Origin of the sequence: Vescimonas sanitatis, assembly GCF_049060325.1 — a bacterium.
In the GTDB taxonomy this organism is placed as follows: Bacteria; Bacillota; Clostridia; order Oscillospirales; family Oscillospiraceae; genus Vescimonas; species Vescimonas sanitatis.
Window position 1 is genome coordinate 112,208 of record NZ_JBMGPW010000003.1, and the last position, 57,249, is coordinate 169,456.

Sequence of the window (57,249 nt, forward strand, 5' to 3'; positions counted from 1 at the left end):
CCCGTGCAGCGCAAAGATCCGCACGCCGCCGATCTCCAGCAGCCATTCCGGCTGGTCGCAGCTGCCCCAATCACAGTTGCCCGGCACACCCTCCATGGGCAGCGCCGGGAACCGCGCCCGCAGGGCCGTCAGGTCCCGCTGGCAGTCCCCCAGGTGCAGCACCCGGTCCGGCGCTGTCAGCTCCACCGCGCGGGCCATATTGTCCACATTCCCGTGGGAATCGGAAAGTACCAGAATTCTCATAATTGCCTCACAAATGTATCCTATTTGTGACGTATTATACCACGTCCACCTTGCAAACTCAACGCTTTTGCGGTATCATAAAAGCAACAAAAGTTCGGAGGTGCTCAATATGGTGGGCGGCGTGATGGAGCTGGATCTCCACGGCATGAATACGTACCAGGCGCAGATCGCCATCGACGCGGCGCTGCGCCGCTGCGGCGGCGGTGTCTACCGCCTGCGCCTCATCCACGGCTACCGGGGCGGCACCGCCATCCGGGATATGCTGTGGACGGTGTACAACAAGCGCAGTCAAGTGAAACGACTTGTCAGTATCAGTGAGGGCGTCACCGAGCTGGTCCTGCGCGAGTATTAAGGAGGGACCCCCATGAAGCTGGCACAAATTCAAATGCACGTCACCGCCGACAAAGCCGCCAACCTCCGCCACGCGGAAGACCTGCTGCGCTCCGTCCGCGGCGCCGACATGGCCATCCTGCCGGAGATGTTCTGCTGCCCCTACGACAACGCCTGTTTCCGCGCCTACGGCGAGCCTGAGGGCGGTCCGGCATATCAGATGCTCTCCCGCACCGCACGGGAGCTAAGGCTCTGGCTGGTGGGCGGCTCCCTCCCCGAGCTGGACGGTGACAAGATCTATAACACCGCCTACGTTTTCGACCCCACAGGCACCTGCGTGGCCCGCCACCGGAAAATGCACCTGTTCGACATCGACGTGCAGGGCGGCCAGTCCTTCCGCGAGTCCGCCACCCTGTCGCCGGGGAGCGATATCACCCTCTTCGACACGCCCTATGGCAGAATAGGCCTGTGCATCTGCTTTGACCTGCGGTTCGAGGAGCTGTGCCGCCTCATGGCTCTGGAGGGTGCCCGGGTCTTGCTGGCCCCGGCAGCCTTCAACATGACCACCGGCCCCGCCCACTGGGAACTGCTCCTGCGTCAGCGTGCGGTAGATAACCAGTGCTTCACCGTGGGTGCCGCCCCCGCCCGGGACGAGGCCGCCTCCTATGTGGCCTGGGGCCACTCCCTGATCTGCGACCCCTGGGGCACGGTGCTGCATGAATGCGGCAGCGGCGAGGAAACCGCCGTCGTCGACCTGGATCTCTCCCGGGTGGATGCCGTCCGGCAGCAGCTGCCTATCCTCTCCGCCCGCCGGACGGATATATACGATATCCGCCGGAGGTAGGTCTGCTATCGATTTCTCAGATAGCCAGATGGCGCAATTTTTTAAAATACTCATTGACAAAAGTTTCCTTTTACGATACCATACGATTTGTGGATGCCCGCGCTGTCCTCGCAGCGCGGACATTTTCTGCGCCGCAGGCGCTGTTTGGATAGAAAGAAAGGATACCAGCTATGAAAAACCTCAACGAAAAGCGGCCCAGTGGGCTGGCGCTGCTCCCCTTCGCGATGTTCATCGTCATCTACATGGGCGCCGGTATTTACTACCAGGTAAAGGGTATGGAGATGGCCTTTTACCAGTTCCCCTCCGTCACCGCCATGTTCCTGGCGGTGCTGGCGGCCTTTATCATGTTCAAGGGCACCATTAACGAGAAGTTCGACACCTTTGCCAAGGGTGCCGCCAACGTGGACATCCTCACCATGCTGATGATCTACATTCTGGCCGGCGCCTTCGCCAACGTGGCGGCGGTCATGGGCGGCCGCGAATCCACGGTAAATCTGGGCCTGTCCCTGGTGCCGGTGGAATTCCTGGCCGCCGGTCTGTTCGTCATCTCCGCCTTTATGGGCACCGCCACCGGCTCCTCCATGGGTACCGTCACCGCCGTGATCCCCATCGCCGTGGGTATTGCGGAAAAAGGCGGCCTGTCCCTCACCGTGGTCATCGGTGCCGTGGTGGGCGGCGCCATGTTCGGCGACAACCTCTCCATGATCTCCGACACCACCATTGCCGCCACCCGCAGCCAGCGCTGCGAAATGCGCGACAAGTTCCGTGTCAACTTCCTCATCGCTCTGCCGGCGGCACTGATCACCCTGGTCCTCCTGCTGATCTTCGGCCGTCCGGAGACGGTCATGCCCCTGGAGGCCCTGCCCTTCGATCTCATCAAGGTTCTGCCCTACGTGCTGGTGCTGGTCCTGGCCCTGTGCGGGCTCAACGTGTTCCTGGCCCTGACCGTGGGCATCTTCTCCGCCGGTCTGGTGGGCATCTGCTGCGGTGATCTGACCATTGCCGCCTTCGCCCAGAGCGTGTGGGACGGCTTCACCGGCATGAACGAGGTATTCTTCCTGACGCTGCTGTGCGGCGGTATGTCGGAACTCATCGCCAAAAACGGCGGCATCGCCTGGATCATCCAGAAGCTGCGGAAAGTCATGAAGGGCAACAAGTCCGCCCAGGTCGGCATCGCCGCCATGGTCTCCCTGTGCGACTGCGCCACCGCCAACAACACCGTGGCCATCATCGTGGCCGGCGACATGGCCCGTGACGTGTCCCATGAATACAAGGTGGATCCCCGCCGCACCGCCTCCCTGCTGGACATCTTCTCCTGCGTGTTCCAGGGCATCATCCCCTACGGCGCGCAGCTGCTGAGCGCCGCCGCCCTGGCCAACGCCACCGTGACCTCCGACGCCCTGCACACCAGCCCCGCCGCCATCGTGGGCGGTATGTGGTACTGCTGGATCCTGGCCGCCGTGGGCCTGCTGTCCATCTTCGTTCCTTTTGCCGATGGTGTCTGCCGGAAAGACCCGTGGAACTGGGAATACGGCTGCGCCCAATCCGCCGTGGCCGCCAAAAAGGCCCTGCTGGAAAAGGAAGCGGAGGATGTCTCCGCCCAATAACGCTCCCTGTCTTTGCCGCCGCGGCACACCCCCCCCTGGCCGCGGCGGCACTTTTTTGTCAAAATATACGGTACCTCCCACCCGCCTGGAGAAATTCTCTTCTGCGATATTCACAAATTGTGGTTGCAATTTTTGTGCAAATAGTGTAGTATAATTCGCAAGAAATCCGCATGGAACACAAGGAAACGGAGGAAAATGCAATGAAGAAATATACAGACATGAGCCTTCAGGAGCGTCAGGCCGAATACGCCGCCGTGCAGGTGGAATACGAAAAGCTCAAGGCCATGGGTCTCAGCCTGAATATGGCCCGTGGCAAGCCCGGCAAGGCCCAGCTGGACCTGGTCACACCCATTTTCAGTCTGCTGACCAAGCCGGAGGACTTTGTCTCCGACGGCATCGACGTCCGCAACTACGGCGAGGTGGCGGGTATCCCCGCGGCCAGAAGGCTGTTTGCCGACATTCTGGGCTGCAAGCCCGAGCAGGTGTTCGTGGGCGGCAACGCCAGCCTCCAGCTGATGTACGACGCCGTATCCAAGGCTTTCACCCACGGTCTGCTCCACAGCGAAAAGCCCTGGTGCAAGCTGGACAAGGTCAAATGGATCTGCCCCGTTCCCGGCTATGACCGCCACTTCAAGGTCACCGAGAGCTTCGGCGTAGAGATGATCTCCGTCCCCATGACCGCCGACGGCCCCGACATGGACCAGGTAGAGGCCCTCATCAAGGACCCCGCCGTCAAGGGTATGTGGAATGTCCCCAAGTACTCCAACCCCGAGGGCGTGATCTACTCCGCCGCGACCATCGACCGTCTGGCGAAGATGAAGCCCGCCGCCCCCGACTTTATGCTCATGTGGGACAACGCCTACTGCATCCACGAGTTCGACTGCGACTATGTGGAATTCCCCGACATCATCAGCCTGTGCGCGAAGTACGGCAATGCCGACATGGTCTACGAGTTCGCCTCCACCAGCAAGGTCACCTTCCCCGGTGCCGGCGTGGGCGTCATGGCATCCAGCGCCGACAACATCGCCTACTTCTCCAAGCTCATCAACATCCAGACCATCGGCTTCGACAAGATCAACCAGCTGCGCCACGTTCTGTTCCTGAAGGACAAGGCCCACACCCTGGCCCTGATGAAGCAGCACGCCGCCATCCTGGCCCCCAAATTCCACGCGGTGCTGGACGCTCTGGACAAGGAGATCGCCCCGCTGGGCATCGCCGGCTACAAGCGCCCCGTGGGCGGCTACTTTGTCAGCGTGGACGTCATGCCCGGCTGCGCCAAGCGCACCCTTGCCCTGTGCAAGGAGGCCGGCGTCACCATGACCGGTGCCGGTGCCACCTTCCCCTACGGCAAGGACCCCCAGGACAGCAACATCCGCATCGCTCCCTCCCTGCCGCCGGTGGCGGAGCTGGAGCAGGCCATCGCCGTGTTCTGCACCTGCCTGAAGCTGGCCGCCCTGGAAAAGCTGGGCGTGTGAGCTGCAAAACCTCACGCCGCCCACATAAAACCATCCCCCCGGCGACGCTTCACACCCCCATATAAAATCCCCCCGGCGAAGCCGGGGGGATTTCTTTTTCTTATTTATGCAGCAGCGGGCTCAGCGGTTTGTAGATCAGGAAGCACAGCGCCACGTCCAGCAATCCCTTGCACAGTGTGAACGGCACGTTGAACACCATCAGGCAGTTCAGCAGCGCGTTGGAGGTCGGCACCTGCGCCACCGTCCCCAGGATCTCCTGATACATCCCCACAATGGCCTCCAGCGGCAGGCCGTACAGCACCACATAGGCGGGATAGACGATGAAATAGTTGATGGGTATGCTGATGACCGCCATGGCGGCGGCCCCGGCCACGGAGCCCCACAGCGCCCCGCCCCGGTTCTTGTGCTTCTTGTAGACAATACCCGCAATAAACGCGAACACCGCGCCCAGCAGGAAATTGGACAGCTCGCCCACGCCGGCGCTGGAGCCGAAGGGCAGGTGCAGCAGGTTCTTCACCAGCTGGATGGCGACGCCGTAGACGGGGCCGAGGGAGAACGTGCCCAGCAGGGCGGGCAGGTCGGAGATGTCCAGCTTGATAAAGGCGGGCATGACGGGGATGGAGAACTCCACGAACTGGAGGACGGCGGCCACCGCCGCCAGCAGTGCGGCCACCGCGATACGATGGGTCTTTTGCTTCTGAGTCATAAAAAAACACTCCTTCTTGATGATAAACACCCGGAAAATTGCCTTCCAAGGTGTACGCATCAAAAAAGAGCATCGCAAAATGCCATACACGCCTTCTCTCATCCAGACTATACTGTCGGTACCGGAATTGCGCCGGTTCCTGCTGCCGCAGCAGCTCGCGGACTATACCGCCGGTGGGGACTTTCACCCCGCCCCGAAGACAAATATGCGGTTGTTTTCGACAAGTATAGTACCACGCCGCCCCGCGGATGTCAATACCGATTTTCGGCTTTACAGCGGCGCGGTTTTCGTTTACAATATACCGTAAGAAAGGCGGTGAGACCCATGCCCGCACGGCAGATGACCGTATGCTTTTCCGGCTACCGTCCGGAGAAGCTCCCCTGGGGCTATGACGAATGCGATCCCCGCTGCGCCCAGCTGAAGCAGCGCCTGCGCCGGGCGGTCTGCGCCGCCTGTGACGACGGCTTCCGCCACTTCATCTGCGGCATGGCCCGCGGCGTGGACACCTACTGCGCCGAGATCGTCCTGGCCCTGCGTCCCCAATACCCGGACCTGACGCTGGAGGCCGCCATCCCCTGCCCCAGCCAGTGCGGCGGCTGGACGCCGGACCAGCAGGCCCGCTGGCACGCCATCGTGGACCGCTGCGACTTTGAAACGGTGGTCCAGGACCGCTACGGCCCCGGCTGTATGCAGCGCCGCAACCGCTACATGGTGGACCACGCCGCCCGCCTCATCGCCGTGTTCGACGGTCAGGACGGCGGCACCCGCCGCACGGTGGAATACGCCCTGCGCTGCGGCCTCGAGGTCGTCTACGTGGACGCGGAATAGCCCCCAAACCTTCCCCCTGGAGGTCCGCGGTGTTGAATGACAGGCCGGTGGCCTGTCAGATCCGCGGACCGACCGACCCGCAGGGAGACAGGTGGCACGGCGAAGCCGTGACGGATGAGGTGTAGCCGCCGCAGCGGCGTAACCCCTCCAGTCCCAAAAAAGGGAGCACCCCTGCGGGGTGCTCCCTTTCCGTCGTTCTTTATCTCTTTTTCCCGTTGAGCGCCACCATGCCCGTCAGGGACAGGAGTGCCAGCGCGCCATACAGCGCCGCGCCGGGGTCGGCGGTCTTGGGGCTGCCCTTGGTGTCGTCGGTCTTGGTGTCGGTTGTGGGGTAGTAGTAATAGCCGCCGGAGGAGGGATTCTTCTCCCACTTGGCCGTGAGGGTCAGCGGGGCGATGACCGACTTGCTGAAATCATACGCGCCGTCTGCATCCTCCCAGCCGATAAATGTATACCCCGACTTGGTGGGATCATCAGTGGGTTTGGCCACCTTGCCGTTCCATGGCACCAGCGTCGGCTCAGGCTTCGTGCCGTCGCCCGTATCAAAGCGCACCGCGAAGGTGCCGCCGGTGACCTGTTCAGGCCCTGCCTCATTTACGATCGAGCCGTAGAACGTGCCGCCGCTAATGCTTCCAGTACTCACCCAACTCAAAGAGCCCTTTCGAATCATCACTGCACCGTAAAAAGTGCCACCGGTGATCGTTCCATTGTTCTCCACTGTCCCATTATATATTCCATATATTCCGGCTTCAATCTTACCTGCTGACCTATTATACACAGTTCCGTTAAAAACCGTCACGGCAGCGGCGCCTTCGCTACGCTTGATCGTGCCCTGATTGTTCACCGTACCATCCACTGTACCGCCATCGGCATATATGTCACTATTCTCCCTGTTCCAAATCGCATCGTCACTTCCTGTGCACTTCTCGATCTTAGCCGTTCCGCCCATGTACAGATTCCCGGAAGAATATATACCGCCGCCACCTCTACTCGCATGGCAACCCGTAATACATCCACCGGTCATTTTCAGTGCCGCATAATCATCAACGTACACGCCGCCGCCATACTCGGCATTACCGCCGGTGATGGTGCCGGTGCCCTCCGCGCTGCTGTCCTGTATGGTCAGGGTCGCACGGCCACTCACCTTGAGCACACTGCCGGTACCGGTCATCCTCAATGTACAGCCGTTCAGGTCGAGGGTCAGGTTTTTTGTAATTTGCAGCGTGGCAGCGATCTCCGTATTGGAATTCAATGTAATCGTATCGCCAGCGTTTGCCTTGTCTATCATCCCCTGCAAGGTCGGCTCCGTCGCGGCGGCGGTGCACACCAGGGGATTTGTTACATCCCCCGATGTAACAAAAGCTGCCCATATGGGCAGCGCGCATACCAATACCAGGGTCATCAGGATGGGGAGCAGTCGTCTCTTCATGGCGGTTCCTCCTTCTATGGCTCACATATTTCTCTCCCGGGCCTGTGTGCCGCAAAATTTCTTGTTGGGAAAGTTTTTTGGCGCGCAGGCTCTGTTGTACGACCATCTTACCAGAAAGTGTCGCGAAAGGCAACGGGAATATCCAGATGTCGGCATAACAAATCCGCGTACCAACCATTAACCAAACTTATATCATCAAAGGACACGTCCTCGTTAGCCTTCCCCTCGAGGGCACCCCAGTGCGCGCCGCGAAGCAAGTGCCCTTGGGGTACACACTGGGGGTGTGCACAGCTGAAGGTGCCCCCGCAGGGGGCGGATGAGGGGTCCCCCCCCCCGCAGGCGGTACCCCCCCCATACTCGGCGGCGTCAGCCGCCACCTACCAAAGCCGCCCTCGGGGCGGCTTTGGCGCGATTTGATAATCGCCCATGCGTCCAACACACCAGCCCCTACCTCCACACCGCATCAGCGGCAGCGGCGCAAGAGGTACAAGCAATCCCCTGAACCGACAACGACACCCACCGTGCCCATTCCGCGAAATCAGCACCGTCAAATTTGCACTTACCCTCCCCGCGCAAGGAAGTCTTGAAACGTAGTTTCAAGTGGCGCTTTTGGTTACTTTTGTCGCCGGGGACAAAAGTAACTCGCGCTCGGGAGCGCGAAACTCTCCCCCCGCGCCCGCAGGCGCAGCATCTTCCGCCGCCGTGGCGGCGCCCCCCAACAAAACATAAAAAAGAGACCGCCTTCCGCTACTCCTGATAGGGGTACCTTGAAGCGTGTCCTCGGATTAGGCAGGCAGTGCAATTGTACTGTCTGCCTTTTCTGTTGTCTCTCCGCATAGAAGCATATCGTCTGTCTCGTTGAGGTTGAAGTCCCGAAAACAGATGTGGATCTTCTGCGGTGCGTGCTTGGAGTATTTGACCTCTTTCTCATACACGATGATTTTCGCCACAAAGGTGCGGAGCAGTTCCGGGGTCAGTTCCGTCATGTCGGTGAACTTTCTGGCCTTGGCGATGAAGTTCTTGGCGTTGGCCATGCTACTGCGTAGTTTCTCCAGGCGCTCCTCCGTGGCAGGGATGGCTTCGGCCAGCTGCGCTTTCTCCTTGGAGTATGCCTCAGACAGCAAACGGAACTGCTCATTGCTCACCCGTCCCAAGGCGCTGTCCTCATACATCCGCTTGAACACTACATCCAGTTCGCCATCCCGTTTCCGCATCGTGGACAATTCCCGTTCCAACCCCCGGATCTCCTTTGCCACCTCAGTAGATTGCTTTTGCTGAATATATGCGGCGAACCGCTCCGGGTCGCTCCTGGCAAACTCTGTGGCTCTGCGGATTGTTTCCAGCACGATTTCCTTCAGTGCCACTTCCCGGATATAGTGAGCGCTACACACTTCTGCCCCGTCCTTCTTGTAGGTGCGGCAGGTGAAATGATTCTGTTCCGGCTTCATGGTGTGCGCCCGGTGCAATACCATGGGCTTACCGCAGTCCGCACAATACACCAATCCAGAGAACATATTCTGCTCATCCATATTCGTGCGGCGGCGCTTATGAGATCGCACCTCCTGTACGATATCCCAGGTTTCCTGATCCACCAGCTCTTCATGAGTATTCTCAAAGATAAGCCACTCTGATTTGGGGCGTTCACATCGTTTTTTGTCCTTGTAGGACTTGGTGCTGTAGCGAAGGTTGACCGTGTGCCCAAGGTAGACCATGTTCTGAAGCATATCCGCCACCATGTCGCCAGTCCAGTTGTAGGGCCGCTCTGCATTCAGCCCGGAATGGGATGTGCCGAATTTCGTATAGGCGTACATGGATGGACTGTAGATGCATTCTTTCTTGAGCTGCTTTGCAATCTAGGCTGGTCCCATTCCGCCGGCGCACATGGCGAAGATGCGTTTGACGACAGCCGCCGCCTCCTCATCCACCAACAGAGGAGAGTCCTTGGTTGCACCCTTGCGGTAGCCGTAAGGAGCTCGTGTCCCCACCCGGATTCCCCGCTGTGCCTTGGCGTTCACTACATTCCGCACCTTGCGGCTGCAGTCCCGCACGTGCCACTCATTGAACAAATTCTTGAAAGGCATCAGCTCGTTGCTGTTTTCATACTTGGTGTCAACATTGTCGTTGACAGCGATGTAGCGCACATCATTGGAAGGGAATATCTCCTCGATATAAAGACCGGTGTGCAGTTGGTTTCTTCCAAGGCGGGAAAGATCCTTTGTGATGATGACGGCGATGTCGCCGTTGCTCATGTCATCCATCATCTGTTCAAAGGCTGGGCGATTGAATAATGAGGTGTGATAGCGATAGCGGCAAAAAGCTAATAAAATCAATGGTTTTGCGGACAGCGGATAGACAGGGAATGTGTTAAAAACTGAATACGCACACAAACGGCGTTACCTTAACCCCTTTGGGGGAGAAAGTAACGCCGTTTTTTTATGCCCGCAGGAAAGGAGGTGCAGCCGGAATGTATTTCACAAAGGGCAAGCAGCGGGCGTTTGAATTGCTCATGCAGCAGAAGCCGGGATTTGACCGCTATCAATCCGGTTGTGCCGGAGATGATGAAGATTGCGGCACTTGCCGTTTCTACCGCCCCGGGTGGAAATATGAGTTTTGCGTTTTCAAAGAGTGTCCCTATTGCCCCGGCAAAAGGACGCGGAAAACGCACGCCAGCATGGACAAATAGACGGGCAAAAGCCCTTGTGCCATGCGGCTTTGCAGACGCGAAAACGGCAAAGGGCATATTGCAATACCAAAACAGCCGAAAACGGCTTTCTAATTGTCCACGCATACCAAGAGAGGAAGTGAGGAAATATGGCAGTTTTCAGAGTGGAGCGAAATACGGGATATACCGTTATGAGCAACCACCACTTGCGAAACAAGGAATTGTCCTTAAAGGCAAAGGGCTTGTTGTCGCAAATGCTTTCGCTGCCCGAAGATTGGGATTATACCCTTGCGGGCTTATCCCATATCAACCGGGAGAAGATCGACGCAATCCGCGAAGCGGTCAAAGAACTTGAAAAAGCCGGATATATCGTCCGCAGCCGGGAACGCGACGAGAAAGGACGTTTGCGCGGTGCGGATTATGTCATATACGAGCAGCCGCAGCCCAAAGAGCCGGAAGCAGCTACCAGCAGCGAACAGCCGCCTACATCGGATTTACCTACATTGGAAAATCCAACATTGGATAATCCAACGTTGGAAAAACCTACGTTGGAAAAACCTACGTTGGAAAATCCAACGCAATTAAATAAAGATATATCAAGTAAAGAACAATCAATTACTGATTTATCAAGTACCCATTCCATTCCTTTCCATTCCCTAAATCCCTTGCCTTATGAGCAGGACGAAGCGGCTACGCCGCCGGAAAGGAAAAGAACGGAAGCGAAAACAAACAGCGCAATAGAGATTTATCGGGAAATCATCAAAGACAACATCGACTATGACATTCTCATTCAAGACCCCAAAATGGATAAAGACCGTTTGGACGAGATTGTAGAAATCATGCTGGAAACCGTCTGCACAGCCCGAAAGACAATCCGTATCGCCGGGGACGACTACCCCGCCGAACTTGTCAAATCAAAGTTTATGAAGCTGAATAGCAGCCACGTTGAGTTTGTTTTGGACTGCATGAGGGAGAACACAACCAAAATCCGCAACATCAAGCAGTATCTAAAAGCGGTGCTGTTCAACGCACCGAGTACCATTGACAGCTACTATACCGCCCTTGTCAATCACGACTTTTACGGCAGCAAATGAGCATAGCCGCAGTTTACCGGGAAAGGAGTTGATACCTTGCAGGAGGAAGTAACCCAAAAAACGATTGCCCTATCCGTCAATGTGGGAAAAGGCGCGGCAAGGCTTACCGAACAGGCGTTGCAGAAAGCAATCAAGAAGTTTTTGGAGCAGAAAAGCAAAGCCCCGCATGGGAAACAGACCATGCGGCAGCTTATGAAGCAAAATGCGGGTGTTTCCAACATCGAGATCACCGACAGCAATATCAAAGCCTTTGAGAGTACCGCGAAGAAGTACAACATAGATTTTTCGCTGAAAAAGGTTAAGGGCGAACAGACCCGTTACCTTGTGTTTTTCAAAGGCAGGGACGCGGACGTTATGACCGCAGCGTTTCAAGAGTTTTCCGCAAAGAAGCTGAACAGGGATAAAAAGCCCTCTATCCGCAAAGCCCTTGCCGCAGCAAAGGACAAGGCGAAGCAGCTTAACGCCGCCCGCGACAAGGTAAAGAAAATAGACAGGGGGCGCGAGATATGAAGCAGATGAACTACAAAAAGTTGATAATCCCGAATATCCCCTATGTGTTCTTTGTCTATCTCTTTGATAAGGTGGGACAGGCGGTGCGGCTTGCCCCCGGCGCGGATATTTCCGAAAAGATACTCAATATCACACAGGGATTTTCCGAAGCGTTTTCAAATGCCTTGCCGAGCGTTCACCCGTTGGATTTGCTTATCGGCATTGTCGGCGCGGTGGTTATCCGTCTGATTGTCTATGTCAAAGGGAAAAACGCAAAGAAATACCGCAAGGGCGCAGAATACGGCAGCGCACGTTGGGGCAACGCCGAAGATATAAAGCCCTACATCGACCCGGATTTTCAGAACAACATCATTTTGACGCAGACCGAACGCCTTACCATGAACAGCCGCCCGAAGCAGCCGAAATATGCGAGAAATAAAAACGTCGTGGTGATCGGCGGCAGCGGCAGCGGCAAGACAAGGTTTTTCGTAAAGCCTAATTTAATGCAGCTTCATTCTTCCTACGTCTTGACCGACCCAAATGGTAATTTACAATAAGGATAAAGGGAGCGCGCACCCTCAAGAAAGGAGGTTACACCCCATGAAGAAACAGCCGGACAAGGGAAAAATCACAGCCCTGTACGAGCGTCTTTCCCATGACGATGAGCGAGCCGGGGAAAGCGTGTCGATAGAAAACCAAAAGCGCATTTTGGAGGACTACGCCCAAAAGAACGGCTTTACGAATATCCGGCACTTCACCGATGACGGAGTGCGGGGAACGACTTTCAAGCGTCCGGGGCTGGACGCTATGCTGGAAGAAATCCGGGCGGGAAATGTGGCTACGGTCATTATCAAAGACCAAAGCAGGATTGGCCGTGATGTTGTCGAAGTGGGGCTTTTGAAGCGCACCTTTGACGAGTACCATGTACGCTTTATTGCGGCAAATGACAACCTTGATACCGCCAACGGCTTTGATATAATGTCCATTTTCCGAGATGTGATAAACGAGTGGTATGTTGCCGACACCAGCCGGAAAATCAAGACCGTTTTCAAGTCGAGAATGGAAAAGGGCTTGCGCTGCTCCGGCAGCGTCAGCTATGGCTACCTTGCGTCCAAGGAGAACAAGGGCGAATGGGTAATCGACGAGGAAGCCGCCGCCGTTGTGCGCCGTATCTTCCACAGCGTTGTTGCCGGGGAGAGTATCGCCAGCATAGCAAGGGCACTCCGCGCCGAGAAAATCCCTATCCCGTCCGAGCATTGGAAGCGGATAGGCGCACCCGTCCGGTCGGCGAAGTACACAGACCCCTACGCATGGTCAACAACAACTATCAGCTATATCCTCAAACGCCCGGAGTACACAGGGCGCAAGGTTTTAGGGAAAACCGTCTGCGAGAACTACAAGACCAAAAGCACCCGCAAGACCGCGCCGGAGGAACAGTATATTTTTGACGGGGAAATCCCCGCCATTGTGGACGAGGAAACATGGAACACCGTCCAGCGGCTTATGGGAACAAAACGCCGCGCCCCCAAGCGGCAGAACACCCCAAACCGCTTGACCGGGCTTCTCTACTGCGCCGACTGCGGCGCGAAGCTGACCCACCGCAGCAGCCTTGTGCAAGGCAAGTATCTGGACGACGCTTTTGTGTGTTCCAGCTACCGCCAGCTTACCCGCGACTGCACCATGCACTATATCCCCACCGCGAAAATGGAAGCCGCCATTCTTGCCGCAATCCAGCGCGTGAGCTGGTATGTACGGCACAATGAAGCGGAGTTTATCGAGCGTGTGCGGAAAGCCACCGACCAGCACCAAGAAAATGCCGTCAAGGAGTACCGGCAGAAAGTGAGCAAGGCGCAGCGGCGGTATAAGGAGCTGGACGGGCTTGTAAAAAAGCTGTACGAGGGAAACGCCACAGGCAAGATACCCGATAAGCACTTTACCCGTCTGCTTGCCGAATATGACGAGGAACAGACCGGGCTGGAAGCCGCTATCGCACAATGGCAGGAAGCAATCGAGAGCTGGAACGCCGACAGGCTGAAAACAGATAAGTTTATCGAGCTTGTGAGCCGCTACACCGACTTTTCCGAATTGACAACGCCCATGCTCAACGAGTTTATCGAGAAAGTGGTTGTCCATGAGGGCGAGGGGCGCGGGAACAGCCGCCGCCAGCGGATAGATATTTACCTCAACTTCATCGGCGCGTTTGAAGTCCCCGCCCATATCGTTACCCCAATGGAAGCCGAGGAACAACGCCGCCAGCAGGAGGAACAGGCGGCAAAGGAAGCCCGTTCACAGGAGCTTGCCAAAGCGCGGGAGGAAAAGCGCAAGGCAGAGAAGCGGGAGTTTACCGCGAGGAAGAAAGCGGGCTTGCTGACCCCGGAGGAACAGGCGGCAGACGAAGCGCGGTTAGCCCATAACCGGGCATGGCAAAAGGAATGGCGGAAGAAACGGAAAGCCGCCGAGCCGCCCAAGCCCCCGAAGCCGAAATCCTTAAAGGAGCTTGCCGCGCTGCAAAAGGCCGGAGCCGACCTCACGCCGGAGGAAGCAGAACGCCTTGCCGCTTACCGCGAGAGGAAAAACCGCCAGCACAAGGCATGGTATGAACGGCAGAAAGCAGCGCAGCCGCCCAAGCCCCGGACGCTCAAAGAGCTTGCCGCCGCGCAAGTCGCGGGACAGCCCCTCACGCCAGAGGAAACAGAACGCCTTGAAGCCAGCCGGAGCCGGAAGAAGAACGCCTACCAAGAACTGAAAGCCCAAGCGGAAACCGACCCCGCCGCAGCCGCCGAGCTTGCAAGGCGGCGGGCTTACCACTCGGAAGCCACCAAGAAATCCCGCCAGAAGATGTACGAGGAAGCCGCAGCCGGAAACCCCGCAGCCCAAGCCCGGTATGAGAACTTCCTTGCTGCAAGGCGGGAGAACTACCACAGGAAGAAGCACGACGAGAAAGGAGAACAAATCGCATGAGAAGATTGATTGATAACGGGAACCGCCCCATTACCCCAAAGCCCCATATCGGCCACTACGGGCGGCTGCGGAAAGCCTATCTGGAACAATACCGCCACCGCCTTTATACCGCCCTTGTAGCCAGCGAGAAGCTATACCCCCACCTTGCGGAAACAGACCGGGCGGCGCGGGATATGCTGGACTACCTCATGCCCCGCCTTGCCAGAGAAGCGGGAGCCACCGAAGCCCTCAAAGCCGCCGACCCGATGAAATGGGTAGGTTTGATGAACAACTGCAAGGCGATAGCCGAGGAAATCGTAATGCATGAGTTAATCTATGTTTAACGGTCAAGAGCCGGAAAAATCGGAAATCTTGCGATAACAGCCGCCCTGACGAACCATTCCCCGTCCGGGCGGTTTTTATCGTCAAAAACGCCGTTTTCTCCAAGTCAAGAGCCGGAGAAAACACCCGAAAAATGCCCCTATTGCATAACAGGGGCGCAGAAAGGAGAGCTTATGAGAACAGGGCTTACCAAGCGGGAAAAGACCACCGACATTTGGTTTGACGAGAAAGACCCCCTTATCCATATCCGCACCCACAACACCGCCTTGAAGAAGCGTCTGCTTGCATACAGCCGCCGTTATCCGGCGATCTGCCAGCAGACCGACGCAGACCCGGAAACGGGCTGCATGGAGTTTGATATTGAGAAAGGCCGCTTCTCTTTCCGTCTGACCGCCCCATACAGTGAGGAACGGCGGGAAGCAGCGCGGCAGTTTGCCAAGGAAAACAATGCCGCCAGCAGACTGAAATGAGGTGGATTTGTTCATAATCCTGTGCTATACTTCTCTTGAAAAAAGAACAACAAATCGAAATTTTGAGGAGGTTTACTATGATATATAAGTTTACGGAAGTATTAAACGATCTTGTTAATTATTTTATTCTTGGTGACATTTTACTACTGGAAAGTTGGAAAAGAGCCAATAATCTTTCAGACGATTTGGCAACGGAATTTACCACAAATGAAAGTGGGGATAGGGCTTTTAGTGAAGGTATTGTTATCCCCATGAGTGGCATTGAAAACTATCCTTATACCGTATTGTTTAATCTCTCTGGTGATAAACCGGAGTTGTGCAAAGGGGAAAGCCGATTGCAGTTTAGAAGGAGTGGTTATTCCCTCAAAGTGGATAATAATATGCTTATGCTTTTTACATGGCACATATTAAAACAGTTTACTCCCGAAAAAGTGAAAACTCTAATTTCTTATTACAGACAGAATAAAAAGCCAATTGTCGAACTTGCAAATGGCTGGTATCATATCGAGATTTTGGGTGGAGAAACCTTGCAGGACGGGGACTATGAGCCTACATTTGAATTTGTGATACAACCAATAGAAAATGAAGAAAAAGCCGCAAATGCTGATATGAATTTAAGCTTTGAAATTATAAGTTCTGCTTATTAAAACTAAATATATTATCCACAAGGGCAGCCGAGAAAATCGACTGCCCTTTTTCCATGCCTACGGGCAGAAAGGAGCGACCAGCTATGACGAAACCGAGGGAGAAAACCCGTGAGGAATTGACCGCCGAGATTGAGGAAGGCAAGAAGAAAATCCGGCAGTTTGAAAACCGGGAGAAAATCATCAAGCAGAAGCTATCCGTCGAGGAACGCAAGGCGAGAAACCACAGGCTTTGTAAGCGCGGCGGCTTCATGGAGAGCCTTGTGCCGGAGCTGATTGCCATGCCGGACGAGGACGCGAAAGCCTTTTTACGGCTTGCCTTGATGAGCGAGCCAGCACAGGAGTTTTTGAAAAAACGAGCCGGGGACGGGAATGCGGAGTAATCCCTTTGGAACAAAGGGCGCACTTATACACCCTTGCGGGCGTGTGCGCTCTGCCGAGGGCTCATCTCCGCACAGGGAACTTTCCCCGCGCTCCGATATGGCGACTTTGCCGCAACAAGGGGCTGCACCCCTTGCGCCGCTTACGCGGCTATCCCTGCACACCCACAAAAACAGTACACCCGCCGTTGGTGTCTGTACCATTTTTGCGGGTCTTGTTATCCTATCCGGGAGGTGATACCCATAGCCATCTATCATTGTAATATCAGCATTGTCAGCCGGGGCAAGGGCAAATCAGCCGTTGCCGCAGCCGCCTACCGAAGCGGCGAGAAAATCACAAACGAGTGGGACGGAATGACCCATGACTACACCCGCAAGCGCGGCGTTGTCCATACGGAAATCCTATTGCCGCCCCATGCCCCGCCCTCTTTCTCTGACCGCGCTACCCTATGGAACAGTGTGGAGCTTTACGAGAAAGCCGGGAACGCCCAGCTTGCCAGAGAGATTGACGCAGCACTCCCCATAGAATTATCCAGAGAGGAACAGATCCGGCTTGTCCGGGAATACTGTTCCTCTCAATTTGTTTCCAGAGGAATGTGCGTTGACTTTGCCATTCACGACACTGACAGCGGCAACCCCCATTGTCATATCATGCTTACCATGCGCCCCCTTGACGAGCGCGGCGCATGGGCGGCGAAGTCCAAAAAGGAATATGACCTTGACGAAAACGGCGAGCGCATACGCTTGCCAAGCGGCAGATATAAGACACACAAAGTTGACCTCACAGGCTGGAACGACAAGGGCAACGCGCTTTTGTGGCGCAAGGCATGGGCGGATATTTCAAACGCCTACCTTGAACGCGCCGGACACCCGGAGCGTATCGACCACCGCAGCAACGCCGAGCGCGGCATTGACGAGCTGCCTACCGTCCACATGGGCGTAGCGGCTTGTCAAATGGAGAAGAAAGGCATAGCCACCGAGAAAGGCGAGCTGAACCGGAATATCCAAAAGGCAAACCGCCTTATCCGGGAAATCCGGGCGCAGATTGGAAAGCTCAAAGAATGGATTGGCGAACTGTTCAAGGCGCGGGAAACTGCCCCGGAGCAGCCCCCGCAATCCCCCGGCCTTGCAAATCTGCTGATGAAATATTTAAGCGTTCAGAGAGAAAAGAGCCGGAAGTATTCGCAGAGTTGGCAAAGGCAGCACGCCGCCGATGAACTGAAAACCGTTGCAAAGGCGGTCAACTATCTTTCCGAGCATGGCATTTCCACCCTTGACGAGCTGGACGCTGCTCTTTCCTCTGTCAGCGATAAAGCCTATTCAATCCGGGAGGGAATGAAAACCGCCGAGCAGCGCATGAAAGAGCTGCAAAAACTCATGGAGTACGGCAGAAATTATCAAACCTACAAGCCCATACAGGACGAGTATCGGCAAATCCGCTGGAAAGGAAAACAGGAGAAGTTTGCGGAAGCCCGCCGCGCCGAGCTTACCCTATGGGACGCGGCAAACCGCTATCTCCATGCCCATTTGCCGGAGGGCGTGAAAACCCTGCCGATCTCCGCGTGGGAGAAAGAATATACCGCCCTCAAAGCACAGCGGGAAGCGGAATATGAAACGCTGAAAGATACCCGCGCCGAAGTTGCCGAGCTTCAAAAAATCCGCAAATGCGTGGATATTGCACTCCGCGCCGACCAACCGGCACAGACGCAGAGCCGCACCAAGCGGCAGGAACAGGAGCGATAAAGGAAAGGACGGGCAAGCTGTTCGGCTTGTCCGCCCTCTGTACTATTGGATGGATAAAAGGCGACTCATTTCTTTTTGAATTTTGTTACAATCTTATTTACCCATATATCTACAATTATATCACCTATGGTTGCAAGGAAATCAACTATTAAATCAATCATAAGATCACCTCTTAAATCCAACTTGCTAACCCCATTATATTTGAAATCTGTGAACAATTCAACCACAGAAAGAGAGGTATCAACCATGTATTACACCCAAGAACAGATAGACCGGGCGAACCAAGCCGACCTTGTTTCTTTCCTACAATCACAGGGCGAGCAGCTTACCCGCGCCGGAAATGAATACCGCTGGAAACGGCACGACAGCTTGACCGTCCGGGGAAACAAATGGTACAGGCACAGCCAGAGCAAGGGCGGCGGCCCCGTCGATTTTGTCATGGAGTTTTTCGGCAAGAGCTTCACCGAAGCCGTGGAACTTCTCACAGGAGAAAAGGGAGCCGTACCGCCGCCGGACAGACCTTGCCCCGCGTCCCTATCCGACTTCCGGCTACCGCCCCCAAACAGCGACAATCGAACAGCGAGGAACTACCTCACAGCAGCCCGCCGCATTGATGAAGATGTGACGGGCTTTTTCTTTGCCCGCGGCGATATTTACGAGGACGCAGCCCACCACAACGCCGTATTTGTGGGGCGGGACGAGGACGGAATACCGCGTTACGCCCACAGCAAGGGGACGGCGGGAAACTTCCGGCTTGATGTGAAAGGCAGCGACAAAGCCTTTAATTTCTGCTACCGGGGCGAGAGCGACAGGCTTTTTGTCTTTGAAGCCCCCGTTGACCTGCTCTCTTTCCTCTGCCTGTTCAAAAAGGCATGGCAGAAACAGAGCTATTTGTCATTGGGCGGCGTGGGAGAAAAAGCCCTGTTGCGTTTCCTCTCTGACCGCCCAAACATCAAGACCGTTTACCTCTGCCTTGACAGCGACCAAGCGGGAAACGACGCTTGCAGCCGCCTTGCGGAGCTTGTGCCGGAGGGATATACCGTCCACCGCCTTGTGCCGCTGTTTAAGGACTGGAACGAGGTATTGCAGCACCGGGCAGAAATCACAGACGGGAAGTATATCCGGGAAGCGGTTTACGGCTTGAAAGAGCCGCCGCAGGAAGAAACCGTCGAGATTATTCGCATGAGCGAGGTTGACACACAGACCGTTGAATGGCTATGGGAGCCGTATATCCCGTTTGGAAAAGTAACCATTGTGCAAGGCAATCCCGGCGAGGGCAAGACCACCTTTGCCCTACGCCTTGCCGCCGCCTGCACCACCGGGGGAACGCTGCCGGGAATGAAGCCCTTGCCGCCATTCCAAGTGATTTACCAGACCGCCGAGGACGGGCTGGGCGATACCGTCAAGCCCCGCTTGATAGAAGCCGAAGCCGACCTTGACCGCGTGCTTGTGATTGATGAAGCCAAGCGGGAGCTTACTCTCTCCGACGAGCGCATAGAAAAGGCAATCACGCAGAACGAGGCGCGGTTGATTATCCTTGACCCCATACAGGCGTACATGGGCGAGAAAACCGACATGAACAGGGCAAACGAAGTGCGCCCCATGTTCCGCCGCCTTGCCGATGTTGCCGAGCGTACCGGGTGCGCCGTTATCCTTATCGGACACTTGAACAAAGCTGCCGGAGGGCAGAGCGCATACCGGGGCTTAGGTTCTATCGACTTCCGCGCCGCAGCAAGGAGCGTCCTGCTGATCGGGCGCGTGAAGCGGGAGCCGAATGTGCGTGTTATCGTCCATGACAAATCTTCCCTTGCGCCGGAGGGCAAGCCCGTTGCCTTTTGCCTTGACCCGGAAACAGGCTTTTCATGGATAGGCGAATACGACATAACCGCCGACGAACTGCTATCCGGCGCGGGCGGGAACACCACCACCAAGACCGAACAGGCCGAGAAGCTGATACTTGACTTACTCGCAGACGGGAAAGAGCTTGCCAGCGAGGACATTGTAAAGGCCGCAGCCGAAGCTGGAATATCCGAGAGGACGGTTAAAAATGCCCGCCGCAATCTTGATACCCGGATAGAAGTCATACGCCGGGGAAATCAATGGTACTATCGCAGGAACGAAGCCAAGAGTGCAAAGTAAGAATGCAATCCGTAGATACCTTTGCATTGTTGCACCCTTGCACCCTTACCCGATATGACCGCCTCATGTGCCGACCACATGGGGCTTTATCTTTGAAAGGAGAGCCTATGAACAATGAAACCAGCAAGACCAGCACCCCCGCAGCCGTTTCCCCTCTGACCGCCAAACCCGACCTTGTGAAGAACATCGGCGGCACGACCTTTGACATTCATATCCATTTCAGCGAAACCAGCCGGGAAACCTTTACGGACAAGGTTGTGCGCCTTATCCAGAACGACAGCGGCGATGAAACCGCTTAAAAGCAAGATACTATTTTCTTGTTCCTTATTGACAAAACCCGAAAGGCACCGTCTTAATCGAGTGCGGAAAGCTCTTGCAGCGCGGCGGCTACAAGATAAAAGTGCTGAATACGATAAACTTCAAGAAATCCATGCGATATAACCCCTTTGTGTATATCCGCAGCGAAAAGGACGTGTTAAAGGTTGTCAATACCCTTATTGTCAATACCAAAGGCGAGGGAGAAAAAAGCGCGGAAGATTTTTGGGTGAAAGCCGAGAGATTATTATATTGCGCGTTGATCGGCTACATTTGGTATGAAGCCCCCGCCGAGGAAATGAACTTTACAACGCTGCTTGAACTTATCAATGCAAGCGAAGCACGCGAGGACGACGAGGAATACCAAAGCCCCGTTGATCTGCTCTTTGCCGATTTAGAAGAACGCAGCCCCGACCATTTCGCGGTGAAGCAATATAAAAAATACAAATTGGCGGCGGGTGTTGTATGCTCTAAAAGACTTCTTAATCAAGCAGTTGGGAAGTCTCTTAGAACACACAACCTAAAATCGAAGAAAGGAGCGCAAGTTATGAGAAAAAACGAGAAAATCACTGCTCTGTACGAACGATTGAGCCGTGATGACTTTGGTAAAGATGATGACCAACAGCGTGAGAGTAATTCCATTTCCAACCAAAAAGCAATGTTGGAGGAGTTCGCCGCACGGCAGGGGTTTACGAACATTGTCCATTTCACGGACGATGGCATTAGCGGCACTTGCTTTGACCGTCCCGGATTTCTGGCAATGATGAAAGAGGTTGAAGCCGGAAATGTGGAGTATCTGTGTATCAAGGACATGAGCCGCATGGGTCGTGACTATCTGAAAGTCGGTCAGATTATGGAAATCCTGCGTCAGCGTGGCGTTCGCCTTATCGCCATCAATGACGGTGTGGACAGTGCCAGAGGGGACGATGATTTTACCCCTTTCCGCAACATTATGAACGAGTATTACGCCAGAGACACCAGCCGTAAAATCCGTTCCACTTTCCAGTCAAAAGGCAAGTCCGGCAAGCACCTCACAGGCACGGTCATTTACGGCTATCTCTGGAACGAAGCCAGAGACCAATGGTTGGTTGACCCCGAAGCCGCTGATGTGGTCAAGCGCATCTTTGCCATGACGATTGAGGGCTACGGTCCGTATCAGATCGCCAGCAAGCTGAAAGAAGAAAAAGTCCTCATTCCGTCCGCTTACCTTGCCCAGCACGGCGAGGGCGTGAACAAGAATAAGACTTTCAAAGATGTGTACGGCTGGGGTTCTTCCACCATTTGCAACATTCTTGAAAAGCGTGAGTATCTGGGACATACCATCAACTTCAAGACCCGAAAGCACTTCAAGGACAAGAAAAGCCATTATGTCCCGGAGGACGAATGGACAATTTTCGAGAATACCCATGAGCCTATCATTGACCAGCAGACCTTTGACCTTGTGCAGAAAATCCGTGGGAATGTCAGACGCTACCCGGACGGCTGGGGCGAAGCAGCTCCACTTACTGGCTTGCTTTATTGTGCCGATTGCGGCGGTAAAATGTATGTCCACCGTACCAACAACGGCAAGCGTATTTCTCAATATACCTGTTCCCAATACAGCAAAGTCCCAGTTGGAAAGCTCTGCACGACACAGCACCGTATCAATGAAGATGTGGTACTGTCCCTTGTTTCCGAAATGCTCAAAGCTATTGCCGAGTATGCCAAGCATGACAGAGCCGAGTTTGTCCGTGTGGTGCAGGAAGCACAGTCCAGCCAGCAGACCACAGAGGTCAGGAAACAGCGGACACGCCTTGCCACAGCAAAGCAGAGAGTTTCCGAGCTGGAAGTCCTGCTCTGCAAAATCTATGAGGACAACATTTTAGGAAAGCTGTCCGACAGCAGATACGCCACTCTGGACGCTCAATACGCAAAGGAGCAAGCCGAGCTTACCGCTGAAATCTCTGCTCTGGAAAAGGCTGTCAAGAGCTATGAAACGCACGAAAAGGACGCTGACCGTTTTATCGCTCTGATTGATAAATATGAGAACTTCGACAAGCTGACCATTGCCATGCTCAACGAGTTTATCGAGAAAATCCTTGTGCATGAGCGTGACCGTAAAGGCAGTATACAGACCACACAGGAGGTCGAGATTTACTTCAATTTTGTAGGCAGGTTCGTTCCCCCGGCATTTGGCGAAGTGGAGCTGACCCCGGAAGAATTAGAGGAAATCCGCAAGCGTGAGGAACGCAAGGACAGGCTCCACCAGAACTACTTGAAGCGGAAAGCCAATGGTAAACAGAAAGAGTATGAGGAGCGCACGAAAGCCAAGAAAAAAGCGGAGATTGAAGCCAGAAAACAGGCAATCCGCACCGAGGATATTGCCAGAGGGGTATTTATCCCGGTGAGCAGTTTGCCGCAGCTGGGACCGAGAAAGGGAGCGTGATTTTATGAAAGAGTTGAAACCGAGAATCCATGAGAACGGTATGGACTATGTGTTGGTGGGCGACTACTATGTGCCGGACTTGAAGCTGCCGGAGGAACGCCGACCTATTGGGCATTGGGGACGCTTGCACCAGTCCTATCTGAAATTGCACCGTCCCATGCTTTACAACGAGCTAATTTTGTCCGGCAGGCTCCACACCGTCGTTGCCGATCTGAACGAGCAGGCGGCAGACAGGCTGGACTTGATTATCCGGCAGATGATGAAAGCCGAGGGCGTGACCGAAGCCATGAAAGCGGAAAATCAGATGTTATGGGTGCAGTCAATGAACTCCATCCGCTGCCGGGCAGAGGAAATCATCAAGACGGAACTAATCTACTGTTGAGAGAGGTAAAGCTATGATTTTGGAAGCCATGTATAATGGGGAGTTTTATCCCTGCGAGACAGTTGTACCTACATCACCGGAATACCGAAAGGCAGTCATAGCCTGTGAAAAGCTCATGGAGCAGTTGTCCCAGCGGCTCAGCAAAGAGGACTATGAGCTGGTGCAGGAACTCCGGGCGCAGACAGCAATCGCCCAATGTGAAGAAAGTGAAAGTCACTTCAAGTATGGCTTTTCCGCTGGGCTGATGTTCAGCAGGAAGCCCATGAACAAGTGCAGCAGAAGAAAGAAAAATAGATGAAGAAAGCCGCCTGAGCAGAAAGAGACTGTTCGGGCGGTTTCAGCATTCGCCAGTAGATTTATTCACACTCTTGTGATAAAATTTACTACAATAAAGAGCGTGATAGCACTAATTTTATGGGGGGATGCTTAATGAATAGAATTTTGAAAAAATTTTTACAGCGGGGTGTCGATTTAAGTCCTGTGGGAGTTGAACTCCGTGAGGATAATACAAATTATTTTTGTACCCCAAAAGGGGCATCGGTTTTTGGATGGGCAGGGATAGATGGTATCCACTTCTGTTTCATTCGTGGATTTGGAGAGATGGTTTTCTCTGTCAGCCCCATGAATACTTCTCCTGATTATGTTCATCCAGTAGCTGAAAATTTTACCGACTTTCTGCGGCTTATACTGGCTTGTGGTGATGTGGCGGCAGTGGAACAAGCGTGGATGTGGAACGAAGCACAGTTTGAAGCCTTTCTCAATGAAAACCCTACAACCCAGGAACAACAGCAAACTTTATCGGAAATTTCAGAGAAGATGAATTTGTTGCCTATGGAACAACCGTGGACATATATCAAAAACCTGCAATCTTCCTTTGATTACAGTCAGATTAAATACACAGAAGATTATTACGATAATGATATGACTTCAGAAGCAGAATTGGTTGCCCCTGAATGGAAGGTCTACTTTGATGGAGATTTCTGGGGACATCGAGGTAAAGACCGTGCCGGAAAAGAGATCAAGCTGGATAAACAATTCGATTGGGCTGGATATCATTGGGTAATTCCGGCAGCTTATTCATGTAGCAAAGGACTTGTCGTTGATTTTTGTATGCGAGTTGATTCAGAAAGCATCCGTGACTTCATGAAAAAATGGAATCTGGACTGGGAAAATGACTCATGTGAAAATTTTACCCGTGAGCAACAGATGCAGATGGAATGGGAAAACCCACTTTGTTTTAACTTCAAACCTTGCTTGAAGTTAAACGAGAAAATATTACAGACAACCCATGGCTGCGCTGTGAGCTTTAATCCTTGTCTGCCAGATGGCGTTATCAATGAGTTGGAAGCAAAATGGGCAATCGACCATTATGGGCTGGATAGTACTTATGGCTGGGTCATATGCAGAGACGTATTTCCTTGGGGAACCAAGCATCACCCTGAAATCAATAAACTTTTTCTTACAATGGAGCAGCAACCAGGACAAGTTCCAGGCTCACATTTCAAAGTTCACGCACCCGGAGATTCATTTATGTTTTCCCATCCTGTTAGCGGAATAACCCATACACTGACCGTGCAGGAAATAGAACAGCAGACAGTTCCTCAAAATAGTTTTGGTTCTGATCGCTGGATTTATCCGACACATTATATTGCCATGAGTTATACACTTACCCCTGAACCGATGGAGAACATTTCGGTTTTTGACTGTGATGAAGGCGATAGACCGATAGAAGTTACACCAGACGATCATTCGTTCCGTCCAGTTGGCAGTAGTTCCTGTTTTGTTGTTGGTGTTATTGGTGGTGCAGATGGTCCGACAGCAGTTATATATGGAACAAATTCACAAGAAAAACTTCATGCTGCTTGTTCTGCTCTGCACTTTGAACCGGTTGGTGATGATGTCGAGTGGCGTATCGTGTTCAATGTTACGCAGTTTGACAAAGAAACATTCCCAATTATCTAAAAATACCCTTAGAACTCTAAGGGCGCACTTCTATACTCTCTGTCGAGAGTAGTGCGTCCTGCGGAGCTTCATTCTCCGTCAGCAGAAGAAAACTGCATGACCGAGAATGTTGCGTCACTTCGTTCCGTCAAGGTGGCTACACCCCCTTGCGCCGCTAAAGCGGCTATCCCCTGTGGACTTGCCGTCCGCAAACGGTTTTGACAAACCGTTCGCCGCCAGCAAGTTTGAAAATCAAGAATCTTAATTTGATAAAGGAGTGTGATTCTATGAAAAAGAAATTACCCATAATCCTCTTGGGTGTTATTTTGGCTTGTGTGTTGGTTTTCGGTTTCCTTTATGCAAACAATGACATTGGTAAAACCGCAAACAGTTTAGAAGCAGACATTCGCCAATCTCAAAAAATTTTGGATGATTGGATTGTTGATGGAAGTATTTCCGACACAATGGCTGCATTTATTTCTTACCCACAGGACAAGACAGACCACACTTTTTCTGTCTATGTAAATCGCCCTGGCTTGTCTTTTGGATATTTCTTCCGTGGTGGTGGAGATATAGTTGAGGTTGATGATTACATTGCAGAGTTTGTTGTTGAGGGAAATAACGAAAGGGCATTTATCTCAATGAATACCCAAAATATTGTTCGACTTGAAGTAGATGATGGCAACGGCATTCAGGTGATTGATATTGATAGTGGCAAGCCTTTCGCCATTGTCCTGCCCCTCAATGTAGGAAACATCTGTTTCTATGATACGAATGGAAATGTTGTGGAATATCTTCGCCAACAACTTTGACCAACTTCAATTTACCGAACTGAACACAACAACTGAATACCGAAAAACTGACCGTTGACTGGTCGCAATCTGCGAAAAGTTGACGGTCTTTTTTTATCCCCATTTTCAAAAAAGGAGGTCACGAAAAATGGCAAAACCGAAAAACCTTGAACAGCTCCGAGCCGAAAAGGAACAGGTCGAGACACAGCTTGCACAGGAACAGCACAAGCTGGAGCGTCTGGAGAACAGAAAGAAGTATCTGGAGAAAGGAGAGAGACAAAAGCGCACCCATCGTCTTTGCAATCTGGGCGGCACGATTGAGAGCCTTGCCCCGGAGTTCAAAGATCTCACACGCACCGAAATGACGGAGCTGATGGAGTACATCTTTTCTCTGCCCGAAGTCCAGCGAGCCGTCCGTCACATGGCGATTACCCACATCAACCAAGCGAGCAGAGGAAAGGAGCAGAAAGCCGATGGCAATATTCCACTTCACCGTCACCCAGACCAAACGCAGTAAAGGTCAGTCCGCTATCGCTTCTGCCGCCTACCGTTCCGGCGAAAGGCTGTATAGCGAGTATTACGGCGAGTACAGCGACTACACCCGAAAGGGCGGCGTGATATGCTCCGACATTCTCCTGCCGTCCCATGCACCGAAAGAATACGCAGACCGTCAGACCCTATGGAACGCCGTGGAAAAAGCCGAGCGTGGAAAGACGGCACAGCTTGCATACAGTTTTGAGATTTCCTTGCAGAATGAGTTTTCCCTTGAAGAAAACATCGCTCTGGCAAGGAAATTTTTGTTGGAGCAGTTTGTGAGCCGTGGCATGACCGTTGATGTTTCCTTTCACGAAAAGGAGCATGAGGACGGCGGCACACCCAACCCCCATTTTCATTTCCTCTGTCCTATCCGTCCCATCGAGCAGGACGGCACATGGGGACTAAAGCAACGCCGAGTGTATGCGCTGGACGAGGACGGCAACCGCATCCGAGACCAGAACGGAGAGTTTGTTTTCAATGCCGTTCCCACTACCGACTGGGGCAGTCCCGAAACGCTGGAACACTGGCGGCAGACATGGGCTGAAATGTGCAACGCCAAGTTTGCGGAGAAAGGTCTTACTGTCCGTATCGACCACCGAAGCTATGAACGGCAGGGCGTGGATTTACTTCCCACCATCCATGAGGGCGCAACCGTCCGGGCAATGGAGAAGAAAGGCATACGCACCGAAAAGGGAGAGTTCAACCGCTGGATCAAAGCCACCAATGCCGTTATCCGGGACATCAAGAAGAAAATCACTCTCCTGTTTGATTGGATTGCCGAAGCAAAAGCAGAGCTTGCCAAGCCGCAGACCCCCGACCTTGTTTCTCTGCTGAACGCCTACTACACCCAGCGCAAAGCCGGGGCTTATTCCCAGAAAGGCAAAATCAGCAACCTAAAGGAGATGAACGAGACTTTCAATTATCTCCGGGCAAACGGCATTTACACCCTTGAAGATTTGGAAAGCCATGTCAATGAACACAGCTCCACCACAGAGAGCTTGAAGAAAACGCTGGACGGGCAGACCGCACGAATGAAAGAAATCAAGCGGCTTTATGACTACTCCGCTACCTTCCAGAGCTTGAAGCCTGTCTATGACGGCTTGCAGAAAATCAAGTTTGAGAAGCCCAGAGCCAAGTACAAGGCAGAGCATGAAGCGGAACTGAAACAGTTCTACGCCGCCAGACGAAAGCTGACCGGGGAGTTCCCAGACGGCAAGGTGGATATGAAAAAGCTGTCCGACGAGTATGACGAGCTGGAACAGGCGCACAACACCACCTATGGCGAGTTTAAGACCGTCAGAGACGATTTACACCGCCTTTGGAAGGTCAAGTCATGTGTAGATACTGCCGCCCGATTTAACGAGCGTACAGAGGAACAAAAGCTCCAAAATCGACCCCAAACACGACAGAAAAAGGAGGAACTATCCCGATGAATTACACCCAAGCACAGATTGACCGGGCAAACGCCGTCAGTCTGGAAGATTTTCTCCGCACACAGGGAGAGACACTTATCAAAAGCGGACGGGAATACCGCTGGAAAGAACATGACAGCCTGACCGTCCGGGGAAACAAGTGGTTTCGCCACAGCCAGAGCAAGGGCGGCTATCCCATTGATTTTGTCATGGAGTTTTACGGCAAGTCCTTTCCCGAAGCTGTCCAGCTCCTGACCGGCGAAAGCGGCGAGGGGCAGACCGAAGCCAGCACAACACCGCCCACAGCGTTTCACTTGCCCTTGCACAACAGAACAGCCGACAGAGCAATTCAATTTCTTTGCGAAAGCCGAGGTCTCAACAAAACGCTTGTTGAGGCTTTTCTTCTTTCCGGGGATATTTACGAGGAAGCAAAGCGGCACAATGTTGTGTTTGTCGGCAGAGACCGAAGCGGTACGCCGAGATACGCCCATGTGCGAGGAACGGCAGACCCATTCAGACAGGACATTGCCGGGTCTGACAAGTCCTATCCGTTCCGCTATGAGGGAAACGGCAACCAGCTCTTTGTCTTTGAAGCACCGATTGACCTGTTATCATTCATCTGCCTTTATCCGCAGGACTGGCAGAAAAGAAATTATCTTGCCCTGGGCGGCGTTTCGGGCAAAGCTCTTGACCGTTTTCTTTCTGAACGCAAGGACACCCAAAAAGTGTTCCTCTGCCTTGACAGCGACACCGCAGGAAGCGAAGCCTGTACCCGACTGGCACAGTCCATTCCCAGCGAGATCGCCGTCATTCGCCTTGTCCCGGCAAGGAAAGACTGGAACGATGTTCTCCGTCAGCAAGGGGACATTCCCAGCCGCAAATTTATAGCGGAAACAATCACGCTACGAGAGCTGCCCACCGCCCAGCCTGTCCCCATGCTCCGTATGGCAGATGTGGAGCTGACGAGCGTGGATTGGCTATGGTTTCCGTATATCCCCTTTGGAAAGCTGACGATCATACAGGGCAACCCCGGCGAGGGAAAGACCTACTTTGCCATGCGTCTTGCGGCGGCTTGCACCAATCGAAAGCCTTTACCCGGTATGGAGACACTTGAGCCTTTCAATATCATCTATCAGACCGCCGAGGACGGTCTGGGCGATACCGTTAAGCCCCGGCTGATGGAAGCGGACGCAGACCTTGAAAGAGTGCTTGTCATTGACGATAGAGACACACCACTGACCCTTGCCGATGAACGCATCGCAAGGGCAATCCGGGAAAACAACGCAAGGCTGGTTATCATTGACCCGGTACAGGCTTTTCTGGGCGCAGATGTGGACATGAACCGGGCAAACGAGGTGCGCCCGATATTCCGCAGTCTGGGAGACATTGCACAGGCGACCGGGTGCGCTATCGTGCTGATCGGACACCTGAACAAAGCCGCAGGAACGCAAAGCACCTACCGGGGATTGGGGTCTATCGACATTACGGCGGCAGTCCGCAGTCTGCTTTTTATCGGCAAGCTGAAGGACAGCCCCACAACGAGGGTGCTTATCCATGAGAAAAGCTCCCTTGCGCCGCCCGGACAGTCCCTTGCATTTTCTCTGGGAGACGAGAAAGGCTTTGAGTGGATAGGGGCTTATGACATTACCGCTGACGAGCTTCTTGCCGGGACAGACACCGCAAAGACCGAGAGCAAGACCGCACAGGCGCAAATGCTCATTCTGGAACTGCTTGCGGACGGAAAGCGTATGCCGAGTGCAGAGTTGGAAAAGGCAGTCAATGAGCGTGGGATTTCCTCACGCACCATGAGAACGGCAAAGAGCCGTATCGGAGACAGGCTTGTGACCGAGAAAGACAGCACAGCATGGGTCTGCTATCTCCGAGACTGACAACAGGAACACGGCAAGCGTGGCAAAGACGGCAAGGTTTTTATAGATACCTTAATGTTGCCGCCTTGCCTTGTTCCCTCATACCGACACCGCCCGATGATGAATAGTTACCGGGCACTTTTTCATTTACAGGAGGATTTTGAATGAACAATACCGCAACCAACACCGCCACTTGCCCGACTGTCAGAAAGCAGATTGGCAAGACCACCTATATCGTCCGTGTGCATTTCAGCGAGACCGCCAAGGAGACGATGGAGGACAAAATCAAGCGTATGCTCCGTGAAGAAGTCCGCAAAATGTGACTTCTTTTTGAATTTGATGAAAAAGTCCTTGACTTTTCGTCTCTGGCAAAACGGCAAAGTCAATCCTTATTTCTTGCGGTGCGCGTCTTGCCCCTTTTGATATAGAGGAACTCCGGGAACTCATGTCCTATGATGAATTGGAACTTGATACATTGGGCGACAGGAAAACCGCGCTTTTCCTCATAATGAGCGATACCGACGACACCTTTAATTTTGTTATCGCTATTCTGCAATCGCAGCTTTTCAATTTGCTTTGTGATAAAGCGGACGACGAATACAACGGCAAATTGCCTATTCATGTCCGGTTTTTGCTTGATGAATTTGCCAACATCGGGCAGATACCCCGCTTTGATAAGTTAATTGCGACCATTCGCAGCAGGGAAATGTCCGCTTCTATCATTCTGCAATCGCAGAGCCAACTAAAAGCCATTTACAAGGACGCGGCAGAAATCATACTTGATAATGCCGACAGCACCTTGTTTTTGGGAGGACGTGGGAAAAATGCAAAGGATATTTCGGATAACTTGGGACGGGAAACAATCGACAGTTTCAATACTTCCGAAAATCGCGGCACGCAGGTTTCTCATGGACTTACTTATCAAAAATTAGGAAAGGAGCTGATGACACAGGACGAAATAGCAGTTATGGACGGTGGGAAATGTATTTTGCAGCTACGCGGTGTGCGTCCCTTTTTAAGCGACAAATACGACATCACGAAACACCCGAACTACAAATACCTTTCCGACTTCGACAAAAGAAACGCTTTTGACGTGGAACGGTATATGTCTACCCGTCCGGCAATCGTAAAGCCCGATGAAGCCTTTGACATATACGAAATAGATTTGTCCGACGAGGACGCAGCCGCCGAGGAATAACGGCGGCATTTTCATTTTCAACAACTTTTTTTGAGCCGCACAGCGGCAGAAAGCGAGGTTTATATGGAGTTTTTCAACAGCGCAGTTGGTGTATTGCAGACTTTGGTTATCGCGCTTGGCGCAGGTCTTGGCATTTGGGGTGCCATTAACCTCATGGAGGGTTACGGCAACGACAATCCGGGCGCAAATGCTCATGTGCGGTAAAGAAGCTAAACCAAGACAAAGGCAGCCAAGGCTACCGCTATACCGTATAAGAATGGAGCAGTAACACCAAGATGTTGCTGCTTCATTTTCATATTTCCAAATTTCTTTGAACGCTGTTGACTTCTATTACGGTTAGTGATATATTTATTACAGTAACCGTAACAAGGAGGATAAACAATGCGTGATAATATGAAAGGTGGTGCGCTTACAGAAGTGACATTTTACATTTTACTTTCTCTCTATGCTCCAAAACATGGATATGCTGTCATGCAATTTATCGAAGAAAAAACAGGTGGGCGGCTTTCATTGGGAGCAGGCACTTTGTATGGTGCGCTAAACTCTTTGCAGGAAAAGAAATGGATTAAGCCTTGCGGAGATTGTGAAGGTAGAAAAAAAGAATACATCATTACCTCACTGGGAAAAGAAGTTGCGAAAAAAGAACTTGTAAGGCTTAATGAACTTGTAGAGGTTGCAAGTGGAATTATTGGAGGTACAGTATGAGAAAAAAATGTTATCATTTTTTTGGTGGTCTGTTGAATGCACAGGCGAATTGGCTGAATAAAATGTCGGAGAAGGGCTATCGTCTTATTCGAGCGGGGAAAATGTTATATGAGTTTGAAGAATGTAAACCTAATGAAGTAAAATACTGTGTAGAATTTATCGGAGAAAAATCGAAAGAGAATGCAAAAGACTATTCCCTCTTTTTGGAAGATATGGGCTATAAGGTATTTTTCAAAAATATCAATCTTAACTATTCTGTCGGTAAGGTGCGTTGGCGTCCATGGGCTGAAAAAGGCGGACGCATTGCGACCAACACTACAACCTTCAACCGTGAATTGTTGATTGTAGAAAAAGAGAATGATGGAAAGCCGTTTGAACTTCATACTTCCTATGAGGACAAGGAAAACTATTACAGAAATCTGCGTAATCCATGGTTGTTGATACTGCTTATGTTTGCAATATTTGCAGTTATAAATCATTCGATTGTTTTTGGTGTGCTTGCTTTGATTTCTCTGATTCCCGTTCTTATATATCAAATACAAATCATGCACAACAGACAAGAAGCAAAAACACAAGAATGATAATATAAATAGCAAATCCAGCCGAGCCAGTCAACGGCAAGTAAATGGGCTGCACCCACCGTTGACAGCCCCGCCTGTCCTTGCCGGTGGGTAATCAAGGGGCGACAGCAGAAAATGCTGCCGCCCTTTCCCATAATTGAAGAAAGGGGGATTTTCCATGACCGAACAGGAAGCCTATCAAGAACATATCCGCTATACCCATGATACCTATTGCCGGATTGTTATTCGCCATGCGTCCTTTGACGCTGCCCGTATGCTGGCGGCGAGGTGGAGACGGGAAATCTCTCTTGAATATTTGACCGAAGAAAAGTTTGTCCCACTAAGCACCACAGACGAGTATTTTCAAGTGCCGGACTATGGCGAAACTTATCTGTTTTCTGTCCGGGGGCAGACGATATTTTTAGATAGCTGTTCCCTTGCGGCGGCTCTTGCCGGGCTGCCGGAACAGACACAAGAGGAAATCTTTTTATATTACTTCCAGCACTTGACACAGAAAGAAATCGGAGAACAAAGCGGCTGGACACGCAGCACAATCGGGCGGCATATTCAGCTTGCCTTGAAGCGGCTGAAAGAGGAAATGGAGGTGTTGTCCCATGAGTAACCGACTTCTCCCCTATGACACTATCATAAAGGCACATGAGGGCGACCCCATAGCGATACAAGCCGTCCTTGACCGATACGCTGGATATATCCGCTACTTCTCCAACATGAACGGTTATTATAACTCTGATATGGAGGACTACATCAGAACAAAGCTGATTGAAAGCCTGTTCAAGTTTCGGCTTGACCGATAACATAAAAACTGAATATCCCGCCGCCCCGCAGCGGCACATGAAGCAGTAAATCCGAAAAAGATTTGCTGCTTTTTTTGCGCCCATTTTTGGCAAATTTCCAAATGTTCCGTATTAGACAGTGAAGCCAAAAAAGATTGCCGTTTTTTTCAGACGGCGAGCAAAACACAGTTTCCAAAACGCCTTATTGTCGGGAAAGACCACGCCGCAGGAAAAGTTCTTGCCGGAAAGTCCGTCATTTTTGCTTTTTGCGGTGTTGTAGGGAGTAAGGGGAGAACGCCGCCCGCAGCCTTTTATAAAAAAGCTGGTTATAGATTTCCCGAAAAAGTGGCAGTAGCAAGTGAACGGCAGTCCGGCAGTTTCTTAGAGCAAGATTCTACCGAGGTGCCAAAATTCGCTTATCGCTCATTTTGCCCCTGCGGGAATCTTGTTGGGGAGTGCCTTCCCCAAACCCTGCTATGCGGCTTGTGCCGCTTGAAAATCCCACCAAAAAATACTTAAAAAATCGCCCACAAAACGGCGGTAAGTGAAAGGAGTTGATACCCATAGGAAAGCGATACAATACGCCCCACCGAAGCCATGTAGTCAAGACACGCATGACCGAAGAAGAATATGCCGACTTCACAGAACGGCTAAAGAATTATGACATGAGCCAAGCCGAGTTTATCCGACAAGCCATTACAAGGGCGACCATTCGCCCCATTGTTACCGTTTCCCCGGTCAATGATGAACTGCTGTCCGCTGTTGGAAAGTTGATAGCCGAATACGGAAAAATCGGCGGCAACCTTAATCAGATCGCCCGTGCCCTCAACGAATACGGAACGCCCTACAATACGCTGTCCGTTGAAGTGCGAGCCGCCATTTCCGACCTTGCCGCCTTGAAGTTTGAAGTCTTGCGAAAGGTAGGTGACGCTGTTGGCAACATTCAAGCATATCAGCTCTAAAAATGCGGACTACGGTGCAGCCGAGCAGTATCTAACCTTTGAGCATGACGAGTTTACCATGAAGCCCACCCTTGACGAAGCCGGGCGGCTCATTCTCCGGGAGGATTACCGAATAGCCACGCTGAACTGCGGCGAGGAAGATTTTGCCGTTGCCTGTATGCGGGCAAATCTCCGATACGGCAAGAACCAAAAACGGGAAGATGTGAAAAGCCACCACTATATCATTTCCTTTGACCCACGGGACGCAGCGGACAACGGCTTGACCGTAGACCGGGCGCAAGCATTGGGCGAGGAATTTTGTGCCGAGCATTTCCCAGGACACCAAGCCATTGTCTGTACCCACCCGGACGGACACAACCACAGCGGCAATATCCATGTTCACATTGTTATCAATTCTCTGCGTATCGAGGAAGTACCCTTACTGCCCTACATGGACAGACCGGCAGATACCCGTGCCGGGTGCAAGCACCGCTGTACGGACGCTGCTATGGAATACTTCAAAGCCGAGGTCATGGAGATGTGCCACCGGGAAAATCTCTATCAAATCGACCTTTTGCATGGCAGCAAAAACCGCATTACCGAGCGTGAGTATTGGGCGCAGCGGAAAGGGCAGGCAAAGCTGGACAAGGAAGCTGCCGCCTTGCCAGCCGAGGAGCAGCCAGCCAAGCCCACGAAGTTTGAAACAGACAAGGAAAAATTGCGGCAGGCCATACGCACCGCGCTGTCCTCTGCCGCAAGCTATGGCGAGTTCGCCGCCGTTCTCTTGCAACAGGGCGTGACTGTCAAGGAGAGCCGAGGGCGGCTATCCTACCTCACGCCGGACAGGACAAAGCCCATTACCGCCCGCAAGCTGGGAGATGATTTTGACCGCGCTGCCGTTCTTACTCTTTTGGAGCAGAACGCCCACAGAGCCGCCGAAAAGACCGTACCCATACCCGAATACCATACCGCTGAAACAAACCGCACAGAGCGAGGAAAAACGCAGAAAATCGCCCCGACAGGCAACATTCAGAGAATGGTTGACCGTGCGGCGAAGCGAGCCGAGGGAAAAGGTATCGGCTATGACCGTTGGGCGGCTGTCCACAATCTCAAACAGATGGCGGCTACCGTTGCCGCTATGGAGCAATACGGCTTTACCCCGGATGAACTGGACGCAGCCCTTGTGTCTGCCAATGCGGATTTACACAGCAGCACCGCCAAGCTGAAGCCCATTGAAACGGCTATCCGTGAGAAAAAGGACTTGCAGAAACAGGTGCTTGCCTATGCCAAGACAAGAGATGTGCGTGACGGCTTGAAAAAGCAGAAAACCGATAAGGCACGCAAAGCCTACCGGGAAAAGCATGAAAGCGACTTTATCATAGCAGACGCAGCCGTAAGATATTTTCGGCAAAAAGACATTATCAAGCTGCCCACCTATAAATCGTTGCAGGCTGAAATCGAGCAGCTTACCGCCGAGAAGAACGCCCTTTACAACGAGTACCGGGCAAATAAAGAGCGTGTCCGGGAGTTGCAGACCATGAAAAGCAATCTTTCCCAAATGCACCACGGCGAACCGAGCAGACAGAAAAAGCATGAACAGGAGCGTTAAAAACCGCCCCGAAATGATACCGAAACCAAACAAAAACAGGGATATACCCTTACCCCTATCCGCAATACTCCCCGACCTCAAAACAGGGCGTACAGGGCAAAAAATCCCCGAAAATGATACCGAGAAGATACAGTTTTCCCGCCCTATCCGTGATACCCACGGAAACGGCAGAAAGGAGCGTACCAATGCCACGCATGAGCAACAAACGGCGGATTGAATGGAGCTTTTTCCTCAACCACCGAAACCGAATTACCTATAACGACCTTTGCCGGGGGTGCACCCACGATTGCAAGCAGAGTTTCCGAGCCGTGATTATCCTCTGCCACCGGTATTACTCCAAGCGTTGGAAACCAAAGGAGGACACCGCCTATGGCAGATAACCGCAAATATTACTACCTCAAACTGAAAGAAAGCTATTTTGATGATGACGCTATCGTGCTGTTGGAGAGTATGCCGGACGGTATTCTCTATTCCAACATTCTCTTGAAGCTGTACTTAAAATCGCTGAAAAACGGCGGCAAGTTGCAGCTTGACGAGAATATCCCTTACACAGCACAGATGATCGCCACTCTTACCCGTCAGCAGGTAGGCACGGTGGAACGGGCGTTAGGGATTTTTCAGCAGTTGGGGCTTGTGGAGCAGCTACACGGCGGCTTGCTCTACATGACCGATATTGAACTGATGATAGGGCAATCCTCTACCGAAGCGGAACGAAAACGGGCGGCAAGGCTTGCAAACAAGGCTTTGCCACCACCCCGGACAAACGGCGGACATTTGTCCGACATTCGTCCGCCAGAGATAGAGATAAAGAAAGAGATAGATATAGAGATAGAAAAAGAGAGAGAGTTAGAAACGGGACAAGCCCCCGCCCGCAGCTATGGCAGATACAACAATGTTTTTCTTTCCGATACGGAACTGGACGAGCTGAAAGCGGAACTGCCCGACAAATGGGAGTATTATATTGACCGCTTATCTACTCATATAGCGTCCAAAGGAACGAAATACCGCAGTCATGCAGCCACGATATACAAGTGGGCGCAGGAGGACGAAGCCAAGAAACCGCCGAAAAAAGGCATACCCGATTACACCTTTAAGGAGGGCGAGAGTTTATGACTGAACTTTTTACCGATACCGTTTTGAATATGATGACTACTACCGCAGAGCCGGAGGACTACACGGGCGAGGACGGTCTGCTTTACTGCAGCAAATGCCGCACGGCGAAAGAAGCCTACTTTCCCAAAGAAACCGCCGCATGGTTGGGGCATGACAAGCACCCGACAGAATGTGACTGCCAACGGGAGAAGCGTTTGGAATGTGAATCCGCCGAGGAACGCAGACGACACCTTAACACCGTTATGGAACTGAAACGCCGGGGCTTTACCGACCTCACCATGCAGGAATGGACTTTTGCACATGACAACGGCAAATGCCCGCAGATGAGCAAGGCACATTTATATGTGGAGCATTGGGAGCAGATGAGAGAAAACAACTATGGTCTGCTCTTGTGGGGCAAGGTAGGCACAGGAAAAAGCTATTTTGCCGGGTGCATTGCCAATGCCCTTATGGAACAGGAAATCTCCGTCCGCATGACAAACTTTTCTGCGATACTGAATGATTTAACTGCCAGCTTTGAGGGGCGAAACGAATATATCGAGCGTCTTTGCCGTTTCCCTCTGCTGATACTTGATGATTTTGGTATGGAGCGTGGCACAGAGTACGGTTTGGAACAGGTCTACAATGTAATTGACAGCCGATACCGCAGCCGAAAGCCGCTGATTGTCACCACCAATCTAAGCCTTACGGAACTGCAGAATCCACAGGACACCGCCCACGCCCGTATCTATGACCGAGTGCTTGAAATGTGTCTGCCTATCCTCTTTACAGGCAAGAACTTCCGAAAGGAAACGGCACAAGCCAAGCTCAATGGACTAAAAGAACTGTTGAAATGAAAGGAGTTGCCTATGACAGAAAACAAACAGAATAACAATGACCGCACCGACCGCCGCCCGGACTGCGTGACGGAGATCCGCATGGGTAACACCGTGCTTGTTGTGTCCGGCTTTTTCAAGAAAGATACCACAGCCACCGCAGCCGACAAGATGATGAAAGTGCTGGAAGCGGAAACTGCTACACAAAAAACGGTGATTTAACATGATACTGAAAAGCGGTCACGCTTTTGGCGTGACCGCTGGCGGAGAAATTATAGGTTGAAAAATGCGGAGAGTGCTTTCCCCAAATCTTCGGGAGCGTCTATGTTTACTTCATGTCCAGAATTTTTAATCACTAATAATTCGGCTTGTGGTAACTGCGATTGAAGCTGTAAAGAAGCCTGTTTATTTGCTGCATCTTTCTCCCCGCAGATAACCATTACAGGGCTATTGATACACTTCAATTCTTTTTGGAAATCCAAGTTTATCATGGATTTTGACAGATTGATAAAATCCGTTTTACCAAGTCCCATGCTTTCAAATGTTCTTTTAGGCATAAACCGAAAGAGCATATTTTGAAATTGCAAGAGTTTTTTCGGCATTGTATATTGTGTCGCAACCAACGCCAAAGAGTTTATTTTATCTGGATTTTCAATCCCATATTGCAATGCGAGAATACCGCCTAAAGATAGCCCACAGATATTGACCGGTTCTGAAAATTGCTTACAGTATTCGGAGAAAGCAAGATATAAAACTTGATAGCAGACCTCTTTATCTTCAAACCAATCAAAAAGGTTCGGGCATAAAATGTCCGCACTTTTCCCCATAGTGTTAATCGTATTTTTCCAGCTTGATGATGTTTGCCCTAATCCATGAAGTAATATAGTTTTCATTTTCTCTCCTGCAATGTCTGATGTGTATTTACGGTAAAGTATATCACAGAGTTATGAACTTTTCTATCTTTTTTGCAGCGAGAAGCCGCACAGTAAAAAATCGTCATTTTGACAGGCGGTAAAGAAGCAGAAGCCGCTATACAGACAGCCGCCCCATGTGGTATAATCGAAATACGGAATAGTGGGGCTGGCTGTCGGAAACGGAGGATTTTATGTTAAGACAGACCAACCAACAACCAATTACCGCCCTTTACCCAAGACTTTCCCATGAGGACGAGCTGCAAGGCGAGAGCAATTCCATTTCCAACCAGAAGCGTATTCTTGAAACCTATGCAAAGCAGAACGGCTTTTCCAATCTGCGCTGGTACACGGACGACGGTTATTCTGGTGCGAACTTTCAAAGACCCGGTTTTCAAGCCATGCTTGCGGACATTGAAGCCGGAAAAGTCGGGACAGTTATCGTAAAGGATATGTCGAGGTTAGGGCGAAACTACCTGCAAGTGGGAATGTACACGGAAATGGTTTTCCCACAGAAAGGCGTCCGCTTCATCGCTATCAATGACGGAGTGGACAGCGCACAGGGCGACAATGACTTTGCCCCGCTGCGGAATATCTTTAACGAATGGCTGGTGAGAGATACGAGCAAGAAAATCAAAGCAGTAAAACGCTCAAAAGGTATGAGTGGCAAGCCAATCACAAGCAAACCTGTGTATGGCTACCTCATGGACGAGGACGAAAATTTCATTATTGACGATGAAGCTGCACCCGTAGTTAAGCAGATATACAACCTCTGCCTTGCCGGGAACGGTCCGACCAAGATAGCCCGTATGCTCACAGAGCAGCAAATCCCCACGCCGGGAACGCTTGAATACCGCAGGACGGGCAGCACCCGCCGCTACCACCCCGGCTATGAGTGCAAGTGGGCGACCAATACCGTAGTGCATATCCTTGAAAACCGGGAATACACGGGCTGTCTGGTAAATTTCAAGACAGAAAAACTTTCTTACAAAGTCAAGCACAGTGTAGAAAATCCCCCGGAAAAGCAAGTGATTTTCGGGAACCACCACGAGCCTATCATAGACACCCAAACATGGGAACGGGTGCAGGAGCTTCGCAAACAGCGCAAACGCCCAAACCGCTATGATGAAGTGGGTTTGTTCTCCGGCATACTGTTCTGTGCGGACTGCGGCAGCGTGATGTATCAGCAGCGATACCAGACGGACAAGCGCAAGCAGGACTGTTATATCTGCGGCAACTACAAGAAACGCACCCATGACTGTACGGCGCACTTTATCCGCACCGACCTCTTGACCGCTGGTGTACTCTCCAATCTGCGGAAAGTGACCAGCTATGCGGCAAAGCATGAAGCCCGGTTTATGAAGCTCTTGATTGAGCAGAACGAGGACGGGGGCAAGCGCAGGAACGCCGCCAAGAAAAAGGAGCTGGAAGCCACCGAGAAACGCATAGCCGAGTTATCCGCTATCTTCAAGCGACTGTATGAGGACAGCGTGACCGGGCGCATATCAGACGAGCGTTTCACAGAGCTGTCGGCAGACTATGAAGCGGAGCAACGGGAACTGAAAGAAAGAGCCGCTGTTATTCAAGCGGAGCTTTCCAAAGCACAGGAAGCCACCGTGAACGCAGAAAAGTTTATGAATGTTGTCCGGCGGCATACCAGCTTTGAAGAACTTACCCCTACTTTGTTGCGGGAGTTTGTAGAGAAAATCGTTGTGCATGAGTGCAGCTATGACGAGAACAAGACCCGTAGGCAGGACATTGAGATTTATTATTCTTTTGTTGGCAAGGTGGACTTGCCCGAATAACCGCCCGACCTATCCGACACAAGAGCTAAGTGCCGGATAGGAACGGCAAAATTTTTTGCACTTCTATTACTTCTTTATCACACATCAACAAAGAGCCAGGGCATGAAGCAGCTCATGGCGGGCGGCGGCGTCGCTTTGATCGGCGGCACCCTTGTTCCCCTGCTTTCTCAACTTTTTGGATAATGCCTAAAACAAATACCACCCGCCGCGCCCTCTCGGAAACGGGAGGGCGCGGGAAAGGAGGGATTAACTTTTGATATGGCAGATGATTGAAGATTGGTTTCGCGGCATTTTGACAGACGGGATTTTATCGAACCTTTCCGGCTTGTTTGACAGCGTAAATACAGAGGTTGGAGAAATCGCAACACAAGTCGGCACGACCCCCGCCGGGTGGAACGCGGGCATATTCAACATGATACGCAGCCTTTCGGAAAACGTCATTGTACCGATTGCGGGCGTTATCATTACCTTTGTCATGTGTTATGAACTAATCCAGCTTGTAATTGAAAAAAACAATCTGCACGATCTCGACACTTGGATTTTCTTCAAATGGATTTTTAAGACCTTTGTTGCGGTGCTGCTGGTAACAAACACTTGGAACATCGTCATGGGAGTTTTCGACGTTACGCAGAGCTTCGTCAATCAGAGCGCGGGGGTTATCATATCCGATACAAGCATAGACGTTACCACCGTCATTACCGACATTGAAGCAAAACTCGACGCTATGAGCGTGGGCGGTCTTTTGGGGTTATGGTTTCAATCCCTCTTTGTAGGGCTTACCATGAAAGCCCTGTCAATCTGCATTATGCTTGTGGTGTATGGGCGCATGATTGAAATATATCTTGTAACGAGCGTTGCCCCTATCCCTATGGCAACAATGGTAAATCACGAATGGGGCAGCATGGGACAGAATTACTTAAAATCTTTGCTTGCGCTTGGTTTTCAGGCGTTTCTGATCTTGGTGTGTGTCGGCATTTATGCGGTGTTGATACAAACAATCGCAGCGACCGACGACATTTCCGGCGCGATCTGGGCTTGCATGGGCTATACCGTCCTCTTGTGCTTTACGCTTTTCAAAACGGGAAGCCTTGCAAAGAGCGTCTTTTCGGCACATTAAGGGGGTGAGTTATGATTTGAAAATCGGTTTAATCGACGTTGACAGCCATAATTTCCCCAACCTCTGCTTGATGAAGCTATCCGCGTATCATAAAGCAAAGGGGCATACGGTGGAATGGTGGAACGCAAAGGGGCGGTACGACCTTGTATATAAAAGCCGCGTCTTTACGGACACCTATTCCAAAGACACGATAACCGTTACCAACGCGGAACAAGTTATTTTCGGCGGTACGGGCTACGACACGAAAAACCGCTTGCCGCCGGAAGTGGAACACAGTTACCCGGATTATTCTATCTACCCGCAGTTTTTCGGGATTGCCTACGGCTTTTTAAGCCGGGGTTGTCCGAGAAATTGCGGGTTTTGCATTGTCAGCAGTAAAGAGGGACGCAAAAGTGTTAAGGTTGCGGATTTGTCCGAGTTTTGGAAATGGCAGCCGGAAATAAAAATCATGGACGCTAATCTGCTTGCCTGTCCCGACCATGAAAATCTCATTGAGCAGCTTATACGAAGCCGCGCATGGGTGGATTTTTCGCAAGGGCTGGATATTCGCCTTGTGAACAGGGATAATGTCAGCCTGTTAAATCGGGTACGGATAAAAGCGGTACATTTTGCATGGGATAATCCCGACGAGGACTTAACCGGGTATTTCCAACGTTTTTTGGATTTGACCGCCATTAAGAGCAGCCGCCAGCGGCGCGTGTATGTTCTTACCAACTACGGCAGCACTCACGAACAGGATTTATACCGCGTGAACACCTTGCGGGCTATGGGCTTTGACCCGTATGTGATGATTTACGAGCGTCCAACCGCCCCGCCTGTTACCCGCCATTTGCAACGGTGGGTAAATAACAAACGGCTTTTCTATGCTGTCCCCCGTTTTGAAGATTACATTCCGGGCAGAAAGGAGGTTTGAAATGGCGTATGTAACCGTCCCAAAGGACTTAACAAAAATCAAAAGCAAGGTAATGTTCAACCTTACGAAACGACAGCTAATTTGTTTCAGCGCGGCGGTAGCAATCGGACTGCCGCTGTTCTTTTTGGTAAAAGACAGCGTTGGAACAACCACAGCGGCATTGTGCATGGTGCTTGCCATGCTGCCTATGTTTTTGCTTGCCATGTACGAGAAAAACGGGCAACCGCTGGAAGTGATTATTCGGCAATTTGTGGAAGTGAAGTTTCTTCGCCCCAAAGAGCGACCTTATCAGACCAACAATTTTTATGCCGCCCTTGCGCGGCAAGAGCAATTAGATAAGGAGGTACGGGCGATTGTCAAAGGAAAAGAAAAACACCCAAAACGAAAAGCGTAAACTTTCCCGACAGGAAAGAAAACAGATAGATACCCTTATCCGACAGGCAAAGGGCGACGGGAAGCCCCATACGGCGCAGGACAGCATACCGTTTGAGCGAATGTATAAGGACGGGATTTGCCGCCTTGCAAACGGGCGGTATTCCAAGTGCATTGAGTTTGAGGACATCAACTATCAGCTTGCGCAGCCGGACGACAAAACCGCCATTTTTGAAGCCCTTTGCGATATGTATAACTCGTTCGACGCTTCTATCAGCGTGCAGCTTTCCCTAATCAGCCGCCATGCGAACAAGGACGATTTCAAGAACAGTATCACGATTGCGCCGCAGAATGATGACTTCGACAGTATCAGAGCAGAATACACCGAAATGCTTAGGACGCAGCTTGAACGCGGAAACAACGGGCTTATCAAGACCAAGTTTCTCACCTTTACCGTTGAAGCAAAGGACATTAGATCGGCGCGGGCGCGTCTTGCCCGCATTGAAACGGACACCCTCAACCATTTTAAGGTGATCGGCGCGGCGGCGCGGGTATTGGACGGGAAACAGCGTCTTGAAGTGCTGCATGGGATTTTCCACCCGGACGGGGAACGCTTTAACTTTGCGTGGGAATGGCTACCCGCAAGCGGTCTTTCTGTCAAAGACTTTATCGCGCCGTCCTCTTTCCGATTTGGCGACGGGCGAATGTTTCAAATGGGCGGCAAGTTTGGCGTAGTTTCCTTTTTGCAGATCGTCGCGCCGGAACTCTCCGACCGTATGCTTGCCGACTTCATGGACGCGGAAAACGGGATTATCGTCAATCTGCACATTCAGAGTATCGACCACAACGAAGCAATCAAGACGATTAAGCGCAAGATTACCGACCTTGACCGTATGAAAATCGAGGAACAGAAAAAAGCAATCCGCAGCGGCTACGACATGGATATTATTCCGTCCGACCTTGCCACCTACGGCGGGGAAGCAAAAAACCTACTCCGCGATTTGCAGAGCCGCAACGAAAGAATGTTTCTGCTTACGCTGCTTGTCTTAAACCTTGCAGATACCAAGCAGAAATTGGATAACGAAGTATTTGGAGCGGCGGCAATCGCGCAGAAATACAACTGCATTTTGACCCGCCTTGACTACCGGCAGGAACAGGGGCTTATGTCCTCTATCCCGTTGGGGGAAAACCTTATCCATATCCAGCGCGGCTTGACGACCAGCAGCACCGCCGTTTTCGTTCCCTTTACGGTGCAAGAGCTGTTCCAAAGCGGCGAAGCATTGTATTACGGCTTAAACGCCCTTTCCAACAACATGATTTTGTGCGACCGAAAGAAGCTGAAAAATCCCAACGGCTTGATACTCGGCACACCGGGCAGCGGCAAAAGTTTTTCTGCAAAACGCGAAATCACAAACGCTTTTCTTATCACGTCCGACGACATTATCATTTGCGACCCCGAAGCCGAATATTACCCCCTTGTCGGACGTTTGAAAGGACAGGTTATCAAGGTTTCGCAGAACAGCACGCAGTACATTAACCCTATGGATATTAACCTCAATTACAGCGAGGGCGACACGCCCATAGCCTTAAAGAGCGATTTTATCCTTTCCTTTTGTGAGTTGATTATGGGAGGTAAAAACGGGCTGGAAGCTGTCGAAAAGACCTTGATTGACCGCGCTGTTATCAGCGTGTACCGCAACTACCTTGCCGACCCGAAGCCGGAGAATATGCCGATTTTGGGCGACCTCTACGACGAGATCAAGAAGCAGCCGGAAAAGGAAGCGCAGCGTATCGCGGCGGCATTGGAACTCTATGTAAACGGCAGCTTGAACATTTTTAACCACAGGACAAACGTTGACATTCATAATCGCCTTGTCTGCTTTGATATTAAGGAACTCGGTACGCAGCTTAAAAAAGTCGGTATGCTTATCGTCCAAGACCAAGTATGGAACAGAGTAACGGTAAACCGCAGCGAGGGCAAGGCGACGCGGTATTACATCGACGAATTTCATTTACTCTTGAAAGAGGAACAGACCGCAGCATACAGCGTCGAGATTTGGAAGCGTTTTAGGAAGTGGGGCGGTATTCCGACAGGTATCACGCAGAACGTCAAAGACCTTTTGACGAGCAGAGAAGTTTCAAACGTTTTTGAAAACAGCGATTTTGTCTATATGCTCAACCAAGCACAGGGCGACAGGGAAATCCTTGCAAAGCAGCTTAACATTTCGCAGCAGCAAATGACCTATGTAACCCATTCCGACGCGGGCGAGGGGCTTATTTTCTACGGCAACGTGATTTTGCCCTTTATTGACCGTTTCCCGCAGGATACGGAACTGTACCGCGTCATGACGACCAAACCCGGCGAGGTGTCGGCATGAGGATAGAAACGGACAAAATCTATTGCGGCGACAGCTTGCAGGTGCTTCAAACCTTGCCGGAAAACGCAGTTGATTGTTGCGTAACGTCCCCGCCCTACTATGCCTTGCGGGACTATGGCGCAGACGGGCAGATCGGACGGGAAGCAACGCCGGAAGAATATGTTTCCCGCATTACGGCGGTATTCCATGAGGTAAAGCGGGTGCTTACGCCGGAGGGGACTTGTTGGCTGAATATCGCGGACACTTATTGCGGCACAGGCAGCAAAGCCGACCACCAAGACCCCAAATATCCCAAAGGCAGGAACGGGCAGCAAGTGGCGTTCAACCACCGCGCCCCCGGCTGTAAGCCCAAAGATTTAATCGGTATTCCGTGGCTTGTAGCCCTTGCCTTGCGGGGCGACGGTTGGTATTTGCGCAGTTCTATCATTTGGCACAAAACAAACCCCATGCCAGAAAGCACGCGGGACAGGCCGACCCGCTGCTATGAATATGTGTTTCTGCTTACCAAGTCAAAGAAGTATTACTACAATTGGCAAGCAGTAGCCGAGCCGATAGCCCCCACAACGGCGGGGCGGCTGAAAAGCGGAGTTAGCAAAGGAAACAAGTATAACGTTACTGTTCCGGGGCAAAACCAGCCGCAGAAAATCAACCGCCCCCGCGAAAAGGGCGCATACGCCGACGAGTTGATTTGTCCCGTCCGCAGCCGTCGCAACGTTTGGCAGATCAACAATGTCGCGTATCATGGCGGGCATTTCGCAGCATACCCGCCCAAACTTGCGGAAACGTGCATTTTGGCGGGCTGTCCCGTGGGCGGGATTGTCCTTGATCCGTTTTTAGGCAGCGGCACCACCGCAGCGGCGGCAAAGCACCTTTCCCGCCGCTATATCGGCATTGAGTTAAACCCCGACTATTGCACCCTTGCAAAACAGCGGATTGGAGGTGATGAAGATTGAGCAAGGAATGGAAAGCCCCCGACAAGGTAACGCAGAAAATGACCCGCGACGGGGCGGTTGCGGAAAACCTCACGACGGGCGAAACAACGAGTATCAGCGAAAGGCCGCAGGAGGAAAACTATTCCCAAGCCCCTACCGCAGCGGCAGAAAAGGCTGTTGACCGTATCGGCGCAGAGGTTGAACGGCAAGCGGCAAAGGGCGCAGGGAAAAAAGCCCTTGACGCGGCGCAGCTAAAAACCCATACTTCCCGCTTGCAGTTTTCCGAAGCGGAACGGGCAACGCCGGAATTGCAGAAATCTATCCGTAAATCCGAGAAAGCGGCAGACCGTTTAGACGCAGCGCGGGCGGCTATCCCCAAGCAGACCAAAATCAAGAAAGAGCGCGTTTTTGACGAAGCGAAAGGCAAGGCAAAGACGCGCCTTTCCTTTGAAAAGACGGATAAGCCCCCAAACGGCAAGTTGCGGCATAACCCCTTGTCCCGTCCGGCGCAGGAGTTGAACAGCACCGTACATGGGAAAATCTACGAGGTTGAGAAAGAAAATGTCGGTGTGGAAAGCGGGCACAGGGTAGAACTTGCGGGCGAGAAAGCGGGCGGTATGGCGGCGCGGACGGTAAAGCGCGGCATACGCAGCCACAAGCTGAAACCCTACCGGGCAGCGGCGGCAGCCGAGAGAAAGGCGGTAAAGGCAAACGCCGATTTCCTCTATCAAAAGGCGCTGCACGATAACCCCGCCCTTGCGCACTCAAACCCGATTTCCCGTTTTTGGCAGAAGCAGCGCATTAAAAAGCAGTATGCAAAGACGCTGAAAGCGGGCGGCAAAGTGAAAAAGACCGCCGAAGCCACCGCAAAGGCGGCGAAGAAAACCGCGCAGGAAACCAAACGGGCGACGTTCTTTGTCGTCCGGCACTGGAAAGGCTGCTTGCTTGTGGGCGGGATTGCCTTTATCGTGCTTCTGCTTTTCGGCGGCTTGTCCTCTTGCTCCCTCTTTGGCGGCAACAGCGGCAGCGGCTTAATTGCGTCGTCCTATCTTTCCGAGGACGCGGATATTACAGGCGCGGAAAGCGCGTATGCCGCTATGGAAGCCGAGTTACAAGATATGCTGAATAATATCGAGCGCGAATACCCCGGCTATGACGAATACCGGGTGAACGCGGACGAGATCGAGCATGACCCCTATGTGCTAATCTCTATCCTTTCCGCGCTGCATGAGGGCGTGTTTACCCTTGATGAAGCGCAAAGCACCCTTGAAATGCTCTTTGAGAAACAGTATATCTTGACCGTTGAGGAAGAAGTACAGGTACGATACCGCACCGAAACGAGGACGGACAGCGAGGGCAACGAATATGAGGTTGAAGTACCCTACAACTATTACATTCTCCATGTGGATTTGGAAAACTTCAACCTTTCCCATGTCCCCGTCTACATCATGGGCGAGGAACAGCTATCCATGTACGCTATGTATATGTCGTCGCTGGGAAACCGCCCCGATTTGTTCCCGTCGTCCGGCTATGTGTCTAAATACTATGAAAACCCGCCCGCCGATTATGAAGTACCCGCCGCGCTGCTTAATTCCGATGAACAGTTTGCGCGGCTCATAGAGGAAGCGGATAAATACGTCGGCTTTCCCTATGTGTGGGGCGGCAGCACCCCGGAAACCTCTTTTGATTGCAGCGGCTTTGTGAGTTATGTATTGACGAACAGCGGCCTATACAATACGGGCAGACTTGGGGCGCAAGGGCTTTACAACATTTCAACCCGCGTTTCCAACCCGCAGCCGGGGGATTTGGTTTTCTTTACGGGTACATACGACACGCCGGGGGTATCTCATGTGGGTATCTACGTTGGCGAGGACGGGGACGGAAGCCCCGTCATGCTGCATTGTGGCGACCCGATACAATACGCAAAACTTGATACAAGCTATTGGCAATCCCATTTTTACGCCTATGGGCGGCTACATTACAACTGACTTTGAAAGGAGTTTATTTCTATGGCAAACACGAAACTTGACCGTATCGAAAGGGATATTGAGAAAACGAGGGCGAAAATCCTTGAATACCAAAAAAGGCTGAAAGACCTTGAAGCGCAGAAAATCGAGGAAGAAAACGCGCAGATCGTTCAAATGGTGAAAGCGGTACACCTTGACGGGGCGCAGCTTGCCGCGTTCCTCTCCGCTTACGCCAGCGGCGAAATTGCCTTGCCACAGCCGGACGCAGACTACACCGACGAACAGGAGGAAACCGAAGATGAAGCATAAAAAACTGTTCCGCAGCGTTACCGCTTTGCTTGCCGCCCTTGTACTCATGGGCGGCTTTTCTGTTACCGCTTTTGCGGGCGGCGGTGATGTGAGCGACGAGCCGCCTACCCCCGTAACCGAAACCGAGCCGGAAGAAACGACGGGCGGCTATGAGCCGCAGCCCTTAACGCCGGAGGGCAACATGAGCCTTGTGGACGACATAACGGGCGAAGCGTCCGGCGATAAGCAGTTTATTACCGTCGTTACGAAAAACGGAAACTATTTTTACATCATCATTGACCGCGCCGAGGACGGGGAAAATACCGTCCATTTCCTTAACCAAGTGGACGAAGCGGATTTAACCGCCCTTATGGAGGACGGGCAGACCGAAGCCCCCGTTTGTAGCTGTACTGAAAAATGCGTTGCCGGAAGCGTCAACACCGATTGTCCCGTTTGCAGCGTCAACATGAGCGAGTGCGCGGGCAAGGAAGCCGAGCCGGAGCCGGAAGAAACCGAGCAGCCGCCGGAAGAAGAAAAAGGCGGCGGCATGGGTATTCTGCTTGTCGTGCTGCTTGTTGCCGCAGCGGGCGGCGGCGCGTTCTACTACTTTAAGATTTTGAAGCCCAAAAAGGACGCGGCGAAAGGCAGCAGCAGCCTTGACGACCTTGATTTTGACGAGGACGACGAGGAAACGGAAGTAGTCGAAACCGAACAGACCGAGCAGGAGGACGATAATCTATGAAACTTGTAATTGCAGAAAAACCGAGCGTCGGGGCGGCGATTGCCGCCGTTATGGGCGCGAATGAAAAGCGCAGCGGATATTTTGAGGGCGGCGGCTACCTTGTGTCGTGGTGTATCGGGCATTTGATTAGCCTTGCAGACGCGGCGACCTACAATGAACAATTCCGTAAATGGAAGTACGACGATCTTCCCATTGTCCCGCAGGAGTGGCAGTTTATTGTTGCCAGCGGCAAGGAGCAGCAGTTTTCCATTCTCAAAGACCTTATGCACCGCAGCGACGTTACCGAGATTATCAATGCTTGCGACAGCGGGCGCGAGGGGGAACTCATTTTCCGCTTTGTCTATGAACAGGCGAATTGCAAAAAGCCCTTTTCCCGCCTTTGGATTAGCAGCATGGAAGCAAGTGCAATCCGCGAGGGCTTTTCAAATCTCAAAGACGGGCGCGGCTATGACAACCTCTATCAATCCGCGCTTTGCAGAGCAAAGGCCGATTGGCTCATTGGCATTAACGCGACCCGCCTTTTCTCTATCCTCTACCATAAAACATTGAATGTCGGCAGAGTGCAAACGCCCACCCTTGCTATGCTGGTAAACCGCGACTATGCAATCAGCAGCTTTAAGAAAGAGAAATATCATGTCGTCCGGCTGGACGTTGGCGGCGTTGCCGCCCTTTCCGAAAGGCAGGACGACGAAGCGGCGGCGCGGCAGATGAAAGCGGCTTGCGAGAAATCGCAGGCCGTTTGTACTTCCCTTAAAAAAGAGAAAAAGACCGCAGCCCCGCCGAAACTGTTTGACCTCACCGCCTTGCAGCGGGAAGCAAACCGTTTGTATGGGTTTACGGCGAAACAGACCCTTGACTATGCGCAAGCCCTTTATGAAAAACGGCTTTTGACCTATCCCCGCACCGACAGCAAATATATCACTTCCGATATGGAGGGCAGCACAAAGGAACTTATCACCGGCCTTTGCGCTGCTCTCCCCTTTATGCAGGGCGTGAAGCTGCAAGCCGACCTTGCGAGGATTTGCGACAACAGCAAAGTAACCGACCATCACGCCATTTTGCCGACAGCGGAGTTTGTGAAAACGGGCTTTTCTTCCCTTGCCGAAAGTGAGAAAAAGCTAATGACCCTTGTGTGCGCAAAACTGCTTTGCGCCGTTGCCGCGCCCTATGAGTATGAAGCGGTTACGGCGGTTTTCACTTGCGGCGGCTATACCTTTACCGCAAAGGGCAGGACGACGCTTTGCGAGGGTTGGCGCGAGATTGAAAGACTATCCCGCGCCGCGTCCGGGGAACAGGACGAGGACGCAGAGCCGGAAGCGGTTTTACCCCCGCTTGCCGAGGGGCAGACCTTTGACAATCCGGCAGCGGAGATCTCCGAACGTTACACGCAGCCCCCAAAGGCATTTACCGAAGATACGTTACTTTCGGCTATGGAGAGTGCGGGAAAGGAGGACACGCCGGAGGACGCGGAGCGCAAAGGGTTAGGCACCACCGCGACGCGGGCGGGTATCATTGAAAAACTCATTAGCGCGGGCTTTGCCGAGCGCAAGGGCAAAAAGCTAATCCCCACAAAGGACGGGTATAACCTTGTCGCTATTCTGCCCGACAGCCTTACGTCCCCGCAGCTTACGGCAGAATGGGAAACGCGCCTTACCGGGATTGCAAAGGGCAGCGACAGCCCCGCCGACTTCATGCGCGGGATTGAGGAAATGACAGCGGGGCTTGTCAAGACCTATTCCGCGATTTCCGAGGATAAAGCGAAGCTGTTTACCCCGCAGCGGGAAGCAATCGGCACTTGCCCCCGTTGCGGCGCGGCGGTTTACGAGGGCAAGAAAAACTTTTACTGCTCCGACAGGGCTTGCAGCTTTGTGATGTGGAAGAATGACCGCTTTTTTGAGCAGCGCAAAAAGGCTTTCACAAAGGCGATTGCCGCCGCCCTTTTGAAAGACGGAAAGGTAAAAATCAAAGGTATGTACTCGACCAAGACGGGAAAGACCTTTGACGGAGTTGTGCTGCTTGCCGACACAGGCGGCAAGTATGTAAACTTCCGCGTCGAGCAGAACCGAAAATGATAAGGCTTGATGAAAAGCAATACCGCGCCGTAAAGAAAATGACCCGCGCCGCTTGTGCAAACAACGATTGCGGGAATTGTCTGCTGCTGGACGACGGGGAAACTTGCGTTTGTGTGCAGAGTATCAGCTATTCGCTGCTATGCCGCTATTTCCGCGAAGCGGTATTACCCGCCGACAGGCAGCTTTGCGAACAGATCACCCGCAGCGGGGAAACCGATTTGAAGCGTTGCGCGGTATGCGGCAGCACGTTTGCGGCGGGCAGCAACCGGGCGAAATACTGCCCCGATTGCGCGGCAAAGATACGCCGCAGACAGAAAGCCCAAAGCGAGAGAAACAGGCGTTTACGGATAAAAACAACTACATAGCAAGCACAGCAAACGAGTACCCGTTTGCGAGAAATGCCCGCGCTTCCCATAGAGAGCGCGGGCATTTTGCTTGTTGGGATAGTCCCAAACCCTTATATGACCGAGAAAGGACGTGATGAAAGAATATGCCGTATTCCTCATACGACCATGACAAATTAGAAGCCGCCGAAACCATGCGGATAGAACGCCGGATATATTTTGAAGCAAAGGACAGGGAGATTGCCCCTTATGCTTCCTTGCCGATTGCGCAGCTACTTTCCATGCGCAGCGAAAGCGCGGCGGCAGAACAGGCGATTTTTGACGACCTTAAAGAACGCGCCGCCGCATGGGAAGAACAGGCGGGAAGAACGCTTTTGCTGGATAAAACACTTGAATATGTGAGAACGCCGCACGTCCAGCACACCGCTAACGAGTGGCAGACCACCGAGCATAACCGCCATATTCGCAGCAACCGGGTATATCAGATGAATTACCACATTTACGAAAACACCCGTTACGACAGGGAGAAGCAGCAAAGCGTCCCTTACTCCTATTCTCTCACATGGGGCGTTTATACCAACAGCCCGAACAGGAACGGGCAAGCGAAGATTGCCGGACAAGATAGAAAGGTTTTCACCGACAAGGCAGCTATGGAAAAGTATCTGAATGGGCGTATCAAAGCGTATGACCGCTTGTTTACGGAAATCTCCCCGCCTATCCCGCAGGAGTACGCCGACTATTTCAAAGTAAACGGTATGCTCATGCCGGACTACACCATAGAGGGCGAAGAACCCCCGCAGCAGCAACAGGCGGCAGCTATCCCCGAAAATACCGGGCAGGAAAAGGAGCGTGAACACATGAGCGAACAGTTTTCTATTATGATAGGCAACCGCAGCCGCTTTGACGCGGGCGACCCCGGCGGCTATTGGTTGGATATGCCCGCCACAAAGGAGCAGTTGCACGAAGCTATGCGGAACGTCGGCATTACCGCCGACAACCCGCAGGATTTTTCCATTCGCGGCTATTCCGACGACCCGGAGAAACATATTGCCTTGCCTTATGAAATGGTATGCGCCGCCGACGTGGACGAACTCAATTTTCTTGCGGCGCGGCTCGAACAGCTTGACCCCGCCGAGGTTGGCAAGCTGAACGCAGCTTTGCAGCAGAAAAACGGGCTTGCAAATATTGGACAGGTAATTGACTTCACCTACAACGTGGATTTTTACGTCCATATCCCCGAAGTACATAACTACCACGATTTGGGCGACTATTACTTAAATCAATCCGGCATGGTACAAATGCCCGAAGAATGGAAAGGCGGCATTGACCTTTCTACTTTTGGCAGGAACGCTGCCGCGCAGGAAAAAGGCGCGTTTACCGAGTACGGCTATATCGTGGAAAGCGGCGACGAGTGGGAACGGCAGTTTGAGGGGCGCGAAGTGCCGGAAGAATACCGCATTATGAGTTACCCGCAGCCGGAGCGCGGCGAACAGGACAAAGCCTATATGGACGCAGCCGAAACGCAGCAAGCAGACGCACAGGCCGCAGAGCCGCAGCAGCCCCGCCCCGTCGTCCCCATTATCCTTACTTCCGAAAAGCCCGCCGAAAAGGTAAAGGAGATCACCGCGCGTTTGGAACAGGGCGTACAGGCGATTTTTGACAGCGACCGCTACAAAGAGTTTCTAACCGCTATGTCAAAGTTCCATGATTATAGTTTGAATAACACTATCCTAATTGCTATGCAGGGCGGCAATTTGGTAATGGGCTTCCGTCAATGGGAAAAGGAGTTTGACCGCCATGTAAAGAAAGGCGAGAAAGGCATTAAAATCTTTGCCCCCGCGCCCTACAAGGTGAAAAAGCTGGTTGATAAAATCGACCCCGAAACGAGAAAGCCCATGCTTGACCGCGAGGGAAAAGTGGTAAAGGAAGAAAAGGAAATCACCGTCCCCGCCTTTAAGGTTATAACCGTCTTTGATATTTCGCAGACCGAGGGCAAGGAGTTTCCCGACCTTTCCGTTAAACCGCTGCTTGCCGATGTGGAGCAGTACGAGGATTTTTTCGCCGCCCTTGAAAAAGCGTCCCCCGTCCCGATTGCATTTGAGCAGATCACAAACGGCGCAAATGGGTATTTCAGTTTGACCGACAAGCGTATTGCAATCAAAGAGGGCGTGAGTGAATTACAGGCGGTAAAGACCGCCATTCACGAAATCGCCCATGCGAAGCTGCACGACGTAGACTTAAACGCCCCGCCGGAGCAGCAAAACCGCGTTGACCGCCATACCTGCGAGGTAGAAGCGGAAAGCGTCGCTTATACGGTTTGCCAGCATTTCGGCCTTGATACTTCCGATTACTCTTTCGGCTATGTGGCTGGTTGGAGCAGCGGCAAGGAAATGACCGAGTTAAAAGCGTCCCTTGAAACAATACAGACCACCGCAAAGGAACTCATTACCGAGATTGAGGGGCATTTTACCGAGTTGCAGCAGCAGCGGCAAGCCGAGCAGGAGCAGGGCGATACCTTTTCCATTTATCAGTTAAAGCGCGGGGACGAAACAAGGGACTTGCGCTTTGAGCCTTATGACCGTCTGCAAGCGGCTGGACTTACCATTGACCGGGTAAATTATGAACTCGTCTATACTGCACCGCTTACAAAGGATATGACGCTGGGCGACATTTGGGAAAGGTTTAATATCGACCACCCCGCCGACTTTAAGGGGCATAGCCTTTCCGTTTCCGACATTGTTGTGCTTCATCAGAACGACGAGGACACCGCCCACTATGTAGACAGTATCGGTTTTCAGCAAGTGCCGGAGTTTTTGCAGGAGCAGCAGACCCCCGTATTTGACAAGCTGCCGCCCGAACAGCAGCAAGCCTTGTCCGACACCGTACAAGACACTTTGCAAATGCTGGTTGACGCAGACAAGCGGATTTATGGCGACGTTACGGGCAAGACCCTTGAAGCAATCGCGGCGCAAGGATATTCCTACAAGGACGGGCAGCTTGAAAAGCAGCAGCCGGAAGCGACCCCCGACAGCCTTTTGACGGGTGAAACCGTTAGAACGCCGAGGGGCAATTTTCATATTACCGATATGAGCCGTGAACAGATCGAAGCGGCGGGCTTTGGTTTTCATCATGCGTCGGAGGACGGGAAGTATCTCATTATGGGAAATGGCACACAGGCTTATGCCATAGCCGCCGAGCAGCCGCAGCGGGATAATCCCTTAAAGCACGTCGAGGACACCATAGAGCAGAACGACAACAATTTTGACGGGCTTATCAATAATACGCCGCAAACGCCCACCGTCGCGGATTTTGAGCAGCGGGCAAAGGCGGGGGAAGCGATTTCCGTTACCGACCTTGCAAAAGCGGTAAAAGCCGAGAAACGGGAACAGCCGCAGAAAAAACCGTCCATTTTGAAGAAGCTGGACGAATACAAGAAACAGGCGGCGCAGCAGCCGAAAGATAAACAGAAAGAGCATAAAAAGGATTTGGAGGTTTGATAGCATGAATACCCGCTTTACCATTGAGGAAGAAAACATTGTTGCGATCTACGCCGAGGACAGCCGGGAAACAACGCTTGAAAATATCCTTGCCGCCATGCCCTACATGGACGAGGATATGCGCCAGCTTGCCGCCGCAGCGGTGAACAAGCTGCAAGCCATGACGGACAGCGAGTTTTCCGAAAGGGAGTTTATCTTGACCGACGAGGAATAGCCCATAGAGAACAGGGGCGCGGTTGCCGATTTCCGGCACCGCGCCCCTGTTCTTTTTTTGTCCTTGCGTGGACAATTAGAAAGCCGTTTTTGCGGGTTTGAATATACTTTATCGTCTATGTCGTTTTCATGCGCTGGAAGCCGCAGAAACACAGGCGTTTTCAGCCCTTAACATTCCACTTGCCACCCCATGTTTTGCGCCTTATCGCTCCTGCTCCCGCGCCCTGCTTTGGGACGGGTAAAGAATACTATCGACGTTCTTTTTGACAACGCCGTATTCCTGCATTTGCTTCTTGGCTTGCCGATAATCTTCATACAATTTGGTTTTCCTGTCGTTTAAGCTTCTATACTCCTTGCGCAGCGCGGCGAGATCGGGCAGCTTCTTTATCTGCATTTCCTTTAATGCCCTTGCCGCAGCTTCAAACAGGATAATTTCGCTTTCATGTCCCCGCAGATACTTTTCCTTGTCCGGCGATTTTCGGTATTCATCGTAAATCGGTTTTAACTGTCGGTATGTGGTGGTGTGCTTGATAAGCAGCGACAAATCAGACATACGCTGTTCCACTTCCTTAACCGCCTTTGCCGCCGCGTCATGGGCGGTCATAATATCCGCGATTTTGCTTTCAAGTTCGCTGTAATACTCAATCTTATTTTCGGTTAGGAAGTTCATGCTTTTAGCAGCCTGTTTCAGATTATGGATTTTCGCCCACCGTTCATAGCCCGCCGACTGTTGGGCTTTGATACTGTTTTCAAGATCAACGACAAGCCGGATTTTTTTATCTTCCCGCAGCGTTTTTGTTTTGGCAACATACACGCCCTTGATACGCTCCTTTATCGCTTCTTCCGTATAGGCCGCGCCGAGCGTCTTTGTGCGGGTAAACCGTTCCTGTCCGGCGGCGCGGAAAGAAATGTATTTGCCCTGTTTGATTTCATATCCCATTTCCTGCAAGCGGCGCAGCAGTTCGTCAAAATCTTTCACTCGGGGAATGAGGTTATCTATCGCCGTTTTCAGCTTGGCTTTATAGCTTGTACCTTGCTTTTCGGCGGTATATTCCGCATAGCTTTTCCCTCTGTCCTGTCCCGGCACGACGACGGATAGCCCATGCTCTTTACATATCCTGTCGCTGGTGCGCCGGATATGGTAATAGCTTTGTTTGTTGGAATGGTACTTTTTGTAGTCAACGAAGCTGACCGAGTTAAAAATCAAGTGATTATGCAGATGGTCTTTATCGACGTGAGTTGTCAAAACAAACTCATACTTGCCGCCTAATACCGCCCCGGCAAGTTCCATGCCGATTTTGTGCGCTTCTTCCGGTGTGGTTTCTCCCACCGCAAAGGATTGTATCAAGTGCCGCCCTAAATGTGTGCCGCGATCTCCGGCAGCTTCCCGCGTCCATGCAAACTCAATATCGGCGGTTTCCAGCCCGCAGCCGAAAGAGGACGCAAGCAGCTTCCCGTCTGTCTTTTCGGGATTTAAGATATAGTCTATCGCAGCCTTTAAGGTTGATTTAATAGGGTGCGTCTTTGTAACCGCCATATCTCGTCCACCGCCTTTTTAATGTCCTCTATATCCTGCCTGTAAACCGTCCCCGTCGCATTGGCGCGTTTTGCAATTTGGTTGATGTTCCGGCTCACCGCTTGCAGTTCCCGGATATATGCTTTTGTGTCGCTTCGGTCAACGACAAGAATATACCCGTCTATCGCCATTTTACGGAAGTATGCCCCATACTGCTTTATGGGAAGCTGCTTCATCTTCTCGTCGATCAGCCGCTTTTCTTCTTCCGTAACGTAAAACTTCATCTGTATATTTCTCTTTCGGTTTTCCATTTCCGCACCGCCTTTCGGTATAAGGGTTTGGGATTATCCCAACAAGCATTTTCCGCAAACGGGTACTCGTTTGCTGTGCTTGCTATCTACTCCATACCCC

55 protein-coding genes, 6 pseudogenes and 1 riboswitch (1 of these 62 running past the window's edge) are annotated in these 57,249 nt (G+C 52.1%); of the genes and pseudogenes, 53 read left to right on the forward strand and 8 right to left on the reverse strand.

All coding sequences use genetic code 11. The features are described 5' to 3' along the window. Positions 1-243: the 5' portion of a YfcE family phosphodiesterase gene (locus ACOMDU_RS05270; RefSeq protein ID WP_421129404.1), read on the reverse strand. It extends 222 nt beyond the left edge of the window; the window shows 243 of its 465 coding nt (coding positions 1-243); it begins with the start codon at positions 241-243; its stop codon lies off the left edge, out of view. A 109-nt stretch (positions 244-352) separates the two neighbouring features. Here ACOMDU_RS05270 and ACOMDU_RS05275 point away from each other — a divergent pair, with 109 nt between their 5' ends. The 4 genes from ACOMDU_RS05275 (at position 353) to ACOMDU_RS05290 (ending at position 4,499) form a co-directional block, all read left to right on the forward strand. After that, positions 353-595, forward strand: coding sequence for a Smr/MutS family protein (locus ACOMDU_RS05275; protein WP_022135117.1), 243 nt, complete (start codon positions 353-355; stop codon positions 593-595). A gap of 12 nt (positions 596-607) precedes the next feature. Then, on the forward strand, positions 608-1,417 hold the full coding sequence (locus ACOMDU_RS05280; RefSeq protein WP_421129406.1) for a carbon-nitrogen hydrolase family protein: 810 nt from the start codon (positions 608-610) through the stop codon (positions 1,415-1,417). Between the two features lie 170 nt (positions 1,418-1,587). Further along, entirely contained in the window at positions 1,588-3,024 is a 1,437-nt protein-coding gene (locus tag ACOMDU_RS05285) for a Na+/H+ antiporter NhaC family protein (protein WP_421129408.1), read from the forward strand. 200 nt (positions 3,025-3,224) lie between these two features. Further along, complete coding sequence (locus ACOMDU_RS05290) at positions 3,225-4,499, forward strand: aspartate aminotransferase type Ic (protein ID WP_421129410.1); 1,275 nt, start codon at positions 3,225-3,227, stop codon at positions 4,497-4,499. Positions 4,500-4,599: 100 nt separating this feature from the next. On the opposite strand, the gene ACOMDU_RS05295 is transcribed toward ACOMDU_RS05290, so the two are convergent. Then, on the reverse strand, positions 4,600-5,205 hold the full coding sequence (locus tag ACOMDU_RS05295) for an ECF transporter S component (protein ID WP_421129412.1): 606 nt from the start codon (positions 5,203-5,205) through the stop codon (positions 4,600-4,602). An 86-nt stretch (positions 5,206-5,291) separates the two neighbouring features. Continuing rightward, a riboswitch (FMN riboswitch) is annotated at positions 5,292-5,410 on the reverse strand. A gap of 119 nt (positions 5,411-5,529) precedes the next feature. Between ACOMDU_RS05295 and ACOMDU_RS05300 the strand changes: the two genes are divergently transcribed. After that, positions 5,530-6,033 carry an SLOG family protein gene (locus tag ACOMDU_RS05300; protein WP_421129413.1) on the forward strand — a complete coding sequence of 168 codons (504 nt, stop codon included), beginning with the start codon at positions 5,530-5,532 and terminating at the stop codon, positions 6,031-6,033. A gap of 199 nt (positions 6,034-6,232) precedes the next feature. On the opposite strand, the gene ACOMDU_RS05305 is transcribed toward ACOMDU_RS05300, so the two are convergent. The 3 genes from ACOMDU_RS05305 to ACOMDU_RS05315 form a co-directional block, all read right to left on the reverse strand. Beyond that, positions 6,233-7,462, reverse strand: a complete 1,230-nt coding sequence (locus ACOMDU_RS05305) for an InlB B-repeat-containing protein (protein ID WP_421129414.1) — start codon at positions 7,460-7,462, stop codon at positions 6,233-6,235. Between the two features lie 785 nt (positions 7,463-8,247). Beyond that, a complete protein-coding gene (locus ACOMDU_RS05310; protein WP_421129474.1) occupies positions 8,248-9,315 on the reverse strand; it encodes a recombinase zinc beta ribbon domain-containing protein in 1,068 nt (355 codons plus the stop codon). Next, on the reverse strand, positions 9,316-9,849 hold the full coding sequence (locus ACOMDU_RS05315) for a recombinase family protein (protein ID WP_421129416.1): 534 nt from the start codon (positions 9,847-9,849) through the stop codon (positions 9,316-9,318). A 424-nt stretch (positions 9,850-10,273) separates the two neighbouring features. Here ACOMDU_RS05315 and ACOMDU_RS13830 point away from each other — a divergent pair, with 424 nt between their 5' ends. The 34 genes and pseudogenes from ACOMDU_RS13830 to ACOMDU_RS05490 all read left to right on the forward strand — a co-directional run bounded on the left by ACOMDU_RS13830 (position 10,274) and on the right by ACOMDU_RS05490 (position 37,993). Then, complete coding sequence (locus ACOMDU_RS13830) at positions 10,274-11,218, forward strand: DUF6017 domain-containing protein (RefSeq protein WP_055143522.1); 945 nt, start codon at positions 10,274-10,276, stop codon at positions 11,216-11,218. Positions 11,219-11,254: 36 nt separating this feature from the next. Next, a complete protein-coding gene (locus ACOMDU_RS05335; RefSeq protein WP_006775667.1) occupies positions 11,255-11,728 on the forward strand; it encodes a PcfB family protein in 474 nt (157 codons plus the stop codon). Next, a pseudogene (locus ACOMDU_RS13835) lies at positions 11,725-12,733 on the forward strand (recombinase family protein); the annotation flags it as partial. The gene ACOMDU_RS05335 and the pseudogene ACOMDU_RS13835, both read left to right, overlap by 4 nt. A gap of 129 nt (positions 12,734-12,862) precedes the next feature. Beyond that, positions 12,863-13,429, forward strand: a pseudogene (locus ACOMDU_RS13840) (recombinase family protein); the annotation flags it as partial. Further along, positions 13,412-14,668, forward strand: coding sequence for a DUF4368 domain-containing protein (locus ACOMDU_RS13845; protein WP_463669943.1), 1,257 nt, complete (start codon positions 13,412-13,414; stop codon positions 14,666-14,668). The pseudogene ACOMDU_RS13840 and the gene ACOMDU_RS13845, both read left to right, overlap by 18 nt. Further along, the gene (locus ACOMDU_RS05350) at positions 14,665-14,991 is read left to right on the forward strand and encodes a TnpV protein (RefSeq protein ID WP_117534721.1); all 327 of its coding nucleotides are present in this window, start codon (positions 14,665-14,667) and stop codon (positions 14,989-14,991) included. Before ACOMDU_RS13845 ends, ACOMDU_RS05350 begins: the two co-directional genes overlap by 4 nt. A gap of 171 nt (positions 14,992-15,162) precedes the next feature. Next, positions 15,163-15,459: a hypothetical protein gene (locus ACOMDU_RS05355; RefSeq protein WP_117534722.1), complete on the forward strand. Its 297-nt coding sequence runs from the start codon at positions 15,163-15,165 to the stop codon at positions 15,457-15,459. 77 nt (positions 15,460-15,536) lie between these two features. Further along, complete coding sequence (locus ACOMDU_RS05360) at positions 15,537-16,106, forward strand: hypothetical protein (protein WP_117534723.1); 570 nt, start codon at positions 15,537-15,539, stop codon at positions 16,104-16,106. An 83-nt stretch (positions 16,107-16,189) separates the two neighbouring features. Continuing rightward, a complete protein-coding gene (locus tag ACOMDU_RS05365) occupies positions 16,190-16,486 on the forward strand; it encodes a DUF3847 domain-containing protein (RefSeq protein ID WP_117534724.1) in 297 nt (98 codons plus the stop codon). 231 nt (positions 16,487-16,717) lie between these two features. Next, positions 16,718-18,226, forward strand: a complete 1,509-nt coding sequence (gene mobQ / locus ACOMDU_RS05370) for a MobQ family relaxase (RefSeq protein WP_117534725.1) — start codon at positions 16,718-16,720, stop codon at positions 18,224-18,226. Positions 18,227-18,472: 246 nt separating this feature from the next. Further along, positions 18,473-20,365, forward strand: a complete 1,893-nt coding sequence (locus tag ACOMDU_RS05375) for an AAA family ATPase (protein WP_242985068.1) — start codon at positions 18,473-18,475, stop codon at positions 20,363-20,365. Between the two features lie 107 nt (positions 20,366-20,472). After that, positions 20,473-20,664: a transposon-encoded TnpW family protein gene (locus ACOMDU_RS05380; protein ID WP_087286542.1), complete on the forward strand. Its 192-nt coding sequence runs from the start codon at positions 20,473-20,475 to the stop codon at positions 20,662-20,664. Positions 20,665-20,714: 50 nt separating this feature from the next. After that, positions 20,715-21,035: pseudogene (locus tag ACOMDU_RS05385) on the forward strand (type IV secretory system conjugative DNA transfer family protein); the annotation flags it as partial. A 192-nt stretch (positions 21,036-21,227) separates the two neighbouring features. Continuing rightward, positions 21,228-23,105, forward strand: coding sequence for a DUF4368 domain-containing protein (locus ACOMDU_RS05390; protein WP_421129476.1), 1,878 nt, complete (start codon positions 21,228-21,230; stop codon positions 23,103-23,105). 4 nt (positions 23,106-23,109) lie between these two features. Next, positions 23,110-23,487, forward strand: a complete 378-nt coding sequence (locus ACOMDU_RS05395; protein ID WP_005944774.1) for a TnpV protein — start codon at positions 23,110-23,112, stop codon at positions 23,485-23,487. Between the two features lie 13 nt (positions 23,488-23,500). Next, positions 23,501-23,785, forward strand: a complete 285-nt coding sequence (locus ACOMDU_RS05400; RefSeq protein WP_005944778.1) for a DUF6809 family protein — start codon at positions 23,501-23,503, stop codon at positions 23,783-23,785. Positions 23,786-23,916: 131 nt separating this feature from the next. Beyond that, positions 23,917-25,449, forward strand: coding sequence for a hypothetical protein (locus tag ACOMDU_RS05405; RefSeq protein WP_015573038.1), 1,533 nt, complete (start codon positions 23,917-23,919; stop codon positions 25,447-25,449). Positions 25,450-25,715: 266 nt separating this feature from the next. Further along, a complete protein-coding gene (locus tag ACOMDU_RS05410) occupies positions 25,716-26,240 on the forward strand; it encodes a hypothetical protein (protein WP_015516227.1) in 525 nt (174 codons plus the stop codon). Between the two features lie 127 nt (positions 26,241-26,367). After that, entirely contained in the window at positions 26,368-26,736 is a 369-nt protein-coding gene (locus ACOMDU_RS05415) for a DUF3847 domain-containing protein (RefSeq protein WP_118469364.1), read from the forward strand. After that, entirely contained in the window at positions 26,693-28,189 is a 1,497-nt protein-coding gene (gene mobQ, locus ACOMDU_RS05420) for a MobQ family relaxase (protein ID WP_421129421.1), read from the forward strand. Before ACOMDU_RS05415 ends, mobQ (ACOMDU_RS05420) begins: the two co-directional genes overlap by 44 nt. Next, positions 28,186-30,057: an AAA family ATPase gene (locus ACOMDU_RS05425; protein WP_421129422.1), complete on the forward strand. Its 1,872-nt coding sequence runs from the start codon at positions 28,186-28,188 to the stop codon at positions 30,055-30,057. The genes mobQ (ACOMDU_RS05420) and ACOMDU_RS05425 overlap by 4 nt, the downstream gene beginning before the upstream one ends. 143 nt (positions 30,058-30,200) lie before the next feature. Next, the gene (locus ACOMDU_RS05430; RefSeq protein ID WP_002596227.1) at positions 30,201-30,359 is read left to right on the forward strand and encodes a transposon-encoded TnpW family protein; all 159 of its coding nucleotides are present in this window, start codon (positions 30,201-30,203) and stop codon (positions 30,357-30,359) included. Positions 30,360-30,400: 41 nt separating this feature from the next. Continuing rightward, a pseudogene (locus ACOMDU_RS05435) lies at positions 30,401-31,234 on the forward strand (VirD4-like conjugal transfer protein, CD1115 family); the annotation flags it as partial. 63 nt (positions 31,235-31,297) lie between these two features. Further along, positions 31,298-31,426 (forward strand): annotated as a pseudogene (locus ACOMDU_RS05440) (Maff2 family mobile element protein); the annotation flags it as partial. Between the two features lie 189 nt (positions 31,427-31,615). Continuing rightward, the gene (locus tag ACOMDU_RS05445; protein ID WP_055247170.1) at positions 31,616-31,939 is read left to right on the forward strand and encodes a PadR family transcriptional regulator; all 324 of its coding nucleotides are present in this window, start codon (positions 31,616-31,618) and stop codon (positions 31,937-31,939) included. Next, a complete protein-coding gene (locus ACOMDU_RS05450) occupies positions 31,936-32,520 on the forward strand; it encodes a DUF2812 domain-containing protein (protein WP_118300897.1) in 585 nt (194 codons plus the stop codon). Before ACOMDU_RS05445 ends, ACOMDU_RS05450 begins: the two co-directional genes overlap by 4 nt. 157 nt (positions 32,521-32,677) lie before the next feature. Further along, entirely contained in the window at positions 32,678-33,121 is a 444-nt protein-coding gene (locus tag ACOMDU_RS05455) for an RNA polymerase sigma factor (RefSeq protein WP_007054578.1), read from the forward strand. Beyond that, the gene (locus tag ACOMDU_RS05460) at positions 33,114-33,314 is read left to right on the forward strand and encodes a helix-turn-helix domain-containing protein (RefSeq protein WP_118300895.1); all 201 of its coding nucleotides are present in this window, start codon (positions 33,114-33,116) and stop codon (positions 33,312-33,314) included. The genes ACOMDU_RS05455 and ACOMDU_RS05460 overlap by 8 nt, the downstream gene beginning before the upstream one ends. 542 nt (positions 33,315-33,856) lie before the next feature. Next, the gene (locus tag ACOMDU_RS05465) at positions 33,857-34,255 is read left to right on the forward strand and encodes a plasmid mobilization protein (RefSeq protein WP_118300937.1); all 399 of its coding nucleotides are present in this window, start codon (positions 33,857-33,859) and stop codon (positions 34,253-34,255) included. Next, entirely contained in the window at positions 34,227-35,843 is a 1,617-nt protein-coding gene (locus tag ACOMDU_RS05470) for a relaxase/mobilization nuclease domain-containing protein (RefSeq protein ID WP_118300891.1), read from the forward strand. Before ACOMDU_RS05465 ends, ACOMDU_RS05470 begins: the two co-directional genes overlap by 29 nt. A 185-nt stretch (positions 35,844-36,028) precedes the next feature. Further along, positions 36,029-36,223, forward strand: a complete 195-nt coding sequence (locus ACOMDU_RS05475) for a hypothetical protein (RefSeq protein WP_081731938.1) — start codon at positions 36,029-36,031, stop codon at positions 36,221-36,223. Further along, on the forward strand, positions 36,213-36,956 hold the full coding sequence (locus ACOMDU_RS05480; RefSeq protein ID WP_024738893.1) for a phage replisome organizer N-terminal domain-containing protein: 744 nt from the start codon (positions 36,213-36,215) through the stop codon (positions 36,954-36,956). The genes ACOMDU_RS05475 and ACOMDU_RS05480 overlap by 11 nt, the downstream gene beginning before the upstream one ends. Beyond that, positions 36,953-37,792 carry an ATP-binding protein gene (locus ACOMDU_RS05485; protein ID WP_118543665.1) on the forward strand — a complete coding sequence of 280 codons (840 nt, stop codon included), beginning with the start codon at positions 36,953-36,955 and terminating at the stop codon, positions 37,790-37,792. Before ACOMDU_RS05480 ends, ACOMDU_RS05485 begins: the two co-directional genes overlap by 4 nt. A gap of 12 nt (positions 37,793-37,804) precedes the next feature. Beyond that, on the forward strand, positions 37,805-37,993 hold the full coding sequence (locus ACOMDU_RS05490; protein ID WP_024738895.1) for a transposon-encoded TnpW family protein: 189 nt from the start codon (positions 37,805-37,807) through the stop codon (positions 37,991-37,993). A 50-nt stretch (positions 37,994-38,043) separates the two neighbouring features. On the opposite strand, the gene ACOMDU_RS05495 is transcribed toward ACOMDU_RS05490, so the two are convergent. Continuing rightward, on the reverse strand, positions 38,044-38,664 hold the full coding sequence (locus tag ACOMDU_RS05495) for an alpha/beta fold hydrolase (protein ID WP_024738896.1): 621 nt from the start codon (positions 38,662-38,664) through the stop codon (positions 38,044-38,046). 212 nt (positions 38,665-38,876) lie between these two features. Here ACOMDU_RS05495 and ACOMDU_RS05500 point away from each other — a divergent pair, with 212 nt between their 5' ends. From ACOMDU_RS05500 to ACOMDU_RS05565, 14 genes and pseudogenes are all read left to right on the forward strand, one after another. After that, positions 38,877-40,487: a recombinase family protein gene (locus ACOMDU_RS05500; RefSeq protein ID WP_270510241.1), complete on the forward strand. Its 1,611-nt coding sequence runs from the start codon at positions 38,877-38,879 to the stop codon at positions 40,485-40,487. 90 nt (positions 40,488-40,577) lie between these two features. Beyond that, positions 40,578-40,670 (forward strand): annotated as a pseudogene (locus ACOMDU_RS05505) (Maff2 family mobile element protein); the annotation flags it as partial. 70 nt (positions 40,671-40,740) lie between these two features. After that, entirely contained in the window at positions 40,741-41,604 is an 864-nt protein-coding gene (locus ACOMDU_RS05510) for a VirB6/TrbL-like conjugal transfer protein, CD1112 family (RefSeq protein ID WP_421129425.1), read from the forward strand. Between the two features lie 4 nt (positions 41,605-41,608). Further along, positions 41,609-42,517, forward strand: a complete 909-nt coding sequence (locus ACOMDU_RS05515; RefSeq protein ID WP_040415648.1) for a radical SAM protein — start codon at positions 41,609-41,611, stop codon at positions 42,515-42,517. Between the two features lies 1 nt (position 42,518). After that, positions 42,519-42,911 carry a PrgI family protein gene (locus ACOMDU_RS05520; protein WP_007860207.1) on the forward strand — a complete coding sequence of 131 codons (393 nt, stop codon included), beginning with the start codon at positions 42,519-42,521 and terminating at the stop codon, positions 42,909-42,911. Next, positions 42,871-45,267, forward strand: a complete 2,397-nt coding sequence (locus tag ACOMDU_RS05525; protein ID WP_055143062.1) for a VirB4-like conjugal transfer ATPase, CD1110 family — start codon at positions 42,871-42,873, stop codon at positions 45,265-45,267. The genes ACOMDU_RS05520 and ACOMDU_RS05525 overlap by 41 nt, the downstream gene beginning before the upstream one ends. Beyond that, on the forward strand, positions 45,264-46,220 hold the full coding sequence (locus tag ACOMDU_RS05530; RefSeq protein WP_055143064.1) for a DNA-methyltransferase: 957 nt from the start codon (positions 45,264-45,266) through the stop codon (positions 46,218-46,220). Before ACOMDU_RS05525 ends, ACOMDU_RS05530 begins: the two co-directional genes overlap by 4 nt. A gap of 38 nt (positions 46,221-46,258) precedes the next feature. Further along, entirely contained in the window at positions 46,259-48,187 is a 1,929-nt protein-coding gene (locus ACOMDU_RS05535; protein WP_431603105.1) for a C40 family peptidase, read from the forward strand. Positions 48,188-48,208: 21 nt separating this feature from the next. Beyond that, on the forward strand, positions 48,209-48,475 hold the full coding sequence (locus ACOMDU_RS05540) for a DUF4315 family protein (RefSeq protein ID WP_003508256.1): 267 nt from the start codon (positions 48,209-48,211) through the stop codon (positions 48,473-48,475). Beyond that, positions 48,465-49,196 (forward strand): DUF4366 domain-containing protein, encoded by a 732-nt coding sequence (locus ACOMDU_RS05545; RefSeq protein ID WP_055143068.1) that lies wholly within the window; start codon positions 48,465-48,467, stop codon positions 49,194-49,196. The genes ACOMDU_RS05540 and ACOMDU_RS05545 overlap by 11 nt, the downstream gene beginning before the upstream one ends. Next, entirely contained in the window at positions 49,193-51,268 is a 2,076-nt protein-coding gene (locus tag ACOMDU_RS05550) for a type IA DNA topoisomerase (protein ID WP_002584963.1), read from the forward strand. The genes ACOMDU_RS05545 and ACOMDU_RS05550 overlap by 4 nt, the downstream gene beginning before the upstream one ends. After that, positions 51,265-51,633, forward strand: coding sequence for a cysteine-rich VLP domain-containing protein (locus ACOMDU_RS05555; protein WP_002584962.1), 369 nt, complete (start codon positions 51,265-51,267; stop codon positions 51,631-51,633). Before ACOMDU_RS05550 ends, ACOMDU_RS05555 begins: the two co-directional genes overlap by 4 nt. A gap of 125 nt (positions 51,634-51,758) precedes the next feature. Further along, a complete protein-coding gene (locus ACOMDU_RS05560; protein ID WP_117471272.1) occupies positions 51,759-55,109 on the forward strand; it encodes a YodL domain-containing protein in 3,351 nt (1,116 codons plus the stop codon). 4 nt (positions 55,110-55,113) lie between these two features. Next, entirely contained in the window at positions 55,114-55,323 is a 210-nt protein-coding gene (locus ACOMDU_RS05565) for a transposon-transfer assisting family protein (RefSeq protein WP_002584960.1), read from the forward strand. Between the two features lie 201 nt (positions 55,324-55,524). Here the strand turns inward: ACOMDU_RS05565 and ACOMDU_RS05570 are convergent, their stop codons facing one another. Together ACOMDU_RS05570 and ACOMDU_RS05575 are read right to left on the reverse strand one after the other, a co-directional pair. Continuing rightward, entirely contained in the window at positions 55,525-56,859 is a 1,335-nt protein-coding gene (locus tag ACOMDU_RS05570) for a relaxase/mobilization nuclease domain-containing protein (RefSeq protein ID WP_055143071.1), read from the reverse strand. Then, positions 56,820-57,149 carry a plasmid mobilization protein gene (locus ACOMDU_RS05575; RefSeq protein WP_002584958.1) on the reverse strand — a complete coding sequence of 110 codons (330 nt, stop codon included), beginning with the start codon at positions 57,147-57,149 and terminating at the stop codon, positions 56,820-56,822. The genes ACOMDU_RS05570 and ACOMDU_RS05575 overlap by 40 nt, the downstream gene beginning before the upstream one ends. Positions 57,150-57,249: the final 100 nt, after the last annotated feature.

Excerpts from the sequence above, each read along its gene's own strand:
- ACOMDU_RS05275 (WP_022135117.1), top strand. The coding sequence starts at position 353 with ATGGTGGGCGGCGTGATGGAGCTGGATCTCCACGGCATGAATACGTAC.
- ACOMDU_RS05280 (WP_421129406.1), top strand. The coding sequence starts at position 608 with ATGAAGCTGGCACAAATTCAAATGCACGTCACCGCCGACAAAGCCGCC.
- ACOMDU_RS05285 (WP_421129408.1), top strand. The coding sequence starts at position 1,588 with ATGAAAAACCTCAACGAAAAGCGGCCCAGTGGGCTGGCGCTGCTCCCC.
- ACOMDU_RS05290 (WP_421129410.1), top strand. The coding sequence starts at position 3,225 with ATGAAGAAATATACAGACATGAGCCTTCAGGAGCGTCAGGCCGAATAC.
- ACOMDU_RS05295 (WP_421129412.1), bottom strand. The coding sequence starts at position 5,205 with ATGACTCAGAAGCAAAAGACCCATCGTATCGCGGTGGCCGCACTGCTG.
- ACOMDU_RS05300 (WP_421129413.1), top strand. The coding sequence starts at position 5,530 with ATGCCCGCACGGCAGATGACCGTATGCTTTTCCGGCTACCGTCCGGAG.
- ACOMDU_RS05305 (WP_421129414.1), bottom strand. The coding sequence starts at position 7,462 with ATGAAGAGACGACTGCTCCCCATCCTGATGACCCTGGTATTGGTATGC.
- ACOMDU_RS13830 (WP_055143522.1), top strand. The coding sequence starts at position 10,274 with ATGGCAGTTTTCAGAGTGGAGCGAAATACGGGATATACCGTTATGAGC.
- ACOMDU_RS13845 (WP_463669943.1), top strand. The coding sequence starts at position 13,412 with ATGGAAGCCGCCATTCTTGCCGCAATCCAGCGCGTGAGCTGGTATGTA.
- ACOMDU_RS05350 (WP_117534721.1), top strand. The coding sequence starts at position 14,665 with ATGAGAAGATTGATTGATAACGGGAACCGCCCCATTACCCCAAAGCCC.
- ACOMDU_RS05355 (WP_117534722.1), top strand. The coding sequence starts at position 15,163 with ATGAGAACAGGGCTTACCAAGCGGGAAAAGACCACCGACATTTGGTTT.
- ACOMDU_RS05360 (WP_117534723.1), top strand. The coding sequence starts at position 15,537 with ATGATATATAAGTTTACGGAAGTATTAAACGATCTTGTTAATTATTTT.
- ACOMDU_RS05365 (WP_117534724.1), top strand. The coding sequence starts at position 16,190 with ATGACGAAACCGAGGGAGAAAACCCGTGAGGAATTGACCGCCGAGATT.
- ACOMDU_RS05375 (WP_242985068.1), top strand. The coding sequence starts at position 18,473 with ATGTATTACACCCAAGAACAGATAGACCGGGCGAACCAAGCCGACCTT.
- ACOMDU_RS05380 (WP_087286542.1), top strand. The coding sequence starts at position 20,473 with ATGAACAATGAAACCAGCAAGACCAGCACCCCCGCAGCCGTTTCCCCT.
- ACOMDU_RS05390 (WP_421129476.1), top strand. The coding sequence starts at position 21,228 with ATGAGAAAAAACGAGAAAATCACTGCTCTGTACGAACGATTGAGCCGT.
- ACOMDU_RS05395 (WP_005944774.1), top strand. The coding sequence starts at position 23,110 with ATGAAAGAGTTGAAACCGAGAATCCATGAGAACGGTATGGACTATGTG.
- ACOMDU_RS05400 (WP_005944778.1), top strand. The coding sequence starts at position 23,501 with ATGATTTTGGAAGCCATGTATAATGGGGAGTTTTATCCCTGCGAGACA.
- ACOMDU_RS05405 (WP_015573038.1), top strand. The coding sequence starts at position 23,917 with ATGAATAGAATTTTGAAAAAATTTTTACAGCGGGGTGTCGATTTAAGT.
- ACOMDU_RS05410 (WP_015516227.1), top strand. The coding sequence starts at position 25,716 with ATGAAAAAGAAATTACCCATAATCCTCTTGGGTGTTATTTTGGCTTGT.
- ACOMDU_RS05415 (WP_118469364.1), top strand. The coding sequence starts at position 26,368 with ATGGCAAAACCGAAAAACCTTGAACAGCTCCGAGCCGAAAAGGAACAG.
- mobQ (WP_421129421.1), top strand. The coding sequence starts at position 26,693 with ATGGCAATATTCCACTTCACCGTCACCCAGACCAAACGCAGTAAAGGT.
- ACOMDU_RS05425 (WP_421129422.1), top strand. The coding sequence starts at position 28,186 with ATGAATTACACCCAAGCACAGATTGACCGGGCAAACGCCGTCAGTCTG.
- ACOMDU_RS05430 (WP_002596227.1), top strand. The coding sequence starts at position 30,201 with ATGAACAATACCGCAACCAACACCGCCACTTGCCCGACTGTCAGAAAG.
- ACOMDU_RS05445 (WP_055247170.1), top strand. The coding sequence starts at position 31,616 with ATGCGTGATAATATGAAAGGTGGTGCGCTTACAGAAGTGACATTTTAC.
- ACOMDU_RS05450 (WP_118300897.1), top strand. The coding sequence starts at position 31,936 with ATGAGAAAAAAATGTTATCATTTTTTTGGTGGTCTGTTGAATGCACAG.
- ACOMDU_RS05455 (WP_007054578.1), top strand. The coding sequence starts at position 32,678 with ATGACCGAACAGGAAGCCTATCAAGAACATATCCGCTATACCCATGAT.
- ACOMDU_RS05460 (WP_118300895.1), top strand. The coding sequence starts at position 33,114 with ATGAGTAACCGACTTCTCCCCTATGACACTATCATAAAGGCACATGAG.
- ACOMDU_RS05475 (WP_081731938.1), top strand. The coding sequence starts at position 36,029 with ATGCCACGCATGAGCAACAAACGGCGGATTGAATGGAGCTTTTTCCTC.
- ACOMDU_RS05480 (WP_024738893.1), top strand. The coding sequence starts at position 36,213 with ATGGCAGATAACCGCAAATATTACTACCTCAAACTGAAAGAAAGCTAT.
- ACOMDU_RS05485 (WP_118543665.1), top strand. The coding sequence starts at position 36,953 with ATGACTGAACTTTTTACCGATACCGTTTTGAATATGATGACTACTACC.
- ACOMDU_RS05490 (WP_024738895.1), top strand. The coding sequence starts at position 37,805 with ATGACAGAAAACAAACAGAATAACAATGACCGCACCGACCGCCGCCCG.
- ACOMDU_RS05495 (WP_024738896.1), bottom strand. The coding sequence starts at position 38,664 with ATGAAAACTATATTACTTCATGGATTAGGGCAAACATCATCAAGCTGG.
- ACOMDU_RS05500 (WP_270510241.1), top strand. The coding sequence starts at position 38,877 with ATGTTAAGACAGACCAACCAACAACCAATTACCGCCCTTTACCCAAGA.
- ACOMDU_RS05520 (WP_007860207.1), top strand. The coding sequence starts at position 42,519 with ATGGCGTATGTAACCGTCCCAAAGGACTTAACAAAAATCAAAAGCAAG.
- ACOMDU_RS05530 (WP_055143064.1), top strand. The coding sequence starts at position 45,264 with ATGAGGATAGAAACGGACAAAATCTATTGCGGCGACAGCTTGCAGGTG.
- ACOMDU_RS05535 (WP_431603105.1), top strand. The coding sequence starts at position 46,259 with ATGACCCGCGACGGGGCGGTTGCGGAAAACCTCACGACGGGCGAAACA.
- ACOMDU_RS05540 (WP_003508256.1), top strand. The coding sequence starts at position 48,209 with ATGGCAAACACGAAACTTGACCGTATCGAAAGGGATATTGAGAAAACG.
- ACOMDU_RS05545 (WP_055143068.1), top strand. The coding sequence starts at position 48,465 with ATGAAGCATAAAAAACTGTTCCGCAGCGTTACCGCTTTGCTTGCCGCC.
- ACOMDU_RS05550 (WP_002584963.1), top strand. The coding sequence starts at position 49,193 with ATGAAACTTGTAATTGCAGAAAAACCGAGCGTCGGGGCGGCGATTGCC.
- ACOMDU_RS05555 (WP_002584962.1), top strand. The coding sequence starts at position 51,265 with ATGATAAGGCTTGATGAAAAGCAATACCGCGCCGTAAAGAAAATGACC.
- ACOMDU_RS05560 (WP_117471272.1), top strand. The coding sequence starts at position 51,759 with ATGCCGTATTCCTCATACGACCATGACAAATTAGAAGCCGCCGAAACC.
- ACOMDU_RS05565 (WP_002584960.1), top strand. The coding sequence starts at position 55,114 with ATGAATACCCGCTTTACCATTGAGGAAGAAAACATTGTTGCGATCTAC.
- ACOMDU_RS05570 (WP_055143071.1), bottom strand. The coding sequence starts at position 56,859 with ATGGCGGTTACAAAGACGCACCCTATTAAATCAACCTTAAAGGCTGCG.
- ACOMDU_RS05575 (WP_002584958.1), bottom strand. The coding sequence starts at position 57,149 with ATGGAAAACCGAAAGAGAAATATACAGATGAAGTTTTACGTTACGGAA.